The sequence below is a fragment of the Pseudomonas sp. NBRC 111138 genome, assembly GCF_001320835.1.
GTDB lineage: Bacteria > Pseudomonadota > Gammaproteobacteria > Pseudomonadales > Pseudomonadaceae > Aquipseudomonas > Aquipseudomonas paracarnis.
Map to the genome: position 1 here is coordinate 1 of NZ_BCBO01000022.1, position 53996 is coordinate 53996.

Annotated in this window: 58 protein-coding genes, 2 tRNA genes and 1 pseudogene (1 of these 61 running past the window's edge); 32 read left to right on the forward strand and 29 right to left on the reverse strand. The window is 60.1% G+C overall.

Features of this window, described 5'->3' with window-relative positions; translation table 11 throughout:
* The first annotated feature begins 164 nt into the window (after nt 1-164).
* Both APH41_RS03965 and APH41_RS03970 read left to right on the forward strand, forming a co-directional pair.
* Entirely contained in the window at nt 165-746 is a 582-nt protein-coding gene (locus tag APH41_RS03965) for a YceI family protein (RefSeq protein ID WP_054898725.1), read from the forward strand.
* Nucleotide 747: 1 nt separating this feature from the next.
* Nucleotides 748-1905, forward strand: coding sequence for a phosphatidylserine/phosphatidylglycerophosphate/cardiolipin synthase family protein (locus APH41_RS03970; RefSeq protein WP_034126534.1), 1158 nt, complete (start codon nt 748-750; stop codon nt 1903-1905).
* Nucleotides 1906-2050: 145 nt separating this feature from the next.
* Here the strand turns inward: APH41_RS03970 and bglX are convergent, their stop codons facing one another.
* Nucleotides 2051-4342 carry a beta-glucosidase BglX gene (gene bglX / locus APH41_RS03975; protein WP_054898726.1) on the reverse strand — a complete coding sequence of 764 codons (2292 nt, stop codon included), beginning with the start codon at nt 4340-4342 and terminating at the stop codon, nt 2051-2053.
* A 241-nt stretch (nt 4343-4583) separates the two neighbouring features.
* On the opposite strand from bglX, the gene APH41_RS03980 reads away from it, so the two are divergent.
* The 4 genes from APH41_RS03980 (at nt 4584) to APH41_RS03995 (ending at nt 8029) form a co-directional block, all read left to right on the forward strand.
* Nucleotides 4584-5195, forward strand: a complete 612-nt coding sequence (locus APH41_RS03980; protein WP_014717327.1) for a LemA family protein — start codon at nt 4584-4586, stop codon at nt 5193-5195.
* Nucleotides 5196-5213: 18 nt separating this feature from the next.
* Complete coding sequence (locus APH41_RS29560; protein WP_054917592.1) at nt 5214-5942, forward strand: YgcG family protein; 729 nt, start codon at nt 5214-5216, stop codon at nt 5940-5942.
* A 31-nt stretch (nt 5943-5973) separates the two neighbouring features.
* A complete protein-coding gene (locus APH41_RS03990; protein ID WP_034126537.1) occupies nt 5974-6591 on the forward strand; it encodes a TPM domain-containing protein in 618 nt (205 codons plus the stop codon).
* 220 nt (nt 6592-6811) lie between these two features.
* Nucleotides 6812-8029 carry an SAM-dependent methyltransferase gene (locus APH41_RS03995; protein ID WP_054917595.1) on the forward strand — a complete coding sequence of 406 codons (1218 nt, stop codon included), beginning with the start codon at nt 6812-6814 and terminating at the stop codon, nt 8027-8029.
* A gap of 553 nt (nt 8030-8582) precedes the next feature.
* Here the strand turns inward: APH41_RS03995 and APH41_RS04000 are convergent.
* The 3 genes from APH41_RS04000 to APH41_RS04010 form a co-directional block, all read right to left on the reverse strand.
* Nucleotides 8583-11135, reverse strand: a complete 2553-nt coding sequence (locus APH41_RS04000; RefSeq protein WP_054917596.1) for a TonB-dependent receptor — start codon at nt 11133-11135, stop codon at nt 8583-8585.
* Nucleotides 11136-11262: 127 nt separating this feature from the next.
* On the reverse strand, nt 11263-12231 hold the full coding sequence (locus tag APH41_RS04005; RefSeq protein ID WP_054917599.1) for a FecR domain-containing protein: 969 nt from the start codon (nt 12229-12231) through the stop codon (nt 11263-11265).
* Entirely contained in the window at nt 12228-12767 is a 540-nt protein-coding gene (locus APH41_RS04010) for an RNA polymerase sigma factor (protein ID WP_034126541.1), read from the reverse strand. Before APH41_RS04010 ends, APH41_RS04005 begins: the two co-directional genes overlap by 4 nt.
* A 168-nt stretch (nt 12768-12935) precedes the next feature.
* Between APH41_RS04010 and APH41_RS04015 the strand changes: the two genes are divergently transcribed.
* Nucleotides 12936-13268 carry a YegP family protein gene (locus APH41_RS04015; protein WP_054917601.1) on the forward strand — a complete coding sequence of 111 codons (333 nt, stop codon included), beginning with the start codon at nt 12936-12938 and terminating at the stop codon, nt 13266-13268.
* Between the two features lie 48 nt (nt 13269-13316).
* Here APH41_RS04015 and APH41_RS04020 read toward each other — a convergent pair whose 3' ends face one another.
* Nucleotides 13317-14195, reverse strand: a complete 879-nt coding sequence (locus tag APH41_RS04020) for a dihydrodipicolinate synthase family protein (protein WP_054917603.1) — start codon at nt 14193-14195, stop codon at nt 13317-13319.
* Nucleotides 14196-14225: 30 nt separating this feature from the next.
* Nucleotides 14226-15008 (reverse strand): aldolase, encoded by a 783-nt coding sequence (locus APH41_RS04025; RefSeq protein ID WP_034126544.1) that lies wholly within the window; start codon nt 15006-15008, stop codon nt 14226-14228.
* A 160-nt stretch (nt 15009-15168) separates the two neighbouring features.
* On the opposite strand from APH41_RS04025, the gene APH41_RS04030 reads away from it, so the two are divergent.
* Nucleotides 15169-15696 carry a helix-turn-helix domain-containing protein gene (locus tag APH41_RS04030; protein ID WP_054898731.1) on the forward strand — a complete coding sequence of 176 codons (528 nt, stop codon included), beginning with the start codon at nt 15169-15171 and terminating at the stop codon, nt 15694-15696.
* Between the two features lie 113 nt (nt 15697-15809).
* Here the strand turns inward: APH41_RS04030 and APH41_RS04035 are convergent, their stop codons facing one another.
* Nucleotides 15810-16826: a DUF4917 family protein gene (locus APH41_RS04035; RefSeq protein ID WP_054917604.1), complete on the reverse strand. Its 1017-nt coding sequence runs from the start codon at nt 16824-16826 to the stop codon at nt 15810-15812.
* A gap of 123 nt (nt 16827-16949) precedes the next feature.
* On the opposite strand from APH41_RS04035, the gene yiaY reads away from it, so the two are divergent.
* Nucleotides 16950-18098, forward strand: coding sequence for an L-threonine dehydrogenase (yiaY, locus tag APH41_RS04040; RefSeq protein WP_054917605.1), 1149 nt, complete (start codon nt 16950-16952; stop codon nt 18096-18098).
* 86 nt (nt 18099-18184) lie between these two features.
* A complete protein-coding gene (locus tag APH41_RS04045) occupies nt 18185-18859 on the forward strand; it encodes an epimerase (RefSeq protein WP_054917606.1) in 675 nt (224 codons plus the stop codon).
* On the opposite strand, the gene APH41_RS04050 is transcribed toward APH41_RS04045, so the two are convergent.
* On the reverse strand, nt 18831-19307 hold the full coding sequence (locus APH41_RS04050; RefSeq protein ID WP_054917607.1) for a DMT family transporter: 477 nt from the start codon (nt 19305-19307) through the stop codon (nt 18831-18833). The genes APH41_RS04045 and APH41_RS04050 overlap by 29 nt on opposite strands.
* 68 nt (nt 19308-19375) lie before the next feature.
* On the opposite strand from APH41_RS04050, the gene APH41_RS04055 reads away from it, so the two are divergent.
* The 4 genes from APH41_RS04055 to APH41_RS04070 all read left to right on the forward strand — a co-directional run bounded on the left by APH41_RS04055 (nt 19376) and on the right by APH41_RS04070 (nt 22069).
* Nucleotides 19376-20302: a LysR family transcriptional regulator gene (locus tag APH41_RS04055; protein WP_054917610.1), complete on the forward strand. Its 927-nt coding sequence runs from the start codon at nt 19376-19378 to the stop codon at nt 20300-20302.
* Between the two features lie 15 nt (nt 20303-20317).
* A complete protein-coding gene (fos, locus tag APH41_RS04060; RefSeq protein WP_054917612.1) occupies nt 20318-20734 on the forward strand; it encodes a fosfomycin resistance glutathione transferase in 417 nt (138 codons plus the stop codon).
* A gap of 46 nt (nt 20735-20780) precedes the next feature.
* Nucleotides 20781-21422: a LysE family translocator gene (locus APH41_RS04065; protein WP_034126551.1), complete on the forward strand. Its 642-nt coding sequence runs from the start codon at nt 20781-20783 to the stop codon at nt 21420-21422.
* Nucleotides 21423-21541: 119 nt separating this feature from the next.
* On the forward strand, nt 21542-22069 hold the full coding sequence (locus APH41_RS04070) for a DUF4142 domain-containing protein (protein ID WP_003189402.1): 528 nt from the start codon (nt 21542-21544) through the stop codon (nt 22067-22069).
* Between the two features lie 91 nt (nt 22070-22160).
* Here the strand turns inward: APH41_RS04070 and APH41_RS04075 are convergent, their stop codons facing one another.
* The 8 genes and pseudogenes from APH41_RS04075 to APH41_RS28715 all read right to left on the reverse strand — a co-directional run bounded on the left by APH41_RS04075 (nt 22161) and on the right by APH41_RS28715 (nt 25846).
* Nucleotides 22161-22661 (reverse strand): methylated-DNA--[protein]-cysteine S-methyltransferase, encoded by a 501-nt coding sequence (locus tag APH41_RS04075; RefSeq protein ID WP_054917615.1) that lies wholly within the window; start codon nt 22659-22661, stop codon nt 22161-22163.
* Nucleotides 22662-22758: 97 nt separating this feature from the next.
* Nucleotides 22759-23091, reverse strand: coding sequence for a hypothetical protein (locus APH41_RS04080; protein ID WP_054917621.1), 333 nt, complete (start codon nt 23089-23091; stop codon nt 22759-22761).
* 85 nt (nt 23092-23176) lie between these two features.
* Nucleotides 23177-23292: pseudogene (locus APH41_RS29285) on the reverse strand (type II toxin-antitoxin system HicB family antitoxin); the annotation flags it as partial.
* A 107-nt stretch (nt 23293-23399) separates the two neighbouring features.
* Nucleotides 23400-23473 (reverse strand) — tRNA-Gly (locus tag APH41_RS04085).
* A gap of 113 nt (nt 23474-23586) precedes the next feature.
* Nucleotides 23587-24471: an alpha/beta fold hydrolase gene (locus APH41_RS04090; RefSeq protein ID WP_054897622.1), complete on the reverse strand. Its 885-nt coding sequence runs from the start codon at nt 24469-24471 to the stop codon at nt 23587-23589.
* Between the two features lie 304 nt (nt 24472-24775).
* On the reverse strand, nt 24776-25468 hold the full coding sequence (locus APH41_RS04095) for a pseudouridine synthase (protein ID WP_054917624.1): 693 nt from the start codon (nt 25466-25468) through the stop codon (nt 24776-24778).
* Complete coding sequence (locus APH41_RS04100; RefSeq protein WP_034126556.1) at nt 25458-25670, reverse strand: cysteine-rich CWC family protein; 213 nt, start codon at nt 25668-25670, stop codon at nt 25458-25460. Before APH41_RS04100 ends, APH41_RS04095 begins: the two co-directional genes overlap by 11 nt.
* A gap of 8 nt (nt 25671-25678) precedes the next feature.
* Nucleotides 25679-25846, reverse strand: coding sequence for a hypothetical protein (locus APH41_RS28715; protein ID WP_155290838.1), 168 nt, complete (start codon nt 25844-25846; stop codon nt 25679-25681).
* Between the two features lie 67 nt (nt 25847-25913).
* On the opposite strand from APH41_RS28715, the gene APH41_RS04105 reads away from it, so the two are divergent.
* Together APH41_RS04105 and APH41_RS04110 are read left to right on the forward strand one after the other, a co-directional pair.
* Complete coding sequence (locus tag APH41_RS04105; protein ID WP_019818497.1) at nt 25914-26273, forward strand: hypothetical protein; 360 nt, start codon at nt 25914-25916, stop codon at nt 26271-26273.
* A 157-nt stretch (nt 26274-26430) separates the two neighbouring features.
* Nucleotides 26431-26883, forward strand: coding sequence for a DUF3757 domain-containing protein (locus APH41_RS04110; protein ID WP_054897618.1), 453 nt, complete (start codon nt 26431-26433; stop codon nt 26881-26883).
* Here the strand turns inward: APH41_RS04110 and APH41_RS04115 are convergent.
* Nucleotides 26869-27981, reverse strand: coding sequence for an enoyl-CoA hydratase/isomerase family protein (locus APH41_RS04115; protein ID WP_054917625.1), 1113 nt, complete (start codon nt 27979-27981; stop codon nt 26869-26871). The genes APH41_RS04110 and APH41_RS04115 overlap by 15 nt on opposite strands.
* Before the next feature lie 136 nt (nt 27982-28117).
* Here APH41_RS04115 and ung point away from each other — a divergent pair, with 136 nt between their 5' ends.
* Entirely contained in the window at nt 28118-28810 is a 693-nt protein-coding gene (gene ung / locus APH41_RS04120) for a uracil-DNA glycosylase (protein ID WP_020301023.1), read from the forward strand.
* A 29-nt stretch (nt 28811-28839) separates the two neighbouring features.
* Here ung and APH41_RS04125 read toward each other — a convergent pair whose 3' ends face one another.
* The 5 genes from APH41_RS04125 to APH41_RS04145 form a co-directional block, all read right to left on the reverse strand.
* Nucleotides 28840-29877, reverse strand: a complete 1038-nt coding sequence (locus tag APH41_RS04125; protein ID WP_054917627.1) for an AbrB family transcriptional regulator — start codon at nt 29875-29877, stop codon at nt 28840-28842.
* Nucleotides 29870-31384, reverse strand: coding sequence for a tripartite tricarboxylate transporter permease (locus tag APH41_RS04130; RefSeq protein WP_003189428.1), 1515 nt, complete (start codon nt 31382-31384; stop codon nt 29870-29872). The genes APH41_RS04125 and APH41_RS04130 overlap by 8 nt, the downstream gene beginning before the upstream one ends.
* A gap of 1 nt (nt 31385) precedes the next feature.
* The gene (locus APH41_RS04135) at nt 31386-31844 is read right to left on the reverse strand and encodes a tripartite tricarboxylate transporter TctB family protein (RefSeq protein ID WP_003189430.1); all 459 of its coding nucleotides are present in this window, start codon (nt 31842-31844) and stop codon (nt 31386-31388) included.
* Between the two features lie 147 nt (nt 31845-31991).
* Nucleotides 31992-32981, reverse strand: coding sequence for a tripartite tricarboxylate transporter substrate binding protein (locus APH41_RS04140; RefSeq protein ID WP_161793218.1), 990 nt, complete (start codon nt 32979-32981; stop codon nt 31992-31994).
* 28 nt (nt 32982-33009) lie between these two features.
* Nucleotides 33010-34302 carry an OprD family porin gene (locus APH41_RS04145; protein ID WP_054897614.1) on the reverse strand — a complete coding sequence of 431 codons (1293 nt, stop codon included), beginning with the start codon at nt 34300-34302 and terminating at the stop codon, nt 33010-33012.
* A gap of 235 nt (nt 34303-34537) precedes the next feature.
* Here APH41_RS04145 and APH41_RS04150 point away from each other — a divergent pair, with 235 nt between their 5' ends.
* The gene (locus tag APH41_RS04150) at nt 34538-35209 is read left to right on the forward strand and encodes a response regulator (RefSeq protein ID WP_014717358.1); all 672 of its coding nucleotides are present in this window, start codon (nt 34538-34540) and stop codon (nt 35207-35209) included.
* Nucleotides 35202-36587: a sensor histidine kinase gene (locus APH41_RS04155; protein WP_054917630.1), complete on the forward strand. Its 1386-nt coding sequence runs from the start codon at nt 35202-35204 to the stop codon at nt 36585-36587. The genes APH41_RS04150 and APH41_RS04155 overlap by 8 nt, the downstream gene beginning before the upstream one ends.
* On the opposite strand, the gene APH41_RS04160 is transcribed toward APH41_RS04155, so the two are convergent.
* Nucleotides 36588-37409: an HDOD domain-containing protein gene (locus APH41_RS04160; protein WP_034126564.1), complete on the reverse strand. Its 822-nt coding sequence runs from the start codon at nt 37407-37409 to the stop codon at nt 36588-36590.
* Between the two features lie 35 nt (nt 37410-37444).
* The gene (locus APH41_RS04165) at nt 37445-38386 is read right to left on the reverse strand and encodes a folate-binding protein YgfZ (protein ID WP_054917633.1); all 942 of its coding nucleotides are present in this window, start codon (nt 38384-38386) and stop codon (nt 37445-37447) included.
* Nucleotides 38387-38526: 140 nt separating this feature from the next.
* Between APH41_RS04165 and APH41_RS04170 the strand changes: the two genes are divergently transcribed.
* Nucleotides 38527-38781, forward strand: coding sequence for a succinate dehydrogenase assembly factor 2 (locus tag APH41_RS04170; protein ID WP_003189444.1), 255 nt, complete (start codon nt 38527-38529; stop codon nt 38779-38781).
* Nucleotides 38765-39211, forward strand: coding sequence for a protein YgfX (locus tag APH41_RS04175; RefSeq protein WP_054917635.1), 447 nt, complete (start codon nt 38765-38767; stop codon nt 39209-39211). Before APH41_RS04170 ends, APH41_RS04175 begins: the two co-directional genes overlap by 17 nt.
* On the opposite strand, the gene nadB is transcribed toward APH41_RS04175, so the two are convergent.
* The gene (gene nadB, locus APH41_RS04180; protein WP_054897610.1) at nt 39180-40796 is read right to left on the reverse strand and encodes an L-aspartate oxidase; all 1617 of its coding nucleotides are present in this window, start codon (nt 40794-40796) and stop codon (nt 39180-39182) included. The two genes, APH41_RS04175 and nadB, sit on opposite strands and share 32 nt — an antisense overlap.
* A gap of 460 nt (nt 40797-41256) precedes the next feature.
* Between nadB and rpoE the strand changes: the two genes are divergently transcribed.
* The 4 genes from rpoE (at nt 41257) to APH41_RS04200 (ending at nt 45105) form a co-directional block, all read left to right on the forward strand.
* A complete protein-coding gene (gene rpoE / locus APH41_RS04185) occupies nt 41257-41838 on the forward strand; it encodes an RNA polymerase sigma factor RpoE (protein WP_003172477.1) in 582 nt (193 codons plus the stop codon).
* 32 nt (nt 41839-41870) lie between these two features.
* Entirely contained in the window at nt 41871-42458 is a 588-nt protein-coding gene (locus APH41_RS04190) for a sigma-E factor negative regulatory protein (protein ID WP_034126575.1), read from the forward strand.
* A gap of 16 nt (nt 42459-42474) precedes the next feature.
* Nucleotides 42475-43434, forward strand: coding sequence for a MucB/RseB C-terminal domain-containing protein (locus APH41_RS04195; RefSeq protein WP_054917638.1), 960 nt, complete (start codon nt 42475-42477; stop codon nt 43432-43434).
* A gap of 234 nt (nt 43435-43668) precedes the next feature.
* On the forward strand, nt 43669-45105 hold the full coding sequence (locus APH41_RS04200) for a DegQ family serine endoprotease (protein ID WP_014717365.1): 1437 nt from the start codon (nt 43669-43671) through the stop codon (nt 45103-45105).
* A 68-nt stretch (nt 45106-45173) separates the two neighbouring features.
* Here APH41_RS04200 and APH41_RS04205 read toward each other — a convergent pair whose 3' ends face one another.
* On the reverse strand, nt 45174-46607 hold the full coding sequence (locus APH41_RS04205; protein ID WP_003189458.1) for a M48 family metalloprotease: 1434 nt from the start codon (nt 46605-46607) through the stop codon (nt 45174-45176).
* Nucleotides 46608-46702: 95 nt separating this feature from the next.
* Between APH41_RS04205 and APH41_RS04210 the strand changes: the two genes are divergently transcribed.
* The gene (locus tag APH41_RS04210; RefSeq protein ID WP_054897608.1) at nt 46703-46942 is read left to right on the forward strand and encodes a sulfurtransferase TusA family protein; all 240 of its coding nucleotides are present in this window, start codon (nt 46703-46705) and stop codon (nt 46940-46942) included.
* 19 nt (nt 46943-46961) lie between these two features.
* Here the strand turns inward: APH41_RS04210 and APH41_RS04215 are convergent, their stop codons facing one another.
* The gene (locus tag APH41_RS04215; protein WP_003189461.1) at nt 46962-47435 is read right to left on the reverse strand and encodes a peroxiredoxin; all 474 of its coding nucleotides are present in this window, start codon (nt 47433-47435) and stop codon (nt 46962-46964) included.
* A gap of 14 nt (nt 47436-47449) precedes the next feature.
* Nucleotides 47450-48010 carry a glycine cleavage system protein R gene (locus tag APH41_RS04220; RefSeq protein ID WP_003189463.1) on the reverse strand — a complete coding sequence of 187 codons (561 nt, stop codon included), beginning with the start codon at nt 48008-48010 and terminating at the stop codon, nt 47450-47452.
* A 262-nt stretch (nt 48011-48272) separates the two neighbouring features.
* Here APH41_RS04220 and dapA point away from each other — a divergent pair, with 262 nt between their 5' ends.
* From dapA to APH41_RS04250, 6 genes are all read left to right on the forward strand, one after another.
* Nucleotides 48273-49151 (forward strand): 4-hydroxy-tetrahydrodipicolinate synthase, encoded by an 879-nt coding sequence (dapA, locus tag APH41_RS04225; RefSeq protein ID WP_054897607.1) that lies wholly within the window; start codon nt 48273-48275, stop codon nt 49149-49151.
* 17 nt (nt 49152-49168) lie between these two features.
* The gene (gene bamC, locus APH41_RS04230; RefSeq protein WP_032892980.1) at nt 49169-50284 is read left to right on the forward strand and encodes an outer membrane protein assembly factor BamC; all 1116 of its coding nucleotides are present in this window, start codon (nt 49169-49171) and stop codon (nt 50282-50284) included.
* Nucleotides 50285-50288: 4 nt separating this feature from the next.
* Nucleotides 50289-51047: an MBL fold metallo-hydrolase gene (locus tag APH41_RS04235; RefSeq protein WP_054897606.1), complete on the forward strand. Its 759-nt coding sequence runs from the start codon at nt 50289-50291 to the stop codon at nt 51045-51047.
* Between the two features lie 27 nt (nt 51048-51074).
* A complete protein-coding gene (purC, locus tag APH41_RS04240) occupies nt 51075-51788 on the forward strand; it encodes a phosphoribosylaminoimidazolesuccinocarboxamide synthase (protein WP_027604309.1) in 714 nt (237 codons plus the stop codon).
* An 83-nt stretch (nt 51789-51871) separates the two neighbouring features.
* A tRNA-Ser gene (locus APH41_RS04245) sits at nt 51872-51961 on the forward strand.
* A gap of 246 nt (nt 51962-52207) precedes the next feature.
* Nucleotides 52208-52762: a YfbU family protein gene (locus tag APH41_RS04250; RefSeq protein WP_054917640.1), complete on the forward strand. Its 555-nt coding sequence runs from the start codon at nt 52208-52210 to the stop codon at nt 52760-52762.
* Nucleotides 52763-52800: 38 nt separating this feature from the next.
* Here the strand turns inward: APH41_RS04250 and APH41_RS04255 are convergent, their stop codons facing one another.
* Nucleotides 52801-53996, reverse strand: partial view of an Arm DNA-binding domain-containing protein gene (locus tag APH41_RS04255; protein ID WP_054917642.1) — the 3' portion only. It continues 22 nt past the right edge of the window; only the last 1196 of its 1218 coding nucleotides appear in the window; the start codon falls outside the window, past its right edge; the stop codon is at nt 52801-52803.

Genomic DNA, 53996 nt, shown 5'->3' on the forward strand with positions numbered 1-53996 from the left:
TTGCTCCCGCTGGGGTGCGTAGCGCCCCCAAAAAGCCGGCTCCAGCTGCGCTGTCGAACGGGAGCAAGCTCCCTCGCCACAGCAAGCCAGCTCCCACATTGAATTTGCGCAGGTTGTGAGATTGCGCTTAAGGTTCGCCCAGGTTTTTTGCCCCATGAGTCTTTATGTTCAATGTCAAACCTCTGGTCTTCGCGCTGCTGGCCTTTGCTGCTGTGCCCGCCCACGCCGATTGGTACCTGGATAACGAATCCTCGCGCCTGTCTTTCGTCACCACCAAAAACACCGAGATTGCCGAAGTCCAGCGCTTCCTGGTGCTGCACGGCAAAGTCGACGCCAAAGGCGCGGCTCGGCTGGAAGTGGAGCTGGACTCAATCAACAGCGGTATTCCGTTGCGCGACGAGCGCATGCGTAAAGAGCTGTTCGAGATCAAGACCTTCCCCGAAGCGCAGATCAGCGCACAGATCAATCTGCAGCCCATCAATGACCTGGCGTCCGGCGCGCAGTTGGAATTGCGCCTGCCCTTGAGCGTCACGCTGCACGGCAAGACCCAGACCTACAGCGCCGAACTGCTGGCCACGCGCCTGGATGAGCGGCGTTTCCAGGTGGTAACCCTGGAGCCCGTGGTGCTGCATGCCGAGGATTTCGACCTGGCGCCCGGTGTGGCTACCTTGCGTAAGGCGGCAGGGCTCAAATCGATCAGTTTGTCGGTGCCGGTGGGTGCGGTGCTGATCTTCACGGCGCGCTGACATGAGCGGCGCGGTGTTCCCGTGGCGCAGCGCCAATCAATTCGAATTGCTGATCGACGGGCCGAATTTCTTCCCACAGATGCTGGTGGGTATCGCCCGGGCCGAGCAGCAGGTTGATCTTGAGTTGTACCTGGTCGAAGCCGGGGCCTGCGCCGAGGCCATGGTGCAGGCGCTGGTACTGGCCGCCGAACGCGGCGTGCAGGTGCGTTGCCTGTTTGACGATTACGGCAGCCTGGCGTTTACCCTGGGGCTGCGCAAGCGCTTGACCGATGCCGGCGTGGCGCTGCGCTTTTACAACCGCCTGAATTGGCGGCGCTGGATGCGCAACCTGTACCGCGACCATCGAAAGCTACTGCTGATCGACCAGCGCATTGCGGTGGTCGGCGGCACCGGTGTCACCGACGAGTTCTGGACGCCGGGGCAAGACACCGCCGACTGGCATGAAGTGATGGTGCAGATCAGCGGCCCGCTGGTGCTGGACTGGCAGGCCCTGTTCGACCGGCAATGGCACGCTAACGCCGCGCGCCGTGAGTGGAAACCGGCTACCCACTTTGGTTTGCCTCGCTTGCCCAAGGTGCCCGCCACCGGGCCGGGGCTGGGCCGCGTGGCGTATGCCGATGCGCGTCAGCACCGTGACATCCTGCAATCGTTGATTCGTGCTTTGAACAGCAGCAAGGGGCGTATCTGGCTGGCGACCCCGTACTTCCTGCCAACCTGGAGCGTGCGCCGTGCCTTGCGTCGGGCGGCAGGGCGCGGTGTGGATGTGCGTCTGTTACTCACCGGCCCGCGCACCGATCACCCGTCGGTGCGTTACGCCGGGCACCGTTATTACCCGCGCCTACTGCGCTCAGGCGTGCAGATCTTCGAATACCAGCCGTGTTTCCTGCACCTGAAGATGGTGCTGGTGGATGATTGGGTGAGCATTGGCTCGTGCAATTTCGACCACTGGAATCTGCGCTTCAACCTGGAAGCCAACCTCGAAGCGCTGGACCCGCAGTTGACGGCAGCGGTGGTGGGCAGTTTCGAAGCGGACTTTGCCCAAAGCCAGGCGGTGAGCCTGGAGGCATGGAAGGCGCGGCCATTGTGGCGGCGGGTGAAGCAGCGGGTGTGGGGCTGGATTGATCGGTTGGTGGTGAACCTGCTGGATCGGCGCGGTTAGTCGGGCCACCTCAATCAACTGTGGGAGCTGGCTTGCCTGCGATAGCATCACCTCGGTACACCTGACAAACCGAGGTGCCTGTATCGCAGGCAAGCCAGCTCCCACAAAAGCCAGCTCCTACAGCGACCGTGTTTACAGCTTCAGATCAGAGCAGTTCGAAGGTTTGCTGCTGCACATCCTGGGAATCCAAGCCGATCTGCACATTGAACTCACCCGGTTCCGCCGCGAACTTGAGCTGGGCGTTGTAGAACTTCAAGTCGTCCTCGGTGATGGTGAAGTGCAGCGTGCGCGCTTCGCCAGCCTTGAGCATGACCTTCTGGAAATTCTTTAGCTCCTTGATCGGGCGGATCATCGAACCGGCCACGTCCTGGATATACAACTGCACAACCGTTTCGCCATCGACCTTGCCAGTGTTCTTCACGGTGACGCTGGCATCGAGCTTGCCGGTCTTGTTCAGCGTGGTGGACGACAGTGCCATGTCCGACAGGCTGAACGTGGTGTAGCTCAGGCCATAGCCAAACGGAAACAGGGGGCCGGTGGTGTCATCGAAGTACTGCGAGGTGTAGTTGCCCGGCTTGCCTGGGGTGAATGGCCGGCCGATGGTCAGGTGGTTGTAGTAGGTCGGAATCTGCCCCACCGAACGAGGGAAGGTGATCGGCAGCTTGCCCGATGGGTTGTAGTCACCGAACAGCACGTCGGCGATGGCGTTGCCGCCTTCGGTACCTGCGAACCAGGTTTCCAGGATCGCGTCGGCCTGTTGGTTCTCTTCGAGAATCGACAGCGGACGGCCGTTCATCAACACCAGCACCAGCGGTTTGCCGGTGGCTTTGAGGGCCTTGATCAAGTCGCGCTGGCTTTGCGGGATGTTCAGATCGGTACGGCTCGACGATTCGTGGGACATGCCACGGGACTCGCCCACCGCCGCGACGATAACGTCGGCGTTGTTCGCCGCCTTCACCGCTTCATCAATCAGCACCTGGGCAGGGCGCGGGTCATCCACCACTTCCGGGGCATCGAAGTTGAGGAAGTTGAGGTAGTCGAGCACCGCTTTGTCGCCGGTGATGTTGGCGCCACGGGCATAGATCACTTTGCCTTTTTCACCGATCACGGCGTTCATGCCGTCGAGCAGGGTCACCGATTGCGCAGGCCGGCCAGCAGCAGCCCAACTGCCCATCATGTCGATGGGTGCCTTGGCCAGCGGGCCGACAAGGGCAATGGTCGCGGATTTTTTCAGCGGCAGGGTGTCGTTGTGGTTTTTCAGCAACACCAGGCTGCGGCGCGCAATGTCGCGGGCCTCGGCACGGTGCAGGCGGCTGTCGGCGTAGGTGTCGGCCGGGTCATCCTCGGCCTTGCCGATGCGCAGGTACGGGTCCTTGAACAGGCCCATGTCGTACTTGGCGCCGAGCACTTCGCGCACGGCGTTGTCGATGTCGCTCTGCTGGATTTCGCCGGACTTGAGCAGCCCCGGCAATTCCTTGCCGTACAGCGAGTCGTTCATGCTCATGTCGATGCCGGCCTTGATCGCCAGCTTGGCGGCTTCACGCCCGTCCTTGGCCACGCCGTGCTTGATCAGCTCGACGATCGCACCGTGGTCGCTGACGGTCAGGCCCTTGAAGCCCCAGTCCTTGCGCAGCAGGTCGTTCATCAGCCAGGTGTTGGCGGTGGCAGGCACGCCGTTGATCGAGTTGAGCGCGACCATCACGCCGCCGGAGCCAGCCTTGATCGCCGCGTGGTAGGGCGGCAGGTAGTCCTGGTACATCTTGACCGGGCTCATGTCGACCACGTTGTAGTCGCGCCCGCCTTCCACCGCGCCGTAGAGGGCGAAGTGCTTGACGCTGGCCATGAGGCTGTCGGCATTCGCGGGGCTGGTGCCCTGGAACGCCTTGACCATCACTTCGGCAATGCGTGACACCAGGTAGGTGTCTTCACCGAAACCTTCGGAAGTGCGGCCCCAGCGCGGGTCGCGGGAGATATCGACCATTGGTGCAAACGTGATATCGAGGCTGTCGGCGGCGGCTTCCTGGGCGGCGATGCGCCCGGAGCGGCCAATGGCGTCCATGTCCCAGCTGGAGGCCAGGGCCAGGCTGATCGGGAAAATGGTGCGGTGGCCGTGGATCACGTCGTAGGCGAAGAACATGGGGATCTTCAAGCGGCTGCGCATGGCCGCGTCCTGCATCGGACGGTTTTCCGGGCGGGTGATGGAGTTGAACGTGCCGCCGATGCGGCCGGCGGCGATTTCCTTGCGGATCAGCTCGCGGGGCATTTCCGGGCCGATGCTGATCAGGCGCAATTGGCCGATCTTCTCATCCAGGGTCATTTGCTTGAGCAGGTCGCTGACGAAGGCGTCCTTGTCGTTAAGCGCAGCAGGCTTTGTTTCTGCCCATACGGGGTGGCTGGCCAGAGTGGCAACAAGGCCGAGCAAACACAGCTTTTTCATGAATATCCTTTTTCGGCGACTGCGCAGCATTCAGAGAGATGCTGTCGGCCAAAATGTGGGGAACGTCTATTGTTGTTCGGGTGTTGTTCAGATAAATGCAGCACACTCTGAACTCTTTTTCGCGCTGGGCATCTTTGTAGCTGATTGGCTCAAAGCATTCCAGTGGTGGCGGATTATGCCCCAAGCGCGTGGTTTATAGGGTTAGTCGTCACATTCCATCAGATCGGGCAGGAGAAACACTATGCAAGCAGCACACACTTATCGCTGGGGCTTCAAGGCTGCGGCGCTGTTACTGATCAGCAGCGTGCTGAGCGGTTGCGGCATCAACAACATCCCGACGCTGGACGAACAGGCCAAGGCCGCCTGGGGCCAGGTGCAGAACCAGTACCAGCGCCGTGCTGACCTGATCCCCAACCTGGTAGAAACGGTGAAGGCGTATGCCGCCCACGAGCAGGAAACCCTTACCGCGGTGATTGAAGCGCGGGCCAAGGCCACCTCGATCCAGGTGGATGCCAGCACCCTGGACAACCCCGAAAAACTCAAGCAGTTCCAGCAAGCCCAGGATGGCCTGAGCGGCGCACTCAGCCGTTTGATGGTGGTGTCCGAGCGTTACCCGGACCTGAAGGCCAACCAGAACTTCCTGGCCTTGCAATCGCAACTTGAAGGCACCGAGAACCGTATCGCTGTGTCTCGCCGTGACTTTATACAGGCCGTACAGGCTTACAACACTGAGATCCGCACCTTCCCGGGCCGCCTGTGGCACAGCGTGATGTACAGCGACTTGCCGATCCGCGCCACGTTTGAAGCCACCAGCGCCGATGCCGATAAAGCGCCGCAAGTGAAGTTCAAATAAGGCTGCACTGAGGTGTCGATGCGTTTATTACGGATAGGCCTGGCGCTGTGGCTGTTGGCCTGCGTGGGCGTGGCCCAGGCGGCGCTCACCTTCCCGGCGCTGACCGGGCGGGTGGTGGACAGCGCGCAGATGATCGACCCGGCGGTGCGCGAGCAACTGACCCAGCAACTGCAGGCGCTGGAGCAGACCTCGGGCGACCAGTTGGTGGTGGTCACCGTGCCCGACCTGCAAGGCGTGCCTATTGAGGACTACGGTTATCAATTGGGCCGCCAGTGGGGCATTGGCCAAAAGGGCAAGGACAACGGCGCGCTGTTGATCGTCTCCCGTGATGACCGCCAATTGCGCATCGAAGTCGGGTATGGCCTGGAAGGCGTGCTGACGGATGCGCAATCCTGGGTGATCATCAACCAGGTGATCCTGCCCAAGTTCAAGGCCGGCAATTTCAGCCAGGGCATCAGCGACGGTGTGGCCGCGATGATCCAGGTGGTGGGCGGTGAGCCCTTGGCGGTGCCGGCCCATGTGGCGGATGCGAACTTCGCCATGGATAATCCCGGTTTTTCCATCGGCCTGTTTATTCTGCTGATCGGCGTGCTGTGGCTGTGCAATCGCATGGGCTTGCCAGTGGGCGCTATCCTGCTGGCGATTCTCAACAGCAGCGGGCGCGGCGGCGGTGGGGGCGGCGGTGGCGGTGGTTTCCGCGGCGGCGGCGGTGGTTTTGGCGGTGGCGGGGCTTCGGGCAGCTGGTAATGACAATAACGAGAATAGAGCATCTACAACCATGGCATTACTGACTGAACACGAGCAGCGCCAAGTCGCCGAAGCGATCGCCCGGGTCGAGAAAACCACCGACGCGGAGTTGGTCACCGTGCTGGCGGCGCGCGCCGACGACTACGCCTACATTCCGTTGCTGTGGGCGAGCTTGATCGCGTTGGTGGTGCCGGGTGTGGTGCATTACCTGTCGGGCTACCTGACCATGTACACCTTGCTGGTGGCGCAGTGGGCGACGTTCATTGTGCTGTGCCTGGTGTTCCGCTTGCCCAAGGTCACTACTCGGCTGATCCCGCGTTCGGTACGCCACTGGCGTGCATCCAACCTGGCGCGGCGGCAGTTTCTGGAGCAGAACCTGCACCACACGGTGGGCAGCACCGGGGTGCTGATTTTTGTCAGCGAGGCCGAGCGTTATGTGGAGATCCTGGTGGATGACGGGATTTCCAAGCGCCTGGATGACAGCAATTGGGACGCTATTGTCCAGGCGTTTACCCAGCAAGTTAAACAGGGGCAGACGCTGGCCGGGTTCATCGCCTGCGTTGAAGCCTGTGGCGAGTTGCTCAAGGTGCATGTGCCCGTTACCCAAACCCGCAACGAACTGCCCAATCGCCTGGTTGTACTCGAATAACTGCTTTTTTGTAGGAGCGAGCTTGCTCGCGAAAAACTCATCGACGCCGCGCTCATTCAGGACACCCGCGTTATCGTTGACGTTTTTCGCGAGCAAGCTCGCTCCTACACAAGGCAGCATCCTTATTCGGGTTGATTGACCGTTGATCAAATAACCCCGTGCCCTGAACCCCCATCCCGCCTAAAATGCCCGGCATTCTTTACCCGAGGCGTTTTTGTTCATGTCCGTCACCGCTCAACCTGCCCGCCCTGCGCCGGATCATCATGCCCAGTTCATCGAACTGTTGAGCGCAAGCTTGGCCCAGAACGCTTTTATCAAGCTGGTGCTGGCCAAGTACGTCGGTGAGGAAGCCGAGTTGCAGCGGCTGATCATCAAGCCGGTGGTGGTCAAGGAGCAGCCTTGCCTGTCGTTCGTCTATCGCTACAAGACCCGCGACATCACCAAGAACTTCCCCTTGGCCGACGGCGTGGCGGCGATCGCCGAGCTGTTGCCCAGCTCGTTCAAGAACGCGCACTTGCTGGCGCTGACCGACGAAGCCCAGTTGGAATACAGCAAGAAGAACAAAAGCTCGCTGTTCAAAAGCAAACCGCAGCAACTGCGCGAGGCGCCTTCGGCTGAGCATAACCGCGAAAAAAATCGCTTCCTCGACCTGAGCCGGCCGTTCCTCGCCGACCTGGGCGTGACCGACGCCAAGCAGGCGCTGATCCCCTCGATGTCGCGCAAGTGGAAGCAGATCAACAAGTTCATCGAAGTGTTCAGCCATGCGCTGACGTCGTCGCCGTTGCAGCTCGACCGCCCGGTGCGTGTCGCCGATTTCGGCTCGGGCAAGGGCTACCTGACCTTCGCCATTCACGATTACCTGCGCAATACCCTCAAGGCGGAGGGCGAGGTCACCGGTGTCGAGTTGCGTGAAGACATGGTCACCCTCTGCAACAGCGCCGCCGCACGCCTGGAGCATCCGGGGCTGGTGTTCAAATGCGGCGATGTACGCAGCGTGGCGCCCAGTGAGCTGGACGTGATGATTGCCTTGCATGCCTGCGACATCGCCACCGACTACGCGATCCACACCGGCATCCGTTCCGGTGCGTCGATCATTATGTGCTCGCCGTGCTGCCACAAACAGATCCGCCTGCAGATCCAGAGCCCGGCGTTGCTCAAGCCGATGCTGCAATACGGCCTGCACCTGGGCCAGCAGGCGGAAATGGTCACCGACAGCCTGCGCGCATTGTTCCTTGAAGCCTGTGGCTATGAGACCAAGGTGTTCGAGTTCATCTCGCTGGAACACACCAACAAGAACAAGATGATCCTGGCGGTCAAACGTGCCGAGCCTGTGGACAACGCGCAGCTATTGGCAAAAATCCAGGAGCTCAAGGCGTTTTATCACATCACCGAACACTGCTTGGAAACCCTGTTGTGCGGGGATGGCTACCTGGCCTGAAATGGGCGCGGTTCCGTGTGGGAGCTTGCTCCCGTGACGGCCCCGGCGGCCAGCGCATATCTACCTGACGCCCCGCGATCCAAATGTGGGAGCTGGCTTGCCTGCGAAGACGGCCTGACAGCCGACCGGGATGTGGGATCAGACTGAGTACATATCCGTTATTTAGGTAACGGCCACTTAGGGTTCCGCCCTGACGGCGGCTCACTTTGCAAAAGCGGCAAAGTAAGCAAAACGCTCTTGCCCCACCACTCGGCACCTCGCCTAGGCTCGGTGTGCCCGTAATCCGCCAGTGATTTTGGGGGCCGCCGCCACGCGCCATCCATGGCGCGGGGCGGCTAAACCGGCATCCCTGCCGGTTTACCCCCCAAATCACTGGCGAATTCCGGCCAGCGTGGTTTAACGGGGCGCCTGAGATCAAGATCACAAGCAGATCAAGATCAAGAGCGGCTCGCTTCGCATCGTGGTTACCGGTGGCTGCGGCGAACTGCACAGTTGTGTAGATACCTATGGCTATCGCAGGCAAGCCACACACACAGTTGGAATGCGTGTGTGCTTAGAAGAACCGCGTCACGCTGATCTTCGCATCACGCCCCTTGGTGTACGCCCGGTCGCCGCTCAAGGCCGGGCGGAAGTTTTTGTTGAACAGGTTGTCCACCGTGAAGTTCACCTCGGTGCCTTTGAGATATGCCTGCTGTGGTGTCCATTTGGCGAACAGGCCCTGGGTGTTGTAGCGCTTGTTGCCGTACTGGTCGTAGAACACATCGCCGATGCTGGAGCCCGGGCCGCCAGAGTATTTGTCGCTGGGCAGGCGGTCGGTGGCGCCGATGAATTGGCTCATCCAGCCCACCTGGGCATCCCAGGCCGGGATGTGAGTGCCCAGTACCAGCACCCATTTGGTCGGCGGAATATCCCGCGCGGCCACGTCCGGGCCCCAGGGATTGGTGTAGGCGCCTTGGTGCTGGCCCTTGGCATAGGCGAACGACACCGAGCCAAACAGGTAGGTGGAGTTGTAGATCGATTCGAGCTCAACGCCCTTGATGGTCAGGCTGCCGATATTGCGGTAGTTGGACATCGGCCCAGGCGGGCAAGCTGAAGCGATGCTGCCGCCATTGACAGCCTGGTTCTGGCAACCCACGCCGGTGGCCTTGAAGATCTCGTCTTCGACTTTGTTGTGAAACAGGGTGGTGCGCAGTTGCAAGTTGTCGTCCTGGGCGAGCAGGTTATCGAAGCTGGTGATGTTGCCCAGGGTGATCGAGGTGATGCGCTCCGGGTCCAGGTCGACGCTGGTGGCGGTGCGACTGCCCACGCCCTGCACTTCGTATTGTTCGTCGATCACCGGGGCGCGCCAGGTCTGGCTCCAGTTGGCGAACAGCCCCACATTCGGCGTCACGGTCCAGAATAGCGCCAGGCGTGGCGACCAGCCGGTGTAGGTGCGGTCGCTGTAGTCGTGACCCACTGCCGGGTTGTTGTAGTAGGGCGCATCGTTGCCTTCGCCGCGGTTGCGCACATGGTCATAGCGCAGCGACGGCGTGATCGTCACGTCGCCCAACGTCACCGCGTCCTGGATAAAGAAGCTGTTGGTATCGACTTTGCCGTGGGGCATAAAGCCCGGCTGAAAGTGCCCGTAGTTGTAGCGCGGCGTGTTGTAGGTGGCGCCGGGCATCCACATCTCGGTTTCGCGGGTGTGCTTGCGGATTTGCCCGCCGACCGTCACGGCATGCTGCAAGGGGCCGGTTTCAAACAGGCTGACGTTACGGATATCCAGGAGCTTGTCGGTGTAGGCGGTGTCCATCTTGCGCCCGCCGGTGGCCAACTGGAAAAACGCCGTGGCGTCACGCTCATCGGTCTGCTCGGTGTTGGACTGGGAGTACTTGATGGTCAAGTCCACCAGCGGGTTGTCCAGCGGCTGGTATTCATACTTGCCCGACCAGGTGGTGTCGACCGTGTCACGGTGGGCGAGGAAGCGCTTCAACGCGCCTTCGTAGCCGTAGCGGTCGATGTTGAACTGGGTCGGTGGCGTGGGGTAGCTGGCGGCGGAAAACGGGGTCCAGCGGTTGCTGTGGGAGCGCGAGTACGACAGCCCGACACTGTGCTCATCGGTAAAGTGCGCGTTGACCTTGAACAGCTTGCCGTCCACATCCTGGGCGCTGTTGGGCAAGCGCTGGGGGTTGATTGGGTACTCATTGTTGTCGTTGGGCAATTTGGCGGCCACCTTCATATCGCCGCCGTCGCGTTGGGTCAGGTAGGCCAGCGCATCGAAACGGCCGTCGTCGGTACGGCCATAGACGGCACTGCTGTAGACCTGTTCATGGTCGTTGCTGGAGTAGCCATATTTGAGCATCGCACCGCTGTTGCGGCCGTCCTTGAGCAGGTCCGGGGCGTCCTTGGTGACCATGTTGACCGTACCGCCGAAGCCGCCATTACCGGTGAACGGCGAGTTGGGGCCTTTTTCCACTTCGATGCGCTTGATCAGCTCGGGCTCGATAAACACCGTGCCTTGCTGGTAACGCTCAAAGCCTGTCTTGGTGGCACCGTCAACGGTCAGCGGCACGTCTTCGGCATCGCCGAAACCACGGATGTTGATGGTCTGGCCGCCGGGCTTCAGCGAGCCGCCCTGGCTGACACCGGGCAAGGTCTGCAACAGGCTGGGAATGTTATTGGACTGGTAACGGTCGATGTCGGCCTGGGTCAGGGTGGAGCGGTTGACGGTGCTGGCGTTTACCTCATTGCCGGTACCGATCACGCTCAGGGTGTCCAACTGGATCGCGCCACCGGTGGTGGTTTTGCCCTCGTCGGGGCGCACCACATAGGTACTGCCGACCTTGATCAGGTTGAGCTCACCGTTTTTGAGCAGGGAACGGATGGCCACTTCCGGGGTGTAGTTACCGTCAAGCGCTGGGGCCTGCACGTTCTTGAGCAGGGTTTCATCGAACAGCAGCTGGATTTTCGCTTGCTGGGCCACCTGGCTCAGGGACGTGGCCAGCGACTGGGCCGGCAGGTGCAGCTTGAGCGACTCGGCTTCGGCGCTGAGGCTCAAGGCCAGGCACGTAGCCATGAGTGTCGGTCGAAGAAACAGGTGCGAAGCGTGGCAAGGCGCGCGAAACATGAAATCCCCCGGAGCGGCTAAATAGCCAAAAAGGTGTGCGTATCAAACACAGACAGGAGGAAGACGGGGCAGGCAAAAAAAACCACACATGCGAATGCAAAATATTCTCATGTGTGGTTTCTGCCGTTTATTTGCTCGGCTCGATTCTCATGATGCCATCCGCCGAAAGCACGGTTTTCACTGGCAACAGCGCGGGCAAGGCGTTGAGCAGGGCGTCCGGGTCGCTCACATCAAGGTTGCCCGACACCTTGAGCTGCGCGACGGCCTTGCTGACCTGCAACGGCGTCTGTGGACGGTAGAGGCTAAGTTCGTCGATCAGGCTGGCCAGCTCTCGATTGCGAAACGACAAATGCCCGCTGCGCCAATCGGCGATCTCTTCGGCGCTGAGGCTTTGCGATTGCACGGTGCCTTTGGCGTAGTTGTATGAGGCCCGTTGCTGGGCGTCGAGCAGGGTGACGGGGCTTTCGCCATTTGGCGCGAAAGCGACCTGGCCATGGGCAACGCTGACCACCAATTGCTGCTGCCCACGGCGCACATCGAAAGCCGTGCCCACCACCCGTACGCTCGACTCGCCGGCCTGCACGTAGAGGGGGCGTTCCTTGTCGGGGGCCACTTCGATGTACAGCTGGCCTTTGTCCAGATGCAGCACCCGTTGATGGGCGCTGAAGTCCACGCGGATATGGGTGTTGGCATTCACATACAAGGTACTGCCATCTGGCAGATTCAAAGTGCGCACGCCCTTGGCATGGGTGGCAACCTGGTTGTGATACAGCTCGCGCGGTGCGCCGATAGAGGTCGCCAGCACGGCGCAGAGCAGGGCGGCGGCCATCGCCAGGGCAGGGCGCCAAAGGCTGGGCTTGCGCTTGGGCAGTGCCAACGGTTTGTTCAGTTGTTGCAACTGGGCGAGGTCGGCCCACAGCTGTTCGAATTCGGCATAGGCGCGCGCATGCGCGGGCACCGCCTGCCAGTCGGCAAAGGCTTTACGGTCGGCGCGGCTTGCTTCGTTGCGGTTGCGTGCAAACCAACTGGCGGCTTGGGCGTCGATGCAATCGCTCGCTTGGCTGTCCAGCGCGTCTGTGTCGCTCGGGCGGTTCATTCTGGCTGCTCCGTGCCGGGGGCGGGTTGAAGGCGGCGCTTGCAGTGCAGCAGGGCAAAGGCGATGTGCTTTTCCACCATGCTGGTGGAGATGCCCATGCGCGTTGCTATCTGCGCCTGGCTCAAGCCTTCGAAGCGGTGCAGCATAAGGGCTTCTCGTCGGCGCGGCGAGAGTTCGGCAAGGACTTCTTTCAACTGTTCCAGGCGTTGCAGGCGAAGGGCGGCGGCCATGGGGTCGTTGTGCTCGTCGGTGACCGGCTCGGCATCCATTTCGGCGTGATCAGGGTGGACGGTTTGCCGTACCTTCTGTTTGCGCCAGTGATCGCGCAGCAGGTTGCGCGCCATCTGGAACAGAAACGCCCGTGGCTGCTCGACCTTGGCACGGTCGCGGTAGCCCAGCCATTGGGTAAACACATCCTGGGCCATGTCCGCCGCGTCGCTGGCGTTGTCCGTGCGTTTACGCAGGAAATACAGAATGTCTGCATAAAACCCGCGACAGGCATCGGCCGCCGACGGGTCGGGCTGGGGACGAGACATGGATACCCTTCTTGACGAAGTACGACGTGGAAAAGTCGCGAATGATATCGAGAACTATTGTCATTTGTCTCCAGCTAAATAGATCTCCCGTGTTTGGCTGGAAAAAATTGGGGCATGGCCTTTAATCCTACAAGTTTGGGAGCGATATCCCACTCAAAGGAGAAAGTCATGGCTGGATGGTATGAGTTGAGTAAAAGCAGTAACGGGCAGTTTCGTTTCGTGCTTAAGGCGGCGAACGCAGAAACCATATTGACCAGCGAGCTTTACACCACCCGCGGTGCTACTGAAGCCGGCATTGCTTCAGTGCAGGCAAACAGCCCACATGATGAACGTTATGAGAAAAAAGTGGCCAGCAACGGCCAACCGTTCTTCAACCTCAAGGCGGCCAATCATCAAGTGATCGGCAGCAGTGAGCAGTACACCTCTACAGCCGCACGAGACAATGGCATTGCCAGCGTCAAGACCAATGGTCCCAGTGTCACTATCAAGGACAAGACCTGACGGTTGTGCAAGAAGACCTGCGCCCGGCTCGTGAGAGCCGGGCGTTTTTTATACCGATGACAGCAACGCTTTGAGCTGTCCGATCCCTGCCTCACCCAACGGGAACACCGGCAAGCGCGGATTACCCACCTCCAACCCGGTCAAGCGCAACCCGGCCTTGATCGTCGCCGGCAGCCCGCCTTTGAGGATGAATTGCAGCAATGGCAACTGTCGGTAGAACAGCTCCCGCGCCTTGCTCAAATCATCGGCCAGTACGGCCTGATACAAGCTCAGGTTCAGTTGCGGGATCAGGTTCGGCGCCGCGGTGCACCAGCCTTTGGCGCCAGCCGCGAAGGCTTCCAGCGCCAGCGGGTTGCAACCGTTGTAGAACGGCACGTCACTCTGCAGTTTCAACTGGTGCATGCGCTGGATGTCGCCAGTGCTCTCCTTGACCATGGTCACGTTCTCGACCTGCTTGAGGATACGCAGGATCAGCTCCACCGACATGTCGGTGCCGCTGGTGGCCGGGTTGTTGTAGAGCATGATCGGCACGCCGATGCTGTCGCCGATGGCGGCGTAGTGAGCGAGGATTTCCGCGTCACTGAGTTTCCAGTACGAGGCCGGCAGCACCATGACCACATCGGCGCCGTGCTCTTCGGCGTAGCGGGCGCGGCGCACGGCCTTGGCGGTGGTCAGGTCGGACACGCTGACAATGGTCGGCACGCGCTTGGCGACTTTCTTGATGCTGTAGGCGCTGACTTCATCCCACTCGGCATCGCTCAGGTAAGCGCCTTCGCCCGTGCTGCCCAAGGGCGCAATGGCGTGGACGCCGCTGTTGATCAAGCGGTCGATGGAGTGCCCGAGGGCGTCGAGGTCAACGCGTTGGCCGTCGGCGCTGAAGGGCGTGATGGTGTAGCCGATGATGCCGTGAATGGTTGGGTTGGACATGGGGGAAACTCCGGTCGAAAAGGGGGGCAATCAGTTCAGGCAATCGGCGTGCTTGCGCAGGTTTTGCCGGGCGTAATAGTTGAACGCGGCGCCGTGGCGTTTGGGTTTGGAGATCCAGTCGTGGGCCTCGCGCCCCAGCTCCGGCAGGATCGGTTTGACGGTACCAGCAGACATCGCCAGCAACTGCAACTTGGCAGCCCGTTCGATCAACTGCGCAATCACGCAGGCTTCTTCGATGCTGGCCCCAGTGGACAACTGGCCGTGGTGCGAGAGCAGAATGGCGCGCTTGTCGCCCAGGGCCGCGGTGATGATTTCCCCTTCTTCATTGCCCACCGGTACGCCGGGCCAGGCCTCCAGGAACGCGCAATCTTCGTACAGCGGGCAAAGGTCCATGTGCGACACCTGCAACGGCACTTCCAGCATCGACAGCGCGGCAATGTGCGTGGGGTGTGTGTGGATGATGCAGTTTACATCCGGGCGGCCGCGGTACACCCAGGTGTGAAAACGGTTGGCGGGGTTGGGAATGCCATGGCCTTCCAGTACTTCGAGGTCTTCGTTGACCAGCAACAGATTGCTGGCCGTGATTTCGTCAAAACCCAGGCCCAGTTGCTGGGTGTAGTAGGTGCCGGGCGTCGGCCCACGTGCGGTGATCTGCCCGGCCAGGCCGGAGTCGTGGCCGTACTCGAACAGGATTCGGCAGGTCAGCGCCAGCTTTTGCCGGTCGGTCCACGTATTATCTGCCAGGCTGTTTTGCATCTGGCTCAGTGCTTGCTTGACCAGTTGGTCTTTTGGGAGTGCTAATGTCTTGGCCATATCGGTGTCCTTTGGGTGGTTCAATGGACGTCGGATTTGCTGGTCGCCCGCTGCTCGCAAGGTCGTTGGGTGAATGCAAATGACACTAAAGATGCTATATGACACTTTGTGTCATTGGCAAGCCTGTATCATCGCTTTCTGCAGGGATTAACCGCAGCACATGTCTATCCGCTTGAAAATATTAAGAAAAAAACTTGGCGTGACCCTGGAGGCCCTGGCCGAAAAATCCGGGATGACCAAGAGTTACCTGTCGAAAGTCGAACGCGGGCTTAATACGCCATCCATCGCAGCGGCGTTGAAACTCGCCAAGGCGTTGAACGTGAAGGTCGAAGAATTGTTCAGCGAAGACAACGTCAGCCTCGACAGCTACAGCCTGGTGCGCAGCCATGAGCGGCCCGACACCTCGCCGGGTTATGCGGTGCTGGCCCACCAAGTCAGCGAGCGCAGCCTGCTGCCGTTCATCATTTATCCGCCGGCGGAGTTCACCGACAAGACCTTCAAGGAGCACCTGGGGGAGGAGTTTTTATTCGTGCATGAAGGCCAGGTTGAGGTGGATTTCATGAACGAGCGCGTGCTGTTGGCGCGAGGTGATGCGCTGCATTTCAACGCGCAGAAACCCCACCGGATTCGCTCGGTGGGAGAGGTGCAGGCGCAGTTGCTGGTGGTGGTGCACAGCGCTGAGGAGTGAGACTGAGCCCGACTTGAAATGCATTCAATGGCTTGCCTGCGATAGCGGTTTATCGGTGCCCAATCTGTCGCTGACCCACCGCCATCGCAGGCAAGCCAGCTCCCACATTTTGCTCAGCGTTCTACAGGGACGGACAATGCCGGATTGCCCAGTGGGTGCGTACGCGCGGTAAAGAACCTCAGTTCCACATTAGAGCCCTCGAACAGCTCCAGATACCGCCGCTTCTGCTGACGAACAAACCCATCACTGCGCCCCGACACCGAGATCGCCAGGGTGCTGATGCGGGCCTGGCCGATAGCTTCTACCAGGTGTTTATCCTGCGGCCCCAAGTCATGCCCGAAGATGCACAGCGCGCCTTCATGGCTCAATAGCTGTTCATAACAGAACGACAGATAATCCGAACTGCGGATACTTTTGAGTTTCTCCTCCACCTTGCCTTCACTGACAAACAGCGGCACATCGTCGAGGGTCTTGATCGTGTTGTTGATGGCAAAACTGCTGAGCAGGGTGCTGTCGGTGGACGGCAATTTGCGCGCCGTGCCGTCGAGGTTGCGCACCAGGTGCAGGCCTCCGTGCAGGTACAGGATGCGGGTGATGTCGGTGCGCGTATTGCGCAGGTCGAAGCTTGAGTCGGCGCTGCGAAACAGGTCGTCGATACCCGGTGCGTGCAGGGTCGCCCAGTAGTTGAGCAAATCGTAGTTACTGGTGAATACGGTGGCGTAGGTGGCCAGCTCCGCGTTGATCGTCGCCAGCGTCGACGGTTGCACCAGGCGCCAGGGAATGTGCACGGCATGGATGGTGTTGATCAGTGCTTCCTTGATCGCGTAGTAACGGTTACGCGGCGCCGCCGAGCTGACCGCCAGGGCCTTGTTGACCCGGCTGGTGGTTTTCAAGGCGCCCAGGGCTTGCTCGAAACTGCGGGTTTGCAAGGCGTCGAACACGCTGAGTTCGGAGGCGCTCAGGGGTTTTTCTTCGACGGTACGGGCGTTTTCGAACAGCGAGTCGTAGGCAAAGTCTTCCCAGATCGTGCGGCTGGCGCCGTTGCCGATCAGAATCCCGCTGAAGTCGACGGCAGCGCGCAGGGCGCTCCAGTCTTCAAGGTGGGCGTTAATATCCTGGAAATCCTTCATTGCGGCGGGTCTACTCGAAATCGGCTGGGGGGTGACTTTATCACGAGCCGGCATTGATCCTGATCAAGATGCGCCACGCGGTACAGGTTGATTCTGTCGGCATAAAGCCTTTGAGGATTGATCATGAGCAGCACGTTCTTTATCCCCGCCGTCAACATCATGGGTATCGATTGCCTTGACGAAGCGATGACCGCCATCCGCAACTACGGCTTTGACAAGGCGTTGATCGTCACCGACGTCGGCCTGGCCAAAGCCGGTGTGGCCGGCATGATCGCCGAGAAGCTGGCGATGCAGGATATCGACTCAGTGATCTACGACGGCGCCAAGCCCAACCCCAGCGTGGAAAACGTCGAAAAAGGCCTGGCGTTACTGCAACAGAGCGCCTGCGATTTCGTCGTGTCCCTGGGCGGCGGTTCGCCCCATGACTGCGCCAAGGGCATTGCCCTGTGCGCCACCAACGGTGGGCGTATCGGCGACTATGAAGGCGTGGACCGATCGAGCAAGCCGCAACTGCCGCTGGTAGCCATCAATACTACCGCTGGCACGGCCAGCGAGATGACGCGTTTTTGTATCATCACCGACGAAAGCCGCCACGTAAAAATGGCCATCGTCGACCGCAATGTCACGCCGTTGCTGTCGGTCAACGACCCGGCCCTGATGGTCGGCATGCCCCAGGGCCTCACCGCCGCCACGGGCATGGATGCGCTGACCCACGCCATCGAAGCCTACGTGTCCACCGCTGCGACACCGATCACCGACGCCTGCGCGATCAAGGCCATCGAATTGATCAGCGCCAACCTGCGCCTGGCGGTGCGCGACGGCACTGACAAGGCCGCACGGGAAAACATGGCCTACGCGCAATTCCTCGCTGGCATGGCCTTCAACAATGCATCCCTGGGTTTCGTGCATGCCATGGCCCACCAATTGGGCGGCTTGTACGACCTGCCCCATGGCGTGTGCAACGCGGTGCTATTGCCCCATGTACAAAGCTTCAATGCCAGTGTCTGCGCCAAACGCCTGAGCGACGTGGGCCGGGCCCTTGGTGCAGATATCAAGGGCATCACCGCCGAGGAGGGCGCCCAGGCTGCCATCGCGGCGATTCGTCGGTTGTCCCAGGACGTGGAAATCCCTGCGGGCTTGCGTGAGCTTGGCGCTAAGTTGCAGGACATTCCGTTGCTGGCCAGCAATGCGTTGAAAGATGCCTGCGGGCTGACCAACCCACGGCGGGCGGACCAGCGTCAGATTGAGGAGATCTTTCGTAGCGCTTTTTGATAGGGGCAGCCTTTGGCAGCACGCGGTAAGCTACACGCTCAATGCATTCAAGCATCAAGCGTGCGGCGTGCCGCTGAGGTCACTTCATGAGAGTTCTGTTATTCGGCGCCACCGGCATGGTGGGCCAGGGTGTGCTGCGCGAGTGCCTGCTGGCGGCCGATGTGCAGGAAGTGGTGTCCGTTGGCCGCACGCCCTTGACCCAGGAGCACGACAAGCTGCATCAGGTATTGCACAACGACATGCTGGATTTCCACCCCCTGGAAAACCTGCTGCAGGGTTTTGATGCATGTTTCTTCTGCCTGGGTGTTTCGTCGGCGGGCATGAAGGAGGCGCGCTATACCCACCTCACCTATGACCTGACCCTCGTGGCGGCCAGCACCCTGGCGCGGCTCAATCCGCAGATGACCTTTATCTATGTGTCCGGCGCCGGCACGGACAGTTCCGAAGCCGGCAAGTCGATGTGGGCGCGGGTCAAGGGCAAGACCGAAAATGCCTTGCTGCGCTTGCCGTTCAAGGCGGTGTATCTGTTCCGCCCCGGGATCATCCAGCCGTTGCACGGTGTGCGTTCGAAGACGCCGTTGTACCAATCCTTCTACAGCGTGCTTGGGCCGGTGCTTTCGTTTGTGCGGCGACTGAAACCGGATTGGGTGGTGAGCACCGAGACCGTCGGCCGTGCGATGTTGCAGGCGGCCAGCCAAGGCGCGCCGCAGCCCGTGGTGGAGCAGGCCCAGATCAATCGCCTGGCGGCTGAGCGCCGCTGAGCTGAATCAGCGCAACGCCGCTGATCAGCAGTAACGCGCCCAACGCCCGGGAGGTTGTCAATTGACGTTCCACCAGGCCGAACAGGCCGAAATGGTCCAGCAGCAACGACGCGAGAATCTGCCCGGCCATGGCCAGCGCAATGAAGCCCGATGCGCCGAGCTTGGGCAGCAGCATCAACGCCAATGAAATAAAACACACGCCAAAGGCACCACCGGCCCACATCCACAACGGTGCCTTGCTGATAAAGGCCAGGCTCGGCAGGGGTAAACGCATCGCCACAATCACCGGCAGCAGCACGATGATGCTCACCAGTAACGACGCCAGGGTGGCCCACAACGGATGGCCGAGCCCGCGCCCGAGGTTGGCGTTGATCGCACTCTGAAACGGCACTACCGCGCCGGCTAACACCGCCAGCGCTAACAAACCTACCCAATGCAACACAGTCATCTCGACGCTCCCAAAGGTTTTGCTGGACTCTAGGGTATTCGTCGCGCAAATTTAAATTCCAAATTCTTATGCTGGACATGCAGTTGATGAATGATCTGCGCCGCGTCGACCTTAACCTGCTGGTGATCCTCGACGCCTTGCTCAGCGAGCAACACGTCACCCGCGCCGCCGAGCGCCTGCACCTGAGCCAGCCGGCGGTCAGCCATGCGTTGGCACGGCTGCGCGATATGCTGGGCGACCCGCTGCTGATGCGTCAGGGCGGCACACTCGTGCCAACCGCCCGCGCCCTGGAATTGGCGGCGCCATTGACCGAAGCTCTGGCCCAGGTGCAGGCATTACTGGCGCCGAATCGTTTTGATCCCGCCTCGGCCAAGCGCCGCTTTCGCGTGGCGATGTCGGACTACAGCGCGGCGATATTCCTGCCCGGCCTGGTTCGCGTCCTACGCCATGAAGCGCCCGGTATCGACTTGCAGATCATCCAGGCCAGCCGCGAAGGCATGGTTGAGGGTGTGCTCAATGGCGATCTCGATCTGGCTGCGGGCGTATTCCCCGACATGCCCGCCGAACTGCGGACTACGCCGCTGTTCGAAGAGCATTACACCTGCCTGGTCGACCCCACCAGCCTTGCGCCCAACGGAGTGCTGGACCTGCCGACATACCTGTCACGCCCCCATGTGCTGCTGGAGATGCGCGGCAGCGGCACGCCGGAAATCGAACGGGCGCTGACGGCCATTCGTGAACGCCGCCACGTGGCGATCAGCCTGCCGCACTGGAGCGTGGCGCCGCAGTTGATCCAGGGCACGGACCTGATTTTGACGGTGTCGTCCCGGGGTTTGATGAATATTGACGCTCGGCAATTGCTGGCCGTGCCACCGCCGTTTCATATTCCGTCGTTTGCCTTTGAGCTGGCCTGGCATACGCGGCGGGGTGGGGATGTGGGTTTGCAGTGGTTGATTGGCAGGGTGGTGGGTGTATTGTCCGCAGACCCACGATAACGCGAGAACACCTAGATGCTCAGCGGTTTCAACCACCTGACCCTGGCCGTCGCCGATGTGCCGCGCAGCGTCAGTTTCTATCACGACCTGCTGCGCCTGCAGCTCGACGCAACCTGGGATAACGGTGCCTACCTCTCACTGCCTGGGCTTTGGCTGTGCCTGTCGCTGGACCCGTTGCGCTCGGCTGCTCCGGCGATGGATTACACCCACTATGCGTTCACTGTCGATGCTGCTGATTTCACTGCCTTGGTCGAACGCCTGCGCGCCGCCGGCGTACAGGAGTGGCGAGACAACCGCAGTGAAGGCGCATCGTTTTATTTTCTCGATCCCGACGGCCATAAGCTCGAGGTTCATGTCGGCGATCTGGCCTCGCGGCTGCAAGCCTGTCGCGCCCAGCCCTATGCTGGAATGAAGTTTTACCCACCGCGCTGAAACATGCAGAATCGTTCACCCTCAAGCGTCTGTCGGAGCGTCTACCATGACCCCATCCTTGCTGTTCGCCGTGCTGGCTTCGGGTTTTATCTACGGCATTACCCCTGGCCCCGGTGTCCTGGCCGTATTCGGCATCGGTGCGGCCCGTGGCCGGCGTGCCGGGGCAGGATTCTTGTGCGGTCATTTGCTCGGCGATGTGGTGTGGTGCAGCACGGCGCTGATTGCCATCGTCGGTGCGCGAGAAGTCGGCAGCAGTGCCTTTGATGTGCTCGGCGTACTCAGCGGGGTGTATTTATTCTGGCTCGGCTGGCGTGCGATCCGCACCCAGCGCCGCAATAGCGATGCCCCTCAGGGCGCGGCGCGCCATCCGTTCTGGCACGGTATTCTGTTTGGCTTGACCAACCCCAAGGCCTACCCGGTTGCCGTGGCGACGTTCACCGCGTTGCTCTCCAGCCGAGCCGAGTTGTTGACTTGGTCGATGCTGCCGACCTTGATTCTGTTGAGCTTTATCGGTGGCTTGCTGGCCTACGCGATCCTGATTGGCGTGGTGGGTGCCCAACGGGTGCGCACGCTGTATCAACGCCATGAAATCCTGATCACCAAGCTCTGCGGCGTGATGTTTATCGGCTTCGCCCTCAATGCTTTGGCGCACGCATTGCCGGGCCTGTTCGGCAGCAAAGCGGCCTGATGCGACGACGACCGTTCGTCGCCCAGGTAAGTTTTTTCTAAACCTTTACCGCCCTGAAAATTCGAATTCAGGGCGGGTTGTATGCTCCCGCGCCTATTTTTGCCCTGGAGGAACCCATCATGAGCCGCATGGCTATCCGGTTACGCACCGCCAGTTTCGCGATGCTGCTGGGCCTCGGCGCCAGCAATGCTTTCGCCCAGTCGCCTGCAGAATTCATCGAGCAGGCTTCGGCCAAAGGTATGGCCGATATCGAAACCAGTCGCATGGCCCACGCCAAGACCTCGTCCCAGGAAATCAAGGACTACACCATTGAGGTCATCAACGAGCGCACGCTGGCCAACCAGCACTTGGCGGCGATCGCCAAGAAGCTTGATTTGCCAGTGGCCCCACGGGAGAAGATCGTTGATAAAGCCGAAACCCTGATGCCTGAACTCAAGGACGGCGATTCGTTTGACGCTGCCTATACCGCGCAGCAGGTCAAGGAAAACGAAGACGCCATCGCCCTGTTCCAGAAAGAAGGCGCGGCGTCGGATGTGCCAGAGATAAAGGCACTGGTGGATGAGACGCTACCCAAGCTTGAAGAGCGCTTGCAAAAAGCCCGGGCCCTGGCGTCGACCTACGGTAAGGGCCATCAAGGCGACGGTTGAGGCCGCTGCCCGATCTGAAAAACGGCGGTGGGAGGGGACTCCCACCGCCGTTTTCATGCCGGGTTTTAGACGGGGTATGGGTCAATGCCGCCTATAACGCCAGTTCCGTCTGACCTGTGCCTTCAAGTGCGAGTAAATACTGCTTGGCTGCCAACCCGCCCGCGAACCCGGTCAGTCCGCCCGAGGCGCCGATCACCCGGTGACATGGCGCAATGATTGAAATGGGGTTGCGCCCATTCGCGGCGCCGACGGCGCGCACGGCTTTGGGGTTGCCGATCTGCTGTGCGATCTGGCTATAGCTGCGGGTTTCGCCGAAGGGAATGGTCAGCAGTGCTTGCCAGACTTGCTTCTGGAAGTCAGTGCCGGTGAAGTCCAGTTCCAGTTCAAACTGGTTACGCTTCCCGGCGAAGTATTCCTGCAGTTGGCGCTCGGTTTCCAAGAGCACTGGGCTGTCGTCGGCTTCGATCAATTCACCCAGGCGCACACGATTGGCACGTTCCACTTCCCAGAGGATGGCGTTGAGTTTGCCATCCCGCGCCACCAGGGTGAGTTCACCGACAGGGGAAGGCATGAGCTTGTACTGGTAGGCCATGAGCAGTTTCCTTGAAGGGCGTTGATGGGGACGACGCCACTGTAGTTCCACCAAGGGGGTTGGGAACTACGTTTCTTGCGGTCAAATTCTTGTCCAACTAGACATTCCAGTAAACCCAGCTGGAATAATGGGGGGACCAGTAGAGCCAGGCGATAATGTAAAGGGCCTTGAGTACTGACGCTGTACCTAACATGACCATAGAAATGACGTTGAGCAGGGTGACAAACAAAGCGAACACAGCCACGCGTGGGGTTGCGTGACGCCAGGCAAACCTCACGCCATACGCTGAGGCGGCAATCACTCCTGACTCCAGCAATAATCCGAGGGGGAAGGGCAGCCGTACAAACGAGACCAGCAGCGGCAAAACCAACACCCAGCCGGCTACTTGGCACAGGATGATTTTGGGTGTGGCTTTTTTGGTGTCCAGCATTGCCATGTTTCCAAGCTCTGGGCCGATGAGCCTACATTATCGTGAGGTGTTGCCGGTCTTCCTGTAAGACTTTGTTTAGGCGTACCTATCGCTCCTGCTGTAATGCCTTTCGCGCTGCGAATGCCAGAAACCCCGAGCAGCTTTTTCCTGTGGATGATTCAACACGTATTCAACGATGCGATTCAACAGATAGCCGAGCAGCAGATGAGTGCTGGAGACTAAATTTTAGGCATAAAAAAACCGGTCACCAAGGACCGGTTTTTTGTGCAGCCTCCGCCAGAAACCCCTGACGCAAGTGCAAATCTGAGTGGAGCGGGTAGAGGGAATCGAACCCTCAACTAAAGCTTGGGAAGCTTTCGTTTTGCCACTAAACTATACCCGCTCAGAGCGGCTGACTTTGTACCAGATGTTCAGCTGGATTTGAAGTTTTTCTTTGAAAAATGTGAGAGTTGCGTGTGGCGACAGAGCTTGCTCGCCACAGTGTCAGGCCTGATTTCAAAGCGCCCATGCATGCTGCGCCTGGCCCTGGCTATACCGTAACGGGCTTGCGGGCCGCTGCCCTTTCAAGAAGCCCACCACGGCCTCACGGCTGTCGCGGCACGCGGCTTTATGTTCCATGTCCAAGAAGTGTCCCGTTGCCTGAATGGTGCTGAAGCTGCTCTTGGCCACATGCTGGCCAAACAGTTTGGCGTCGTCTGCACTGGTGTATTCGTCCCACTCGCCGTTCAAGAACAACACTGGAATATCGATCTGCCTGGCTGCCTTGAGGTAGCACTGCCGGTCGCTGTTGAGCACGTGGCTGATGTGAAAGTGCATCTGCCCGTATTCGTGTGCGGCCAGGTTGCTGACATGGCGGTAGTTGAAGCGTTTGAACAGCGAAGGCAGGTGCTTGCCGATGGTGCTGTTGACCAGATGGCCGACGCGGTCGCGGTCGAGGTTGCCCAGGTAGTCGACGCCACGTTCGAGGTAGTCACGCATGGGCGCATTGATCACCGGCGAGAATGAGCTGATTACGGCTTTTTCTACCCGACGGGGTCGCTGTGCGAGGGCAACCAACGTGGCGGCCCCGCCCCAGGAGAAGGACAATACGTGTTCAGCGGCGAAGTGGTCGAGCAGTTCAAGGAGGATCTGGCCTTCGACTTCCTTGGTAAGCATCTGCTCATGACGGTTATGGATTTTGGAACGGCCAGCGTAGGGCTGGTCGTACAACACCACATTGAATTGCGGGTACAGGCTTTTCACGGTTTGAGCGAAGGACGCTGTGGTCGCCATTGAGCCGTTGACCAGGACGATGGTCTTTGCCGCCGCGTCCGCGCGATAGAACTCCGTGTACACCCGATACTGACCCTGTATATCCAACACAGCGATTTCTGGCCTCATGTCGTAAGACTCCTGGCAAGCGGGTAGTGCGCGCAGATCACTCTGCACGAGCTTTATGACAGGTAGGCATACGCCTGGAAAATGAGGGCCCATGTCGGTCCGATGACGGCTGGCCGGCGGGTGTTGTTATGGCGGGCGGTTTGCCGGGAAGACCCATGGATCAAGCGCGGGCGAGGCAAGGTGTTTCTTGGAGGTTATAGGCGACTCATCAGTCATTATCTGGCTGAAGCCCTGATTCAAGCAGTACGGAACGCATGTCGCAAGGCGAGCGGCTGGTTTTTTGCCATCATCGGCTGAACGGTCGTCAGACTTTTAGGATCTCTTCGTCAGTCAGTGGTCGATACTGACCCGGCGCAAGCGACGCATCGAGCACTAAGGGCCCCATTCGCTCGCGGTGCAGGCCGATCACCTTGTTATCAAAATGACCGAACATGCGTTTGACCTGGTGATATCGGCCTTCGATGATGCTCAACCGCGCTGTCCTGGGGCCCAGCAGTTCAAGTTCGGCAGGTTGGGTGGTGAGATCTTCGAAAGCGAAATACACGCCCGCCGCGAACGTCACCGCGTACTGCGGGTTGATGTCCTGTTCGGTTTGCACGTGGTACACCTTGGGCAACTTGGTCTGCGGTTGCGTGAGGCGCCGCGACCATTGGCCGTCGTTGGTGATCAAGATAAGGCCGGTGGTGTTGAAATCCAGGCGCCCGGCGATATGCAGTTCGGCTTTGTCCGGTTCGTCCAGCAGGTCAAGGACCGTGGAGTGTTGCGGGTCCGACGTGGCGCTGACGCAACCCCGGGGTTTGTGCAGCATGAAATAGCGCGCCGGCTTGCCCGCTTGCAGGATTTCACCGTCAACGCAGACCTGGCTGAATTCACGTACGTCATGGTGAGGATCGCTGACCGCAACCCCTTCAACGGTCACCCGGCGTTCCACCAGCAACAGGCGCACTTGCTTGCGATTGAACTGTGGCAGGTTGCTGAGGAAACGATCAACGCGCATTGCGGTTACGCAACTGTTCGTCCACCTGGGCGCAGCGTGGGCACAGGCAGGCTTTATCACGCAACTCATCGGGCAGGGCTTCAAGCACCGCCGGGTCGATGATGACGCCGTAGCACCAGCAGGCTTGATCGGCAGTGCGCGGATCGGCCAGGGAGCAGTCGTTGCGGGCACCACAGGCGGGGCAAAGGGTCGGTGTGATCATGGGTCGGTTCAGAAGGGAATCGGGTAGGGCGCGTTAGTTGTTGCACGATACAGCGCGGCTGCGCGGCATTCCATCATCATGGCGTTTTGGCGGGCTTTCACTTCGTCTGAAACAGGTGTTTCCAGTTGTGTCGCGAACGCACCAGATTCGGTTTTTGATGTCAGATGTTTCGTCATTCAGTGAAAGCTGAATGCCGCTCGCCAGCGTCGCTGGAGGAGCTCTTCCGCGGTCCAGGAGGCCGCCATGTATCGACGACTGCTGCTCATCGCTTTGCTCGGCCTGACCCTTTCAGCCTGCGTGCCCTATTACGATGGAGGCGCTACCTACTATCGCTCCGAGGTCTACACCGCGCCGGCGCCAGCCTATTACTACGGCGGCCCGCGTTATTACCCTTCTGGGCGCAGCTATTACGCGCCAGCGCCTCGCTACTATGCGCCACAGCCTCGCTACTATTCGGCGCCGCGCTACTACCAACCGGCCCCGCGCTATTACCCCCGCGCCGGGTACCGGCCCTACCCAAACCAGGGGTGGGGCGACCGCTGGGGCAATGGCGGGCGTGGACGCGGTTCCGACCACGGAGGTGGCCGCGGCGGTCACCGTTAAATATCTTGAAAAACAAGCGGCGCATCATGCGCCGTTTTTTATAGGTACCGTATGTCCGTACTGTCAGATTTAACAGCTATCTTTGAGGCGCTAGCTGTACTTCACTAACGAGGAGCCTTGTGCTTTTGCGTGGTGAGACTGAGCAGATGGAAACCCTATGTTCAAACAATTGATTTGCGTGCTCCTGCTGATGAGCTGCTTCATTGCATCGGCAAGAGCGGAGCAAGGCTGTCCTTATCCGTCGCAGGTCGCGTATGCAGACGGCCATTATCGCGCCCAGGACAATGGCCTGCGCTGGCAAAGCCCGAAGGTAGCGTCGCGTGGTGTTGTCGACGGGTTCATTGGCGCAATCTTCATGCCGGGCGACGGCGAGGAGAGAGGAAACGGCTACATGGACAAGTGCATCTACCGCACCAGTTGGAACGGTGTTGTAGCGTTGAGGCCAAGCAGCGGAAATGAGGTTATCAACATGTCGTTGACCAGCACCTTGTATTGGAGGCTGCAGCCCGATGCGTTCGAGTTGCCGGTGTATACGTGCGAGGACAGCCAGCCGGACAATTGCGCTTTCAAGGTCAACGACAAGCGTACAGACCTGTCAGTAGTCAGATAAATCCGCCAGAGGATTCCTACCTTCCCAGGCCTTGTCAAAGTGCGCCTGCACCACCGTTTCCGGGAGTGTGTTGATATCCGGCCAGTGCCAACGAGGCGCCTGGTCTTTGTCGATCAGGCGCGCCCGAACCCCTTCGGCGAATTCCGGATGACGGCAGCAGTTGAGGCTCAGGGTGTATTCCATCTCGAACACCTGGGCCAATGAGAGGTGACGGGCACGCTGGAGCTGTTCCCACACCAGATGCGCCGTCAGTGGGCAGCCCTCACTGAGGGTTTTGCCGGCCCGGCTCAATAGCGGGTCGCTGTGGTCGCGCAGCAGGCTCAAGGCGCGCCAGGCACACCGCACATCTCCTACATCAAGCCATTCGTCGATCTGTGCGCGGCGCGGTAGCCATTGCGCTTCGGGTTGATCACTGTTTGCCTCCTGCGCCAGGGCCTTGAGCAAGCTGTTGAGTTGCATCGCGCTCTGTTCCTGCCAGTTCAGCTGCAGCAGGCCATCGAGCAGATCGTCTTGCTGGTCATCACGCAGGAAACGGTCGGCCAGGCCCAAGTCCAGCGCGTCGCGACCGTTGATATGGGCGCCGGTGAGGCCCAGGAACAGGCCGAGCTTGCCCGGCAAGCGGGACAAGAACCAACTGGCCCCCACATCCGGGTACAAGCCAATGCTGATTTCGGGCATGGCCAAACGACTGCTTGGCGTAACGATACGCACGGCGGCGCTTTGCAACAGGCCCATGCCGCCGCCCAATACATAACCGTGGCCCCAGCAGATCAACGGCTTCGGGTAGGTGTGCAGGCGGTAGTCAAGACGATATTCGGCGGCAAAAAACTGCGCGGCCAGGGTCGGAACTTCGCCCGGCTGTTCACGGCAAGCCTGAGCCAGGCTGCGCACTTCGCCACCGGCGCAAAAAGCTTTGGGGCCGTTGCCGCGCAGCAGCACGCAGACGATCTGCGGGTCTTTGGCCCAGGCCTCCATGCGCTCATCCAGGGCCAGAATCATCGGCAGGGAGAGGGCGTTAAGGGACTTTGGCGCGTCCAGGCTGGCGATACCGATGCGAGCGCCGCCACTGCCGGTCAGTTCTTCGAAATGCAGGTTCATCGTGGCCTCAATCGAGAAGGTGAAGGATGAGTATGATCCCTTCGTGGGAAAGTGCCGGTGCTGTGTCAGATCAATTGACAAGCGGGGTCGGCTTTCCTAGGGTTCGCCTCATTCTTTTTTACAAGACAATTCAACTATGACCGATGGCGACCGTATCAAACTCGAACCCAGCTGGAAACACGCCCTGCGGGAGGAGTTCGAGAAGCCCTACATGGCGCAATTGCGCGAGTTTCTGCGCCAGGAACATGCCGCTGGCAAAGAGATCTACCCCCCCGGCCCATTGATTTTCAACGCGCTCAACTCAACGCCGCTGGACAAGGTCAAGGTCGTGATTCTCGGACAAGACCCGTACCACGGCCCTGGCCAGGCCCACGGCTTGTGCTTCTCGGTACAACCGGGCGTGCCGGCACCGCCGTCGCTGGTCAATATCTATAAAGAGCTCAAGCGCGACCTGAACATCGACATCCCCAACCACGGCTACCTGCAAAGCTGGGCCGACCAGGGCGTGCTGATGCTCAACACCACCATGACCGTGGAGCGCGCCAACGCCAACGCCCATGCCGGCAAGGGCTGGCAGTTCTTCACCGATCGGATTATCGAAGTGGTCAGCGAGCATCAGCCGCACCTGGTGTTCCTGCTGTGGGGCGCCCATGCTCAAAGCAAGCAGAAGCTCATCGACGCCACCAAGCATCTGGTGCTGACCTCGGTGCATCCGTCGCCGTTGTCGGCGTATCGCGGGTTTCTGGGCTGCGGGCATTTCAGCCGGGCCAACAAGTTTCTCGAGCAGAATGGCGAGGCCCCCATCGAGTGGCGTTTGCCACCGGTGTGAGGCCTGGCACATTCAACATGTGGGAGGTTTTAGAGGGGGGCTGGCTGACGGTTCCAGTGCCGAAACAAAGGCTCGGCCAAAAACAGCACGAACAACAAGCGCATCACCTGCATCGCCGTCACCAAGGGCACCGACAGCTGCAGGGTTTCAGCTGTCAGACTCATTTCAGCGATACCGCCTGGCATCATGCCCAGGGTCAGTGATCGCAGGTCGAGGTGAGTGAGGGCGCTCAAGCCCACCGCCGCTAACGTCGCCAGCAGCATGGTCAATGCCGTGCCAATCAAGGTGCGGCCCATGAACGATGGCGCGCGACGGAAGAACTGCCGATTGAAGTGGCAGCCCAAACCGCTGCCGATCAACCATTGGCCGATCTGACTGCCGCCGTCTGGCAGGCCGATGTGTAAATCCCAAGTCACACTGGCGATCGCGCTCACCAGCAATGGCCCGAACAGCCAAGGGTTGGGTTGGCGCAAGCGCTGCCAGCCCCAGGCAACCAGCGCACCCACCGGAAACAGCAGGGCCAGCCACGCCCAGTCCACGGGCGCCGGATGGAACTGCGGCGCGCCGCCTCCGAGCAAATATTTGAAGATCGCTGGCACGCACAGCACCACCACCAGCACACGCAGGCTTTGCCCGGCCGCAACCCGGCTGAGCACCGCGCCATTGCGGGCGCCGAGGTTGACCATCTCCCCGGAACCGCCCGGCATGCTGGAGAAAAACGCCGTGGCGCGGTCTTCACCGCTGCGGCGCATCAACCACACGCCCACCACGCTCGACAAGCTGGTGACCAGTGCACCGAAGAAAATCAGGCCGAAGTGGCTCATCACCTGCTCGATCACCACCGGGGTGAAGTGCAGGCCGATGCCGATGCCCACCACCCATTGGCCGCATTTGCGCCCGCCGGGAATCTCTGCCAATTGCCAGGGCGTCAGGCAGCGCACCAGGATGATCGCCAGCAACGAGCCGACCATGTACGGCAAAGGCCAGCCGACCAGGCTGGCCAGGTAACCGCCGGCCAGGCCGACCAGCGGTGTTCCCCACCAATGTTTAAAGGTGACCTCAGACATCGGCCAGGGCACGACGCTGTTGCACGCGTTTACGCCAGATACGCAGCAGCGGTACAAGCAGCATGATTGCGGTCAGCACCCAGACGCCAAAGGTGATCGGGCTCGACCACAGGATTTCCAGCGCACCGTTGGAGATCGACAGCGCACGGCGCAGGTTCTGCTCCATCAGGCCGCCGAGGATAAAGCCCAGCAGCAGCGGTGACAGCGGGAAGTCCAGCTTGCGCAGGATGTAGCCGAAGATGCCGATTGCGATCATCAGGAACAGATCGAAGGTGGTGGCATGCACGGCGTACACGCCAATCGCGGTAATGATGGCGATCACCGGCACCAGCGCCCAGTTCGGCACGGCGAGGATACGGGTGAAGATGCGGATCATCGGGATGTTGAGCACGACCAGCATGATGTTGGCAATGAACAACGAGGCGATCAGGCCCCAGACAATGTCCGGTTGCTGTTGGAACAGCAGTGGGCCGGGGGTGATGTTGTACAGCGATAGGGCGCCGATCATCACCGCCGTGGTGCCCGAGCCAGGAACGCCGAGGGTCAGCATGGGTACCATGGCGCCGCAGACCGATGCGCCGATCGCGGTTTCTGGGGCGGCCAGGCCGCGCATGTCGCCCTGACCGAATTTGCCGCTGGCGCCTGCGATGCGTTTCTCGGTCATGTAGGCAACGGCCGAGGCCATGGTTGCACCAGCGCCCGGCAACACGCCGATGATAAAGCCCGACACGCCGCAACGAAGATTCACAGTGAGCACCGACAAGGCTTCCTTGGCGTTGAACATCATGCGCCCGGTGGCTTTCACTGCTTCCTGGCCACGGTGGGTTTTTTCCAGCAGCAGGAGAATCTCGCTGATGGAGAACAGGCCGAGCACCAGGACCACGAACTGGATACCGTCGGTCAGGTGAATATTGTCGCCGGTAAAGCGGTATACACCGCTGTTGGCGTCGATGCCCACGCAGGAAAGGAACAAGCCGATCAGCGCGGCAACAAACGTCTTCAGCGGTTTGTCACCGGCCATGCCGCCCAGGCAGACAATCGCAAACACCATCAGGACGAAATATTCCGCCGGGCCGAACGCAATCGCCCACTTGGCCAGCAGCGGGGCGAACAGCACCATGCCGCAGGTGGCGATAAACGCGCCGATGAACGAACTCCAGGCCGACAATGACAGTGCCACGCCAGCCAGGCCTTTGCGGGCCATCGGGTAGCCGTCGAGGGTGGTCATGACGGTGGAGGCTTCGCCCGGGATGTTCAGTAGAATCGAACTGATGCGGCCGCCGTATTCGCAGCCCAGGTACACGGCTGCCAGCAGGATCAGCGCCGACTCTGGCGGCAAGCCCAGGGCGAAGGCGATGGGGATCAGCAGTGCCACGCCGTTGATCGGGCCCAGGCCCGGCAACAGGCCGACCACGGTGCCAATCAGGGTGCCGCACAACGCGGTCACCAGGTTATAGGGGCTCAGCGCAACGCCGAAACCCTGGCCCAAATAGCCAAAAGTATCCATATCAGTTCTCCAGAACGTCGAGCAGGCCGAGGGGCAACGGTACGTCCATGGTTTTATCGAACAGCAGATAAAGACCGACGCTCATCAAGGTGATGATCACCACGCTGGGCAACCAGCGGCCGCCGTACAGCCGTGCCATCGGAATACCGATCAGCATGCTGCTGAGAATGAAACCCAAGGATTCGAATGTGCCTGCAAACACCAGCAGCAGGGCCACACAGATGCCGATCTTGATCAACGTGGGTTGATCCAGCGCGGGTTCATCGTCAGTGTGTTTGGTCGCCTGCGGGCGAATCATCATGTAGATGAGCGCCAGGCCCATCAGCCCGAGCAACAGCAGGGGGAAGGCTCTTGGCCCTACGGGTTCGTAGGAAAAAGCCGCCTGATACGGCCAGGCCATCAGCGCCAGGCCGATACAGGCCAGCAATAGCACGGCAGCGAAAATGCGTTGTAAGAGCATAGAAAACTCCAAGGCCCCTCTTGTAGGAGCGAGCTTGCTCGCGAAAAACGTCAACGATAACGCGTGCTCTCTGGACGCACGTGGATGTCCTTGGGTTCTTCGCGAGCACGCTCGCTCCTACAGGGGCATTACACAAAAGAGGGGCGATTACTGGATCAGGCCGAACTCTTTGGCCAGCACTTTGTAGTCAGCCACCTGTTTCTTCACGTAGGTGTCCAGCTCCTGGCCCGTCATGGCGAACGGGAACAGCTCGCGCTGGTCACGCAGCTTGGCGAACTCCTCGGAAGCCAGCAGTTTGTCGAAGGCGTCTTTCCACCAGGCGTAGTCGGCATCGCTGACCTTTGGCCCCAGGTAGAAGCCACGCACCACCGGCCAGACGATGTCGTAGCCTTGCTCTTTGGCGGTCGGGATATCCTTCATTTCCGGCTCATCCAGGCGTTGCTCAGAGAACACCGCCAGCAGGCGCATATCGCCGCTCTGGATATGCGGCATGGAGTCGGAGATGTCGGTACTGCCCACCTGGATATGCCCCCCCAGCAGAGCCGTAGCGATTTCACCGCCACCCTCAAGGGCGACGTAACGCAGTTCGCGCGGGTTGATCCCGGCGGCCTTGGCGATCAGTGCGGTTTGCATCCAGTCCTGGCTGCCGACGGTGCCGCCGGAGCCGATCACCACGCTGCCTGGGTCTTTCTTCAGGGCTTTGACCAGGTCGTCGAGGGTTTTGTAGGGCGAGTCGCTTTTCACCGCGATGGCGCCATAGCTGGTGCCCACTGCCGCCAACCAGCGCACGGCGCTTTCATCAAAACGGCCGAACTTGCCCTGGGCCAGGTTCAGCAGCGAACCGCTCGACCAGGCGACCAACGTGCCCGCATCCGCAGGGCGCTGGGCGACGACCGCGTTGTAGGCTACCGCGCCCACGCCGCCTGGCATGTAGGTCACACGCATCGGCTTGGTCAGCAGCTTTTGGTTCACCAGCGCGCTTTGCGCCAGTTTGCAAGTCAGGTCAAAACCGCCGCCTGGGGAGGCCGGGGCGATGCATTCCGGACGCTTGGGTTCGTCGGCGGCCAGCAGTTGGCCGGCGAACAGCATGCAGCCAGCGGCGAGGGCAAATTTACGCAGTGAAAGGGTCATGGTGATCTCCATCGTTTTTGTTATGAGGGGGTTACTACCAAAGTGCGACGCTGTAGCTGACCAGCAAGCGCATTTCATCTGCGTCACGGGCCGAATAGTTGGAACGATAGGTGGCGTTACGCAGGCGCACGGCCACATCTTTGAACGTGCCGCTTTGCACCACGTATTTGATCTCGCTGTTGCGTTCCCACTCCTTGCCGGTCTCGCCGTTCTTGAGCTTGATGTTGTCACCCGAGAGGTAACGGCTCATGAAACTCAAGCCAGGAATGCCCAGCTTGGCAAAGTCGTAGTCGTAGCGTGCCTGCCAGGAGCGTTCTTCGGCGCCGGCAAAATCGTTGATCTGCACGAAGTTGACCAGGTACGGGTCGCTGCCATCCACATACGGGAAGGCGCTGTCGCCGGACATGTGCTGGTAGCCGGCGCTGAGCTTATGGCCATTGAGGGCATAGCTGAACAGGCCGTTGAGGGACGTGTTGTCGATATTGCCGCCGCGGGCCGAGCCGGTGTCATCGCTGATTGCCAGTCGCAGGTCGGCGGCGAAAGTGCCAGGGCCCATCGGGCGTGAGGCGACCATGCCGAGGAAGTGTTGGCGATACACGTCGTCGAGTTGGGCGAAGTGGTAGCTGCCGGTGATCTTGTCGGCGAACTTGTAGTCGACGCCACCGAAGTTGAAGTGCTTGCCGGTGGCACCGCTGAGGAAGCGGCTGTTCTTGTTATTGAGCGCGATGTCTTCGTAGTTGGTGTCGTCGCGGTCCTTGGCTTTGTCCAGGCGACCACCAGTGAATACCAGGTTCTTGAGTTCCTTGGAGGTGATCAAGCCACCGTTGAAGGTCTGCGGCAGGATGCGCCCGTCGTTGGGCTTGAGGATCGGCAGTTCGGGGATCAGCGAGCCGATCTTCAACTCGGTGGCGGAGATTTTCACTTTGCCGGTCAGGCCCAGCTTGGAGTACTCGTTGGCGGCGCGCCCGTCATCGTGGGTCGGCAGCAGGCCGGTGCCGGTGCGGTCGGGGCTGGAGTCGAGCTTGACGCCGAGCATGCCCAGCGCATCAACGCCAAAGCCGACGGTGCCGTCGGTGTAGCCCGATTGCACGTTGAGCATGAAGCCCTGGGCCCATTCGTCGCGCTTGGATTGCTGGGCACTGGTACCGTCGCGAAAGTCGCGGTTGAAGTACATGTTGCGGGTTTCCAGGGTCGCGCTACTGTCTTCGAAGAAGGCAGCCTGGCTGAGCGGCGAAAAGCCGGCAAGGGCAGCGGCACTGGCGAGGGCGGTGTGGGTCAGGCGGGAAGAACGAACAGGCGGGCAAGCCTGTGGCTGGGTCGACAGCATCGTGGTGTACTCCGTTATTGTTCTTATTCTGGCGAAAACGCTTCGAGGCGTTTTTCGGGCGCTACGGGTCAGGCAACTCGGCGGGCATAGACCACCGTGGTTGGATGCTAAAGGGCGAAGCTTTCACTAACCTTTCAATCGCCTTTCAATGTTTTCGGGCTTCACAGGCCAGGTTGCGGCTGTAAACTGCCGGGCAAAGCGTGGCGTCGACCACCCCTGAACGAGGTAGAAATCCATGCGTGTCCTCCTGGTTGAAGACCATTTGCAGCTCGCCGAAAGCGTGGCCCAAGCGCTCAAGAGCATGGGTTTGACCGTTGATGTGTTGCATGACGGCGTGGCGGCGGACCTGGCCTTGAGCAGCGAGGAATACGCCGCGGTGATCCTGGACGTAGGGTTGCCGCGCCTGGATGGTTTCGAGGTGCTCGCACGTTTGCGGGCACGTGGAAAAAACCTGCCGGTGCTGATGCTGACTGCTCGCAGTGATGTAAAAGACCGCGTGCACGGCCTGAACCTGGGCGCCGATGACTACCTGGCCAAACCGTTTGAACTCACGGAACTCGAAGCACGGGTGAAGGCACTGTTGCGGCGCAGCGTGCTGGGCGGCGAGCGTCAGCAAACCTGCGGTGTGCTGGTGTACGACCTCGACACCCGGCGCTTCACGGTCGCAGGCGAGCTGATGACCTTGACCTCCCGAGAACAAGCGGTGCTCGAAGCGTTGATCGCCCGGCCGGGGCGCGTGATGAGCAAGGAACAATTGGCGTCCCAGGTATTCGGCCTGGACGAGGAGGCCAGCCCCGACGCCATCGAAATCTACGTGCATCGCCTGCGCAAGAAGCTCGATGGCCAACCCATCGCCATCGTCACCTTCCGGGGCCTTGGCTATTTGCTGGAAGCCCGTGATGCATAAGCCCAGCAGCCTGCGCTGGCGCTTGCTGTGCAACCTTGCGTTATTGCTGGTGTTGTTGATGCTCGCCAGCGGCATGAGCGCTTATTGGAACGGTCGCGAAGCCGCCGACACCGCTTATGACCGCACGCTGCTGGCCTCGGCACGCACCATTGCCGCCGGCTTGACCCAGGTGGACGGCACCCTCAGCGCCAATGTGCCCTATGTGGCCTTGGACACTTTTGCCTACGACAGTGCCGGGCGCATTTATTACCAAGTCAATGATATTGATCAGAAACTGATTTCCGGTTACGAAAACCTGCCTGGCCCGCCGCCCGGCACGCCCCGCACCGACGATTATCCAGCCTTGGCGCGGTTCTATAACGCCATGTACCTGGGCCAGCATGTTCGCGTGGTGAGCCTGCTCAAGGCCGTCTCGGAACCGAACATGAACGGCATGGCCGAAATTCGTGTTGCGGAGACCGACGAAGCCCGGGTGGCCATGGCCCGCAGCCTGATGGCCGATACACTGCTGCGTCTGGGCATGCTCGCCATCGGTGCGTTATTGCTGGTGTGGTTCGCGGTGAGCGCCGCACTGCGCCCGCTGGAACGCCTGCGTACGGCGGTGGAAGAGCGCCAGCCTGATGACCTGCGGCCTCTGCCATTAGTGGAGGTTCAGGATGAGTTCGGCCCACTGGTGCGCTCGCTCAACCATTTCACCGAACGTTTGCGCGGGCAGTTCGAGCGCCAGGCGCAGTTTATTGCCGACGCTGCCCACGAGCTGCGCACCCCCCTGGCGGCGCTTAAGGCCAGGCTGGAACTGGGCTTGCGTGCCGAAGAACCCGCCACCTGGCGCAACACCCTGGAAACGGCCGCCCAGGGCACCGACCGGCTGACGCACCTGGCAAATCAATTGTTGTCCCTGGCCCGCATCGAAAACGGTGCCCGCGCCATTGCCGAAGGCGGTGCGCAACTGCTCGATTTGAGCCAATTGGCCCGTGAGCTCGGTATGGCCATGGCGCCGCTGGCCCACGCGCGGGGCGTGGCCCTGGCGCTGGAGGCCGACGAGCCGGTATGGCTGCGCGGCGAACCAACGCTGTTGAATGAGCTGCTCAGCAACCTGGTGGATAACGCCTTGGCCCATACCCCGCCTGGCGGCAATGTGATTTTGCGAGTGACGGCCCCGGCGGTGCTGGAAGTCGAGGATGACGGCCCTGGCATCCCACTGGATGAGCGGGACCGGGTGTTTGAACGCTTTTATCGACGCAGCCAGCAGGGCATGGGGTCGGGCTTGGGGCTGGCGATTGTCGGGGAGATTTGCCGTGCGCACCTGGCGCAGATCAGCCTGCATGATGGCGAGCTGGCGGGGCTTAAGGTGCGCGTGAGTTTTATCGCGGGTTGATCAGTAAAACATCGACCGCGCTTCGTCCAGTTCGCTGCGCAGGGCGTCGCTGTGCAGGTCTATGCGCAACTTCATGAGGGCCGGCAAGGCGGTAATCGGCACGGTCCCCAGGGGGTGGTCGGTGCCGCGGTGGCAGTACAGCGCGGCGACCTGCACCAGGTCGACGTAGTCCAGGCTTGCAGAGTCGCGTGTCAGGTCCAGGTATTGGCCCGGCACGTTCACCAGCATCTCAGGGAAGTCCCAGACCCGCAGCAGCTTGTCCCCCAGCACCGGGTGGATGCTGTCGATGACGTGGTTGAGGCTGACGGGGTCGGCCAGCAGCTCATAGTGATCCTCGGCATACGTGAGGATCGGCAGCACGCCGATCTGATGCACCAGGCCCCCCAGCGCCGCCTGGTCTGGCTTGAGCTGGCTGTGGCGACGGCACAAGGCGTAGCTCACGCCCGCCACCTCCAGGCTGCGGCGCCACACGTCGCGCATTTTCTGTTCGACCACCTCTGAGCGGGCGTGGAAGATCTGCTCCATCACCAGGCCGATAGCCAGGTTGCTGCTGTAGTTGGTACCGAGCCGGGTGATGGCGGTGTGCAGGTCGGTGACTTCCTGGCTGGCCCGTAGCAGCGGGCTGTTGACCACTTTGATCAGGCGCGCCGACAGGGCCGTGTCACGACTGATCACTTTGCTCAGGTGGCTGATGCTGATGTCCGGGTCTTCGGCGGCCTGGCGAATTTTCAGGGCCACCTCCGGCAATGTCGGCAGAACCAGGTCATCGTTGTCGATGGCCGTTACCAACGCTTGTTGGACTTTTTCCGCCAGCTTGTTCATTCATGCTCTCTAGGGTGCTGCAAAAAGTACGGCGATTAACGCTGGATCTCGCGGTCACGGTCCAGTTGGTAGGGTAGGTCAAGCAGATTCAAGCCCGGGCCCTCCAGGGTGCCCAAGCGCACGTCGCCACTGTCGGCAGCTTCGGCTTGCAGCACGGCGAGAAGTTCAATCGACTGGTCAGCTTTTGCTGCGATGACCACTTCGCCGATCGCGCTGTTATGGCTCGGGGAAAATAACGGAGTGCCTGGCTCGGGAAGCTCGTTGGCCTCCAGGCTAAGGCGATACAGGCGCCGCTTGAGTTTGCCCAGGTACTGCATGCGCGCGACGATTTCCTGGCCGGTGTAGCAGCCTTTCTTGAAGCTGACGCCGCCCACAGCCTGCAGGTTGAGCATCTGCGGAATGAACAGCTCGCGCGTCTGGGGCATCACCTGGCCGATACCGGCACGGATCTGGCCAAGCAGCCAGGCATTCAATTCAGCTTGTTGCAACTGCGCGGCCAATTGGCTGCGCACGGCGTCGGCGTGTTCGGCAGATACCCAGAGTTCGGCCCGGCCCGGGGAAACGCGGACGGCAATCGATGCCTCGTTGCGCGCCACGCTATCGGTCTCGACCGGCAGCGCGAGGCCCAGGGCGCTCAGGGCCGCGTCTGCGTTCGCCAGGCCGAAGCGCGCCCAGCCAGCGCTTTCGTCGGTGAGCTTGGATTTGGAGAACACCGCGTACTTTTTCAAATCCGCCAACTGCGGCTCAAGCAACTCGGTGGCCATGGCCAGGAGCACGCCATCACCCTGCAGCAGGATGCGGAAGCTCGACTGCATCCGGCCTTTTTGCGTGCAGCGCGCGCCCAGGCTGGCCTGGGTATCACTCAGGTAATTGAGGTTGCAGGTCAGTTGGCCCTGCAGGAACTTGGCAGCATCAGAGCCGCGGACGGCGAGAACGCCTTCGTGGGACAGGGAGCAGAAAAAAGCGGAGTCAGCCATGGGTCATCGCAGGTCAAAAAGTCATGGGTGCATCATAGAGGGGCGTCCGGCAAATGCATAGTTTCCATATAGGGCGACCAAAGCCGACTGTTCCAGTGTCGTCGGGGCTGTATACTTGCGCTCTATTTTAGGAGGGCTCCATGGTCGAAGATGTAGAAATCAATCGCCTCTACTGGCACAGCCGTCGCGGCATGCTGGAGCTGGATGTGTTGCTGGTGCCTTTCACCAAAGAGGTGTACGCGACGCTCAATCAGGTGGACCGCGACCTCTACGTCAGGTTGCTCGAGTGCGAAGACCAGGACATGTTTGGCTGGTTCATGGAGCGCGCCGAATCCGAAGACCCGGAGCTGCAGCGCATGGTTCGGATGATCCTGGATCGTGTCCAGCCCAAGTAATCGTTTCGAATGCCGCTGGCAGGCCTCGCGGCTGTTGCTGGCGGCCTATGTGCTTGCCCAGCTGGTCGCACTGGGCAGCCTGCTGGTTCTAAACCTGCCTTACTCAAGCCTGGGCATCCTGCTATGTCTGGCTCATTGTGCCTGGGTATTGCCGCGGCAAATCCTGCTCACTCACCGTTCGTCGATTCGTGGCCTGCGCCGTGACGACGATGGTTGGCAATTATGGAGCGCCGCACGCGGGTGGCACCCAGTGCAGCTGCGGCCCGACAGCCTGGCGTTGCCGCTGATCGTGGTGTTGCGTTACCGAGTGCAGGGTGAACGGCGAGTGCGGTCCATCTGCGTGGCAAAGGATGCGCAGGCCGCCGATGTGCACCGGCGCCTGCGGGTACGCCTGAAGTTCAGCCGCCGTAGGTGGTTGGCACCAGGATAGTGTCCCGGGCTTCGGGCAGCATCTGTGGGTAGTCGAGGGTGTAATGCAGGCCGCGGCTTTCCTTGCGCTCCATGGCCGACCGGATCATCAGCTCGGCCACTTGGGCCAGGTTGCGCAACTCGATCAAGTCGCGGCTGACCTTATAATTGCTGTAGAACTCGTCGATCTCATCCAGCAGCAAGCGCACCCGATGTTGCGCCCGTTGCAGGCGTTTGTTGGTGCGCACGATGCCCACATAGTCCCACATGAAGCGCCGCAGCTCGTCCCAGTTGTGGGCGATGATCACATCCTCGTCCGAATCGGTGACCTGGCTCGCGTCCCAGCGGGGCAGGGCGGCCGGTACCGGGATGCGCGGCAGTTGCTCAAGAATGTCCGCTGCCGCCGAGCGCGCATACACGAAGCATTCAAGCAATGAATTGCTGGCCATGCGGTTGGCGCCGTGCAGGCCAGTGAAGCTGGTTTCGCCGATGGCATACAGGCCCGGCACGTCGGTGCGGCCATGCTGATCGACCATCACGCCACCGCAGGTGTAGTGCGCGGCCGGTACCACGGGGATCGGGCCCTTGGTGATGTCGATATTGAAGGTCAGGCAGCGTTCGTAGACGGTCGGGAAGTGGGTCTTGATGAAGGCTTCGGGCTTGTGGCTGATGTCCAGGTACACGCAGTCGATACCCAGGCGCTTCATTTCGTGGTCGATGGCGCGGGCGACGATATCGCGTGGTGCCAGTTCGGCGCGTGGGTCGAAGCGCTGCATGAAGCGTTCGCCATTGGGCAGCTTCAAATGTGCGCCTTCGCCGCGCAGGGCTTCGGTGATCAGGAAGCTCTTGGCCTGCGGGTGATACAGGCACGTGGGGTGGAATTGGTTGAACTCCAGGTTGGCGACCCGGCAGCCCGAGCGCCAGGCCATCGCAATGCCGTCGCCGCAGGCACCGTCGGGGTTGCTGGTATAGAGGTAGACCTTGGCGGCGCCGCCCGAGGCGAGAATGGTGAAGCGTGCGCCATAGGTATCGACTTCACCGCTGGTGCGGTTGAGTACGTAGGCGCCCAGGCAGCGTTCGCCCGGCAGGCCCAGGCGTTTTTCGGTGATCAGGTCGACGGCGACGCGCTGCTCCAGCAATTGGATATTTGGACGTTGGCGGGCCTGGTCGAGCAGGGTCTTGAAAATCGCGGCCCCGGTGGCATCGGCAGCGTGAATGATTCGGCGATGGCTGTGGCCGCCTTCACGGGTCAGGTGGAACTCAAAGCCACCGTCGTCGCTGCCGGCATGTTCATCGCGGGTGAAAGGCACACCTTGGTCGATCAACCATTGGATGGCTTCCCGGCTGTGCTCGACGGTGAAGCGCACGGCGTCTTCGTTGCACAGGCCACCGCCAGCGTTAAGGGTGTCTTCGACGTGGGATTGCACGGTGTCTGTGTCGTCCAGCACCGCAGCAACGCCGCCCTGGGCCCAGAAGGTCGAGCCGTTGGCCAGGTCGCCTTTGCTCAAAACCGCTATACGCAAATGGCTGGGCAGGGTCAGGGCCAGGCTCAAGCCGGCGGCGCCGCTGCCGATTACGAGGACATCGTGTTGAAACTGTTGGCTCATTTGACGGATTCCGCAAAAAGCGATCCAAAGGGGGGCGCAAACAGGACGCCTGGATCGGCGAATCAAAGGGTCACACGGGCCACTAGTATATAGAGGGGTGGAGCGGCACAATAGCCACGCCTTCGTGGCATTGTGAGATTATGCTGCGCAGCTTTGGGAAACGGCCGGTTGGCGGGACGGGAACTTTTTGCATAAGCCCCGACTCAATAGCAGGTTGCCCGAAAGCTGGGAAAACGTTGAGTTTATTGGCCCGTCGGGAGCATTGGACGCGTCACGAAACCGGCGACAAGATTATTCGCGCAGCCGGCACCGACCGTGCTGCGTTTTTCGTGTGTGCCAAATCAGTGCATGCCGGAAACTTGCTTGAAGGGGGAGAACTTTTGCGAAAAGCCCGAGTCTATGTTTGCAAGCCTGATCGTTTAGTTATGCAAGCCTCCTTCAAGTACAACGAGGAGTGTTCATGCTAACCCAGGAAGAGGATCAGCAGCTGGTCGAGCGCGTACAGCGCGGTGATAAGCGAGCATTTGATCTGCTAGTGCTGAAATACCAGCACAAAATTCTCGGGTTGATCGTGCGGTTTGTGCACGACACCCATGAAGCGCAGGACGTTGCGCAGGAAGCTTTTATCAAGGCTTACCGTGCACTTGGAAACTTCCGCGGTGACAGTGCGTTTTACACGTGGCTATACCGCATCGCCATCAACACGGCGAAAAACTATCTGGTGTCACGCGGTCGCCGCCCACCAGACAGTGATGTCAGTTCAGAAGATGCTGAATTCTACGATGGTGATCACGGCCTCAAAGATCTCGAGTCGCCGGAGCGTGCATTGCTGCGCGACGAGATCGAAGGCACCGTCCATCGCACTATTCAGCAACTGCCAGAAGATTTGCGTACGGCGTTAACTTTACGTGAATTCGATGGTCTGAGTTACGAAGACATTGCGAGCGTCATGCAATGTCCGGTGGGGACTGTGAGGTCGCGGATTTTCCGGGCCCGGGAAGCCATCGACAAAGCCTTGCAACCGTTGTTGCAGGAAAACTAAAGACAGCGGCGACAGCCAAGAGAGGAACCGCCATGAGTCGTGATGCCCTGCAGGAATCGCTGTCCGCAGTGATGGATAACGAAGCGGATGAACTGGAACTTCGTCGAGTGCTCAACGCATTTGATGACGCCGAAACCCGTGATACCTGGTCTCGTTACCAAGTCGCTCGGGCGGTGATGCACAAGGATCTCCTAATCCCTCGTCTGGATATTGCTGCGGCCGTTTCTGCTGCACTGGCTGATGAAGCCGTTCCGGCAAAAGCCTCGCGTGGTCCGTGGCGCAGCCTGGGTCGTCTGGCAGTGGCCGCTTCGGTGACTGTTGCTGTGTTGGCAGGTGTTCGCCTGTACAACCAGGACGAGATCGCAGGCAACGAGCTGGCCCAACAGACTCAGCAACCGGTCATGGCCGGTCCGCAAGTCAAAGGTCCGGCCGTGCTGGCTGGCTACAAGGAAAGCACTGATACCACCGGCCCTATGGCTAATGGTGTACTTCAGGGGCAATCCGGCTGGCAGGATCAGCGCCTTCCAGGCTACCTGCGTCAACATGCGCAGGAATCGGCTGCCAAAGGCACTGACAGCGCTCTGCCATACGCTCGTGCAGCAAGCCAGGAAAACCGCTGATTCGCTAAGGAGCCCTATGCGCGCCATACCGCTCCTTACGCTTTTGCTCAGTAGTTGGTTTGCACTATCCGCCCATGCCGATGAAGCCCAAGACTGGCTGATTCGACTTGGGCGTGCAGAGCAGCAGCAAAGCTTTGAAGGTACGTTTGTCTACGAACGTAACGGCAGTTTTTCTACCCATGACATCTGGCACCGTGTCCAGAATGGTCATGTCCGTGAACGCTTGTTGCAACTTGACGGCTCCGCCCAGGAAGCGGTCAGGGTTGATGGTCGGGCTCAATGTGTCAGTGGCACGTTGGCGGTTGGTCTCGGTCAGTCACCTGAGGCACCCTCGCGTATTCTTGATCCAAAAAAACTCACTTCATTCTATGACCTGGCCGTTATTGGCAAATCGCGCGTGGCCGGTCGTCATGCGGTGATTGTGTCGATCAGCCCGCGTGATCCCTACCGTTATGGGTTTGAATTACACCTGGACCGTGAAACTGCGCTGCCGCTTAAATCCTTGCTGCTGAATGACCAAGGGCAGTTGTTGGAGCGTTTTCAGTTCACCCGTCTGGATGCTTCGGCCATTCCTTCTGACCAGGACTTGCAGCCCAGCGGCGACTGTTCGCCGGTAACGATGTCCGCCGCTAAAGCACCTGATCTGTCTGCCACGCAAAGGTGGCATCTGGACTGGCTACCGCCTGGTTTCCAACAGATCAGCAGCGCTACGCGCAAAGATGCCCAAACGAAATCTACCGTCGACAGCCTGATGTATGACGATGGGCTCGCGCGTTTTTCGGTGTTTCTTGAGTCAGCCAACGGCGCTGATGTGAATGAAACCCGCGCTCAGCTTGGGCCGACCGTGGCAGTATCCCGGCGTTTGAATACGGTAGATGGCGAAATGATGGTCACGGTGGTGGGCGAAATTCCCATTGGCACTGCTGAGCGCATCGCGTTGTCGGTGCGTGGTGAAAAGGCCGCCGCCAAGCCCTGAGATTGTTAATCTTATGTTCATCCTGGTCTATCAATCTGGGCCCGAATTTCGTTGGGTGCTGGGCGTATGAAATCTCTGGATCAGCATTTTCACTTGCAAAAACTTCCCATGTTTTTTATAGGTCAGGGTTTGATGGCTCTGGCCTTGTTTGTTCGCGGAACAAAAATGCCGCTCGCAGTATCCGGCGTTTATTGAACCCTGTCGCTTAACCCTGCTCGTCGTAACGGGAGCTGTATGTCGATACCACGTTTGAAGTCTTACTTATCCATAGTCGCCACAGTGCTGGTGCTGGGCCAGGCCTTACCTGCGCAAGCGGTCGAGCTGCCTGACTTCACCCAACTGGTGGAGCAGGCCTCGCCTGCCGTGGTGAACATCAGTACCACGCAGAAGCTGCCGGATCGCAAAGTCTCGAACCAGCAGATGCCCGACCTAGAAGGCTTGCCGCCCATGTTGCGCGAGTTCTTCGAGCGCGGGATGCCGCAACCTCGCTCTCCTCGTGGCGGCGGTGGTCAGCGCGAAGCCCAGTCCCTGGGCTCCGGCTTCATCATTTCGCCTGACGGCTACATCCTCACCAACAACCACGTGATTGCCGACGCCGACGAGATTCTCGTGCGCCTGGCCGACCGCAGTGAACTCAAGGCCAAGTTGATTGGTACCGATCCACGTTCCGACGTGGCTTTGCTCAAAATCGATGGCAAGGACTTGCCGGTGCTTAAACTGGGCAAGTCCCAAGATCTGAAGGCTGGTCAGTGGGTGGTCGCGATCGGTTCACCGTTCGGCTTTGACCACACCGTTACCCAAGGCATTGTCAGCGCCATCGGTCGCAGCCTGCCAAACGAAAACTACGTGCCGTTCATCCAGACCGACGTGCCGATCAACCCGGGCAACTCCGGTGGTCCGCTGTTCAACCTGGCCGGCGAAGTGGTGGGGATCAACTCGCAGATATACACCCGCTCCGGTGGCTTCATGGGCGTGTCCTTCGCGATCCCGATCGATGTGGCCATGGACGTCTCCAATCAGCTCAAAAGCGGCGGCAAGGTCAGCCGCGGCTGGTTGGGCGTGGTAATCCAGGAAGTGAACAAGGACCTGGCTGAGTCCTTCGGTCTCGACAAGCCGGCCGGTGCCCTGGTTGCGCAGATTCAGGACAATGGCCCTGCGGCCAAGGGCGGCCTGAAAGTCGGTGACGTAATTCTGAGCATGAACGGCCAGCCGATCATCATGTCGGCGGACTTGCCTCACTTGGTCGGCGCGCTCAAGGCCGGCGGCAAAGCCAAGCTGGAAGTGATTCGTGATGGCAAGCGCCAGAACGTCGAACTGACCGTTGGGGCAATTCCGGAAGAAGGCGCGACCCTGGACGCCCTGGGCAACGCCAAGCCAGGCGCCGAGCGCAGCAGTAACCGCCTGGGTATCGCCGTCGTTGAACTGACCGCCGAGCAGAAGAAAACCTTCGACCTGCAAAGCGGTGTCGTGATCAAGGAAGTGCAGGACGGCCCAGCCGCCTTGATCGGCCTGCAACCGGGTGACGTGATCACCCACTTGAACAACCAGGCAATCGATACCACCAAGGAATTCGCCGACATCGCCAAGGCGTTGCCGAAGAATCGCTCGGTGTCGATGCGCGTCCTGCGTCAAGGCCGTGCCAGCTTCATCACCTTCAAACTGGCCGAGTAATCCGCTAGACCTATAAAAAAGCCCCGCTGCCGGTTAACGGCAGCGGGGCTTTTTTGTGGGCGGCGGGTTCAGCTCATCATGCCTTTCACCAAGCGCTCCTGTTCGATCAGCTCACGCTGACGGGCGTCGATGCGTGAGGACAACGGGAAGTTATTGCCGGCGCGCCGCTTGGCAAAGTCCAACTGCTGGATGGCTTGCTGGAAATCCCCCACCAATGCGAAATATTCGGCGCGAGCCTGATGCAGGCCAATGATGTTGCCGGACAAGCCGCGAGTCTCGGCGACCTGATACCACACGTCCGGATCGTCCGGTCGCGACTTGAGCAGCCCATCCAGTGCCTTTTCTGCATCGGCGGTACGGTTCTGTTTAAGCAGCAGGTCTACCCGCACCTGGTTCAGCGGATAGTTGCTGGGGTACTGGGTGAGCATGCGGTCGGTACGTTGCTGCGCATCCGGCATGCGGTTGCTGGTGATGTCCAGTTCGATTTGGGCCAGGTTGTAGGTAATGTCGTTGGGCGCCTTGGCCAACAGCGGCGCCAGGCTTTCCCGCGCTTCCTTGAGTTGAGTACCCTTGATCTGAGCGATGGCCAGGCCATAACGCGCTACGTCATTTTTAGGGTTCTCATCCAGCTGCGCCTGGAAGCGCTTGGCGGCCAGACCTGGTGTGTCTTCGTACTTGAGCTGCACCCGTGCGCGAATCAGTTGATAGCGCAGGCTGTCTTCCTTGCCGCCAGGTTTGGCTTGTTCGGCGCGGTTGCGGGTGTCGGCGATACGCGATTCGGTTACCGGGTGAGTCAGCAGGAATTCCGGTGGCTTGGCGTCGAAGCGGTATTGGCGCATCAGCCGTTCGAACATCGTGGGCATGGAGCGCGGGTCGTAGCCGGCTTTCTCCAGGTTGAGGATGCCGATGCGGTCGGCCTCTTGCTCGTTCTGGCGAGAGAAGCGGCGCTGTTCCTGGATCGCGGCGGCTTGTGAGCCGGCAATCGCGGCGATACCGGCATCGCCGGCACCCGCAGCGGCGGCGATAATGCCGCCAAGCAGGGCGGCCATCATCGGCAGTTGCATGCGTGATTGCGCTTCCACGCCTCGGGCGAAGTGACGCTGGGACAAGTGCGCCAGTTCGTGGGCCAGTACCGACGCGTATTCACCTTCGGTCTGTGCATTGAGAAACAGGCCGCCGTTGACCCCGACGATCCCACCGGGAGCCGCAAAGGCGTTGAGCTGTGGGCTGTTGATCAGGATGAATTCCAGGCGCCGGTCATTGACCTGGCTGGTCTCCACCAGCTTGTACACGCTGGTTTCAACGTAATCCTTGAGTTGCGGATCATTGAGTTGCGAAACCTGGCCGCGCAGGTAGGCCAGCCAGGCGCGGCCCAATTGGTATTCCTGTTGCGGCGAGACTATGGCAGAGCTGGCGTCACCAAGTGACGGCAGGTCGTCAGCAAAGGCCGGGGAGGCCAGCAGGCAGGCCAGCGTCAGCAGGGTAGGGCGCAAAAAAGTCATGCACAAAGCCTTTCGACAAAGAGCTTACTGTAGCCGGACACTGAGCTTGGGACCAGATATTCTAAGCGGCCCGAATGTTTGCCTGGAGTAGCACCATGACCGACGTTGTAGCCTGTGACGCCGAACTCGACGCCAGCGGTCTTAACTGCCCTTTGCCGTTGCTCAAGGCCAAGCTGGAGCTCAATAAAATGGCCAGCGGTGCCGTGCTCAAGGTGACTGCCACCGACGCCGGCTCCCAGCGTGATTTTCGCACCTTTGCCAAGCTGGCCGGCCACACCCTGGAGCATGAAGACGCCGCCGAGGGTGTGTACCGTTATTGGTTGCGCAAGGCCTGACGGCCTTGTCGACGCAGAATCAGGCCTTATTCAGCGCCTGCGCTGCCGCCAACACGGCATCAACATGCCCCGGCACTTTCACTCCGCGCCATTCCTGACGCAGCACGCCTTGGCTGTCGATCAGGAATGTGCTGCGATCCACACCCAGGTATTCCTTGCCATACAGCTTCTTCAACTTGATCACATCAAACAGCTGGCAGACCGCTTCGTCCTTATCGCTGATCAGCTCGAAAGGAAATTCCTGTTTGCCCTTGAAGTTCTCGTGGGACTTCACGCTGTCACGCGACACGCCGAACACTTCGGTATTGGCGGCCTTGAATGCGGCGTACTGGTCACGAAAGCCTTGGCCTTCGGTAGTGCAGCCTGGGGTGCTGTCCTTCGGGTAAAAGTAGATCACCACTTGCTTGCCCTTGAGGGCCGCGAGGCTGAAGGTCTGGCCGCTGGTGGCCTGGGCCTCGAAATCGGCCACGGGTGTGTCGATGGCTACCGGCATAGAGAGGTACTTCCTTACATGGGGTTCTGTGGGCGCCATGGTTCGATCAAGGCGTCGAGGTTCAGGGCATCGGCGAAATCGAGGAACTGGTCGCGCAGCCAACTGATCTGTACGCCGGCCGGCAAGGTCACGGTAAAGGTGGCATTGAGCATGGTGCCGCCGGTTTGTGGCGCCTGGTAGGTGTCACAGGTCAGGTTTTCCAGCTCGACGTTATGGTCGATAAAGAACTGGCACAACTCGTTGACGATGTCCGAACGGTAGGCCGAGCTGACATAGGCCACGTAAGGCAAAGCCTGTGGGCGATTTTCCAGGGCGGCGCTGCGTACCACGTTGACGGTAAAGTCGTGCTTTTTGGCCAGGCCCGGCAGGCCGGTTTCAAGGCGTGCCAAGGCATCCCAGGAGCCAGAAATCTGCAGGACCAGCGCACTGCACTCGCCGTGGCGGGTCAGGCGGGAGGTCACGACGGCGCAGCGGTTCTCATGGCTGGCGCGGCACAGGACGTTGGTCAGCTCCATGGGGTTGGCGCCGAGGGCACTGATAACAAGGAATTGTTCGCGAACTGTGGGGGTGGACATGCAGCCTTCCTAAAGCGATGAGCGGTCGATACCGTGTGGGCTGTATCGATCAAAGGATCAAGGGTAGCGAAAAGCGTCGCCAAGGGCTAGGAGGTGGCGTTTTCATTGCGTGATCAGCCGGCTTCGGGCGGTGCTTTGGCCCGATGATGTCATTGCCCGACGTTTAGTTGCGCCAGAACGCATCCTCACGCGGTACTTCGCTTGTACAAGCATCTTGGCGCCAGTACCATTACGGCTCTCTTTTTCCGGCAGGAGCGGTTGCATGATTGCGGGCAGTATGGTGGCACTGGTCACACCCATGGATGCACAAGGTCGTCTCGACTGGGACAGCCTGGGCAAACTGGTGGACTTCCACCTGCAAGAGGGCACCAACGCCATTGTGGCGGTCGGCACCACAGGTGAATCGGCCACCCTCGATGTGGAAGAGCACATCCAGGTGATCGAGTTCGTGGTCAAGCGCGTTGCGGGCCGCATTGCCGTGATCGCCGGTACGGGCGCCAACTCGACGCGTGAAGCGATCGAGCTGACCAGGAACGCCAAGAAGGCTGGCGCCGACGCTTGCCTGCTGGTAACCCCGTACTACAACAAGCCGACCCAGGAAGGCTTGTACCAGCACTTCAAAGCCATCGCCGAAGCCGTGCAGATCCCGCAGATCCTCTACAACGTACCGGGTCGCACCGCGTGCGACATGAAGGCCGAGACCGTGATCCGCCTGTCCACCGTGCCGAACATCATCGGCATCAAGGAAGCCACTGGCGACCTGCAACGCGCCAAGGACATCCTGGCCGGCGTGAGCAGCGACTTCCTGGTGTATTCCGGTGACGACGCCACCGCTGTCGAGCTGATCCTGCTGGGTGGCAAGGGCAATATCTCCGTGACCGCCAACGTGGCCCCGCGCGCCATGAGCGATATGTGTGCCGCCGCCATCGCGGGCGATGCAGCCACCGCTCGCGCCATCCACGAAAAGCTGATGCCGCTCAACAAGACACTGTTTATCGAATCCAATCCTATTCCCGTGAAGTGGGCGCTGTTTGAGATGGGCCTGATGCCGGACGGTATCCGTCTGCCGCTCACCCCCCTCAGCGAAGCCTGTCACGAACCGCTGCGACAGGCCCTGCGCCAGTCCGGCGTCCTGGTTTAATTGAGGAAGCACTACGCATGAAGCGATTGGCCGGACTTTCCGCACTTGCCTTGATTATCTCCAGCACCAGTGGCTGCGGTTGGGTATGGGGCCCGGAAGGCTACTTCCGTGACCGCGGCAGCGATTACCTGGAAGCGCAAGCAACCAAACCGATGCAACTGCCGCCTGATGTCAATGTCGCCAAGCGCCTTGACCCATTGTTGCCGATTCCACGCAACGTCGCCGACGACACGGTCAAGGGTGAGTACGTAGTGCCACGCCCACAGCCGATCATGGCCGTGGCCGATGCCAGCGACTACAGCCTGCAGAAAAGCGGCGACAACCGCTGGATCGTGGCTCAGCGTCCGCCTGCCGAAGTCTGGCCGGTGGCGGTGCAGTTCTTCCAGGACAACGGTTTCCGCCTCGACCAGCAACGCCCGCAGACCGGTGAGTTCACCACCGCATGGCAGCAAGGTCGCGAGCTGTCCGCCAACATGGCCCAGCGCCTGCTGGCGGGCGGTGTAGCCGCCGACAGCGAAGCCCGTGTGCGTGTGCGCATCGAGCCCGGCGTGCAGCGCAATACCAGCGAAGTCTATGTCGTCAGCGCCGAGCGGCCTGCCGGCAGCACGGCTGACGTCGACTTCACGCCGCGCTCGGTTAACACCGGCGTCGACGCCGCGCTGGTCGACGAGATGCTGGCCAGCATGAGCCGTATCTCCGAGAAGGGCGGTTCCGTTTCCCTGCTCGCCGCCCGTGATTACGACACCCCTAGCCGCGTCAGCCTCACCGAAGACGGCAGCGGTAACGTCGTGCTGAACCTGGGTGAAGACCTCGACCGTGCCTGGGCCAGTGTTGGCCGTGCGTTGGAGCAGGGCCCTTGGCGCGTTGAAGACATCAACCGCAGCCTGGGCCTGTACTACATCAACGTGGCTGAAAAGGCCGAGAAGAAAGACGATGAGCCAGGTTTCTTCGGCAAATTGTTCGGCAGCGCGCCGACCAAGGAAGAGATCGAAACCCGTGCCGAGCGTTATCAGGTTCGTTTGAGCAAGGTGGGCGAAAGCGTGCAAGTCACCGTCGAGAAGAACATCAACACCGTCGCGCCAGCTGAAACAGCGCGCAAAGTGTTGGGCGTGATTCAAGACAACCTGGGCTGATCCGATGCGTTTTGCCGTTCTCGGCAGCGGTAGCCAAGGGAACGGTACGCTGGTCGCCCATGATGACACGTACGTGCTGGTCGATTGTGGTTTCTCCCTGCGGGAAACCGAGCGGCGCCTGTTGCGCCTGGGGGTTCACCCCACGCAACTGAGCGCGATTCTGGTAACCCACGAACATGCCGACCATGTGCATGGCGTGGGTTTGCTGTCTCGGCGCTACAATCTGCCGGTGTACTTGAGTCGCGGCACGTTGCGCGGGATGCGCAAACCCATTGAGCCGGCAGGTTTTCTGGCCGGTGGCGAGCAACTGCAAATCGGTGCCCTGAGCATCAATGTCGTCGCGGTTGCCCACGATGCCCAGGAGCCCACGCAATACGTATTCAGTGACGGCCAGCGGCGTTTCGGCGTGCTGACCGACCTGGGTTCCTATTGCGCCAGGGTGCTGGACGGATACCGGGACCTCGATGCCTTGATGATCGAGTCCAACCACTGCAGGGATCTACTGGCACGCGGTCACTACCCTTACTTTCTCAAGCAACGGGTGGGCGGCGAGCTGGGACATTTGAACAACCACCAGGCCGCATACCTGGTGTATGAGTTGGGCTGGCAAGACCTGCAACACCTGGTCCTGGCTCACCTCAGCAGCAAGAACAACCTGCCGACGCTTGCCCGGCAATGTTTTGTCGACACCCTCGGGTGCGACCCGGACTGGCTGCAACTGGCCGATCAAGATTCAGGGCTCGACTGGCGACACATCGCCTAGCCCACCTTACTCAAAGCGGAGCCCATCATGGAAAAACGTGAAGAACTCTACCGCGGCAAAGCCAAGTCGGTATACAAGACCGACGACGCCAACCGCCTGATCCTGCTGTTTCGCAACGACACCTCGGCGTTCGACGGCAAGCGCATCGAACAGCTGGATCGCAAAGGCATGGTGAACAACAAGTTCAACGCCTTCATCATGCAGAAACTCGAAGCGGCCGGTATCCCGACCCAATTCGACAAACTGCTGGGCGACAACGAGTGCCTGGTCAAGAAGCTCGACATGATCCCGGTGGAATGCGTCGTGCGTAACTACGCCGCCGGCAGCCTGGTCAAGCGTTTGGGCGTGGAAGAGGGCCTCAAGCTCAACCCTTACACCTTCGAACTGTTCCTGAAGGACGACGCCAAGGGCGACCCGTTCATCAACGAATCCCACGTCGTGGCGTTCGGCTGGGGCACCGCTGAGCAACTGGCGCGCATGAAGGAGTTGTCCCTCAAGGTCAACGACGTGCTGAGCAAGCTGTTCGACGACGCCGGCCTGTTGCTGGTGGACTTCAAGCTCGAATTCGGCGTGTTCCACGACGGCTCCATCGTCCTGGGCGACGAGTTCAGCCCGGATGGTTGCCGCCTGTGGGACAAGGACACCAAGAAGAAGATGGACAAAGACCGCTTCCGCCAAGGCCTCGGTGACGTGATCGAAGCCTACGAAGAAGTCGCCAAGCGCCTCGGCGTACCGCTGTAATCGACGCAAGCATCTGATAGCACGGAAAAAAATCGCTTCGGCGCTTTGCATCCATCAATCATGCTGTTATGATGCGCGCCGTTGGAGAGATGCCAGAGTGGCCGAATGGGACGGATTCGAAATCCGTTGTACCTTCACCGGTACCTAGGGTTCGAATCCCTATCTCTCCGCCATTATTGAACAAGACGAAGCCCCCGTAATCATTGCTGATTACGGGGGCTTTTTCGTTTTCGGCGCGCTCGTTAGGGCATTTTTAGGGCAGAAAACGCAGCTGTCATACCGCTAAGGGCCAGCATTTTGCGTCTACGAGGGGGTTCATCATATAGCGCGGCATCGGTGGCCATTTGTCACTATGCTGTCTCGGATCCCTCTTCTTCGAATGGGGAGGTTCCAGCGCAACTACTTTCGGGGATAAGGAAATGCAACCTTCAGTGATTGAACAGCTCACGGTGCAAATGCTTTGTGAGATCTACAAGAAGCTCGGGATCAATGACAGCTTTGATCCCGATCTCGTTAGCAGTGCTGTTGCATCGAATGACCTTTGGGTGCTCGATTGGGCTTACGATATTAGAGACGAGCACAGCCATAATCCGCACCATGTGACGGCAGTCGTTGATACCTTGGATATGTATTCGTTTCTCCAAGATAGTTACGAACGCCTTTCTCCTGCTGAACAGGCAATAGTCGAGGGTGAGGTACCTCGGGCGTCTTCCCAGATTCAATTCCGCGGCTATGACGGAAATAACGAACTTGACTACAGACGGGCCGTTCGTTACTTAGTGAATGATCTGGATCGTTTCGAGTCGATGAAAGATGTCGCCACTTTGAACTCTCATAGCCCTGTAGTCGAAATGTATGCGCGGATGTACGAGGTGTTTGAGCCGATAAGAACGGGGCTCATAAACCGCCTTATGGCGCCGCTTGAGATTGTTGCGGTATTACAGGCAGCAGTTCATCCAAGTAACCGCCGATAGCGAATAAGGATCTTGCCCACCTTTAAGTGGGCATGATGCTAATTTTCACGGAATCCAAGCATCTTTGACACTATGCCAGCCATGCTCTTGGTGTCCTTCGGTATCCATCTCCCGTAATGCTTTCGCACCATAGTTGTATCGGCGTGCCCCAGTTGCCTGGCCACCCATTCGACCGGGACGTAACTCGACAGCATCTGGCTGGCAAACGTGTGGCGGCATTGGTTAGCGCCTCGGTGGCGAACCTCTGCTTTTTTCAGATGTGCGGTGAACCAATTGCTCAATGTCTTTCCGTTCCAGAGTAAACCGCTGGTCGAACTGCGGAAAAGGAACCTGACTTTCATCCTCTTGGACGTGATGTTGTCTCGTTGGATAACGGTGATCTCTTCGGCTACAGCTTCCTTGGCTGTGGCAACTATCTCTCGCATCAGTTCGAGGGCTGGGTCTATGAGTTCGATAACTCGGACCCTGGAGCGCTCCTTGGGGACTTTGTATTCGCCGACGACCGATGCCCGGCGAACGTGTACTAGGCCGGCTTCAAGATCTACGTCTTCAACGGCGAGCCCGATCAGTTCGGAAAGGGACAGTCCTGCCCAGCAGTTAAACTCAATCATCCGGGTGTCAGCTCGTCGGTCGGGATCCGCTTTACCGATCAACTCGATTTCGGTGCGACTGAAGGGGTCGGCATGCTCTAGGTCGACGTCCGCCCCGACGTTACTAATCCTGTCGAGCGGGTTGGCCTTTAGGATGCCGTCGCCGAAGGCATCGGCCCAGACTCCACGGACGACGGTGAAAATGTCGTTCACTGTCTTCGGGGCCAGGCCTTGCTTAAGCAGTTGTGCTTGAAACAACTCGATGTCGCTCTTGCTAATGTCAACGATCCGACGCTTACCGAACTTCTTTTCAACGTGTACAGCCTTGCTCACGTAGTTGATGACGGTACTCGAAGCTTTGAGCGCACGCTGAACCTCCAGCCAGCGATCAATACCTTCCTTCACTGTGCGCTTGAGGGAAGGGCCTCCAGTCCCCGTGAACATGGCAGCCCTGGGCGAGTTGGGAAAGTGGGCCGCATAGTCGAAGCGGCCCTCTTTGATTTCCGCAAGAATGGTGCGGCGTTTGTTGTCGGCATAGGCGATCGCGGCTTTGTTTACTTTCGAGATCCCCTCCAAGGGTTCCCGGCACCGTTGGCCGTTAAAGATGAACCAAATGCGTAGTTGCTTGCCGTTCATCTCAACGC

Excerpts from the sequence above, each read along its gene's own strand:
- APH41_RS03965 (WP_054898725.1), top strand. The coding sequence starts at position 165 with ATGTTCAATGTCAAACCTCTGGTCTTCGCGCTGCTGGCCTTTGCTGCT.
- APH41_RS03970 (WP_034126534.1), top strand. The coding sequence starts at position 748 with ATGAGCGGCGCGGTGTTCCCGTGGCGCAGCGCCAATCAATTCGAATTG.
- bglX (WP_054898726.1), bottom strand. The coding sequence starts at position 4,342 with ATGAAAAAGCTGTGTTTGCTCGGCCTTGTTGCCACTCTGGCCAGCCAC.
- APH41_RS03980 (WP_014717327.1), top strand. The coding sequence starts at position 4,584 with ATGCAAGCAGCACACACTTATCGCTGGGGCTTCAAGGCTGCGGCGCTG.
- APH41_RS29560 (WP_054917592.1), top strand. The coding sequence starts at position 5,214 with ATGCGTTTATTACGGATAGGCCTGGCGCTGTGGCTGTTGGCCTGCGTG.
- APH41_RS03990 (WP_034126537.1), top strand. The coding sequence starts at position 5,974 with ATGGCATTACTGACTGAACACGAGCAGCGCCAAGTCGCCGAAGCGATC.
- APH41_RS03995 (WP_054917595.1), top strand. The coding sequence starts at position 6,812 with ATGTCCGTCACCGCTCAACCTGCCCGCCCTGCGCCGGATCATCATGCC.
- APH41_RS04000 (WP_054917596.1), bottom strand. The coding sequence starts at position 11,135 with ATGTTTCGCGCGCCTTGCCACGCTTCGCACCTGTTTCTTCGACCGACA.
- APH41_RS04005 (WP_054917599.1), bottom strand. The coding sequence starts at position 12,231 with ATGAACCGCCCGAGCGACACAGACGCGCTGGACAGCCAAGCGAGCGAT.
- APH41_RS04010 (WP_034126541.1), bottom strand. The coding sequence starts at position 12,767 with ATGTCTCGTCCCCAGCCCGACCCGTCGGCGGCCGATGCCTGTCGCGGG.
- APH41_RS04015 (WP_054917601.1), top strand. The coding sequence starts at position 12,936 with ATGGCTGGATGGTATGAGTTGAGTAAAAGCAGTAACGGGCAGTTTCGT.
- APH41_RS04020 (WP_054917603.1), bottom strand. The coding sequence starts at position 14,195 with ATGTCCAACCCAACCATTCACGGCATCATCGGCTACACCATCACGCCC.
- APH41_RS04025 (WP_034126544.1), bottom strand. The coding sequence starts at position 15,008 with ATGGCCAAGACATTAGCACTCCCAAAAGACCAACTGGTCAAGCAAGCA.
- APH41_RS04030 (WP_054898731.1), top strand. The coding sequence starts at position 15,169 with ATGTCTATCCGCTTGAAAATATTAAGAAAAAAACTTGGCGTGACCCTG.
- APH41_RS04035 (WP_054917604.1), bottom strand. The coding sequence starts at position 16,826 with ATGAAGGATTTCCAGGATATTAACGCCCACCTTGAAGACTGGAGCGCC.
- yiaY (WP_054917605.1), top strand. The coding sequence starts at position 16,950 with ATGAGCAGCACGTTCTTTATCCCCGCCGTCAACATCATGGGTATCGAT.
- APH41_RS04045 (WP_054917606.1), top strand. The coding sequence starts at position 18,185 with ATGAGAGTTCTGTTATTCGGCGCCACCGGCATGGTGGGCCAGGGTGTG.
- APH41_RS04050 (WP_054917607.1), bottom strand. The coding sequence starts at position 19,307 with ATGACTGTGTTGCATTGGGTAGGTTTGTTAGCGCTGGCGGTGTTAGCC.
- APH41_RS04055 (WP_054917610.1), top strand. The coding sequence starts at position 19,376 with ATGCTGGACATGCAGTTGATGAATGATCTGCGCCGCGTCGACCTTAAC.
- fos (WP_054917612.1), top strand. The coding sequence starts at position 20,318 with ATGCTCAGCGGTTTCAACCACCTGACCCTGGCCGTCGCCGATGTGCCG.
- APH41_RS04065 (WP_034126551.1), top strand. The coding sequence starts at position 20,781 with ATGACCCCATCCTTGCTGTTCGCCGTGCTGGCTTCGGGTTTTATCTAC.
- APH41_RS04070 (WP_003189402.1), top strand. The coding sequence starts at position 21,542 with ATGAGCCGCATGGCTATCCGGTTACGCACCGCCAGTTTCGCGATGCTG.
- APH41_RS04075 (WP_054917615.1), bottom strand. The coding sequence starts at position 22,661 with ATGGCCTACCAGTACAAGCTCATGCCTTCCCCTGTCGGTGAACTCACC.
- APH41_RS04080 (WP_054917621.1), bottom strand. The coding sequence starts at position 23,091 with ATGCTGGACACCAAAAAAGCCACACCCAAAATCATCCTGTGCCAAGTA.
- APH41_RS04090 (WP_054897622.1), bottom strand. The coding sequence starts at position 24,471 with ATGAGGCCAGAAATCGCTGTGTTGGATATACAGGGTCAGTATCGGGTG.
- APH41_RS04095 (WP_054917624.1), bottom strand. The coding sequence starts at position 25,468 with ATGCGCGTTGATCGTTTCCTCAGCAACCTGCCACAGTTCAATCGCAAG.
- APH41_RS04100 (WP_034126556.1), bottom strand. The coding sequence starts at position 25,670 with ATGATCACACCGACCCTTTGCCCCGCCTGTGGTGCCCGCAACGACTGC.
- APH41_RS28715 (WP_155290838.1), bottom strand. The coding sequence starts at position 25,846 with ATGACGAAACATCTGACATCAAAAACCGAATCTGGTGCGTTCGCGACA.
- APH41_RS04105 (WP_019818497.1), top strand. The coding sequence starts at position 25,914 with ATGTATCGACGACTGCTGCTCATCGCTTTGCTCGGCCTGACCCTTTCA.
- APH41_RS04110 (WP_054897618.1), top strand. The coding sequence starts at position 26,431 with ATGTTCAAACAATTGATTTGCGTGCTCCTGCTGATGAGCTGCTTCATT.
- APH41_RS04115 (WP_054917625.1), bottom strand. The coding sequence starts at position 27,981 with ATGAACCTGCATTTCGAAGAACTGACCGGCAGTGGCGGCGCTCGCATC.
- ung (WP_020301023.1), top strand. The coding sequence starts at position 28,118 with ATGACCGATGGCGACCGTATCAAACTCGAACCCAGCTGGAAACACGCC.
- APH41_RS04125 (WP_054917627.1), bottom strand. The coding sequence starts at position 29,877 with ATGTCTGAGGTCACCTTTAAACATTGGTGGGGAACACCGCTGGTCGGC.
- APH41_RS04130 (WP_003189428.1), bottom strand. The coding sequence starts at position 31,384 with ATGGATACTTTTGGCTATTTGGGCCAGGGTTTCGGCGTTGCGCTGAGC.
- APH41_RS04135 (WP_003189430.1), bottom strand. The coding sequence starts at position 31,844 with ATGCTCTTACAACGCATTTTCGCTGCCGTGCTATTGCTGGCCTGTATC.
- APH41_RS04145 (WP_054897614.1), bottom strand. The coding sequence starts at position 34,302 with ATGCTGTCGACCCAGCCACAGGCTTGCCCGCCTGTTCGTTCTTCCCGC.
- APH41_RS04150 (WP_014717358.1), top strand. The coding sequence starts at position 34,538 with ATGCGTGTCCTCCTGGTTGAAGACCATTTGCAGCTCGCCGAAAGCGTG.
- APH41_RS04155 (WP_054917630.1), top strand. The coding sequence starts at position 35,202 with ATGCATAAGCCCAGCAGCCTGCGCTGGCGCTTGCTGTGCAACCTTGCG.
- APH41_RS04160 (WP_034126564.1), bottom strand. The coding sequence starts at position 37,409 with ATGAACAAGCTGGCGGAAAAAGTCCAACAAGCGTTGGTAACGGCCATC.
- APH41_RS04165 (WP_054917633.1), bottom strand. The coding sequence starts at position 38,386 with ATGGCTGACTCCGCTTTTTTCTGCTCCCTGTCCCACGAAGGCGTTCTC.
- APH41_RS04170 (WP_003189444.1), top strand. The coding sequence starts at position 38,527 with ATGGTCGAAGATGTAGAAATCAATCGCCTCTACTGGCACAGCCGTCGC.
- nadB (WP_054897610.1), bottom strand. The coding sequence starts at position 40,796 with ATGAGCCAACAGTTTCAACACGATGTCCTCGTAATCGGCAGCGGCGCC.
- rpoE (WP_003172477.1), top strand. The coding sequence starts at position 41,257 with ATGCTAACCCAGGAAGAGGATCAGCAGCTGGTCGAGCGCGTACAGCGC.
- APH41_RS04190 (WP_034126575.1), top strand. The coding sequence starts at position 41,871 with ATGAGTCGTGATGCCCTGCAGGAATCGCTGTCCGCAGTGATGGATAAC.
- APH41_RS04195 (WP_054917638.1), top strand. The coding sequence starts at position 42,475 with ATGCGCGCCATACCGCTCCTTACGCTTTTGCTCAGTAGTTGGTTTGCA.
- APH41_RS04200 (WP_014717365.1), top strand. The coding sequence starts at position 43,669 with ATGTCGATACCACGTTTGAAGTCTTACTTATCCATAGTCGCCACAGTG.
- APH41_RS04205 (WP_003189458.1), bottom strand. The coding sequence starts at position 46,607 with ATGACTTTTTTGCGCCCTACCCTGCTGACGCTGGCCTGCCTGCTGGCC.
- APH41_RS04210 (WP_054897608.1), top strand. The coding sequence starts at position 46,703 with ATGACCGACGTTGTAGCCTGTGACGCCGAACTCGACGCCAGCGGTCTT.
- APH41_RS04215 (WP_003189461.1), bottom strand. The coding sequence starts at position 47,435 with ATGCCGGTAGCCATCGACACACCCGTGGCCGATTTCGAGGCCCAGGCC.
- APH41_RS04220 (WP_003189463.1), bottom strand. The coding sequence starts at position 48,010 with ATGTCCACCCCCACAGTTCGCGAACAATTCCTTGTTATCAGTGCCCTC.
- dapA (WP_054897607.1), top strand. The coding sequence starts at position 48,273 with ATGATTGCGGGCAGTATGGTGGCACTGGTCACACCCATGGATGCACAA.
- bamC (WP_032892980.1), top strand. The coding sequence starts at position 49,169 with ATGAAGCGATTGGCCGGACTTTCCGCACTTGCCTTGATTATCTCCAGC.
- APH41_RS04235 (WP_054897606.1), top strand. The coding sequence starts at position 50,289 with ATGCGTTTTGCCGTTCTCGGCAGCGGTAGCCAAGGGAACGGTACGCTG.
- purC (WP_027604309.1), top strand. The coding sequence starts at position 51,075 with ATGGAAAAACGTGAAGAACTCTACCGCGGCAAAGCCAAGTCGGTATAC.
- APH41_RS04250 (WP_054917640.1), top strand. The coding sequence starts at position 52,208 with ATGCAACCTTCAGTGATTGAACAGCTCACGGTGCAAATGCTTTGTGAG.